Origin of the sequence: Pseudomonas syringae group sp. 247E2, assembly GCF_032587795.1 — a bacterium.
GTDB classification, from domain to species: domain Bacteria; phylum Pseudomonadota; class Gammaproteobacteria; order Pseudomonadales; family Pseudomonadaceae; genus Aquipseudomonas; species Aquipseudomonas amygdali.
Window position 1 is genome coordinate 857,029 of record NZ_JAWHPK010000001.1, and the last position, 57,396, is coordinate 914,424.

Annotated in this window: 50 protein-coding genes and 1 pseudogene (2 of these 51 cut by a window edge); 30 read left to right on the top strand and 21 right to left on the bottom strand. The window is 56.3% G+C overall.

Translation table 11 applies throughout. The annotated features are described in order from the left end of the window. A protein-coding gene (locus RYC18_RS03895) for an alpha/beta hydrolase domain-containing protein (RefSeq protein WP_316883381.1) crosses the window boundary here: on the bottom strand, positions 1 to 137 show its 5' end (the start). It extends 1,984 nt beyond the left edge of the window; the window shows 137 of its 2,121 coding nt (coding positions 1–137); it begins with the start codon at positions 135 to 137; the stop codon falls past the left edge of the window. A gap of 267 nt (positions 138 to 404) precedes the next feature. Here RYC18_RS03895 and RYC18_RS03900 point away from each other — a divergent pair. Further along, a pseudogene (locus RYC18_RS03900) lies at positions 405 to 614 on the top strand (transposase); the annotation flags it as partial. A gap of 81 nt (positions 615 to 695) precedes the next feature. On the opposite strand, the gene RYC18_RS03905 reads toward RYC18_RS03900, so the two are convergent. The 6 genes from RYC18_RS03905 to RYC18_RS03930 form a co-directional block, all read right to left on the bottom strand. After that, the gene (locus tag RYC18_RS03905; protein WP_316883383.1) at positions 696 to 1,841 is read right to left on the bottom strand and encodes a Shedu immune nuclease family protein; all 1,146 of its coding nucleotides are present in this window, start codon (positions 1,839 to 1,841) and stop codon (positions 696 to 698) included. Further along, complete coding sequence (locus RYC18_RS03910; protein WP_316883386.1) at positions 1,831 to 4,056, bottom strand: hypothetical protein; 2,226 nt, start codon at positions 4,054 to 4,056, stop codon at positions 1,831 to 1,833. Before RYC18_RS03910 ends, RYC18_RS03905 begins: the two co-directional genes overlap by 11 nt. A gap of 1 nt (position 4,057) precedes the next feature. Beyond that, positions 4,058 to 8,257: a DEAD/DEAH box helicase gene (locus RYC18_RS03915; protein WP_316883388.1), complete on the bottom strand. Its 4,200-nt coding sequence runs from the start codon at positions 8,255 to 8,257 to the stop codon at positions 4,058 to 4,060. Continuing rightward, positions 8,254 to 11,007, bottom strand: coding sequence for a hypothetical protein (locus RYC18_RS03920; RefSeq protein ID WP_316883390.1), 2,754 nt, complete (start codon positions 11,005 to 11,007; stop codon positions 8,254 to 8,256). The genes RYC18_RS03915 and RYC18_RS03920 overlap by 4 nt, the downstream gene beginning before the upstream one ends. 83 nt (positions 11,008 to 11,090) lie before the next feature. After that, positions 11,091 to 12,827 (bottom strand): class I SAM-dependent DNA methyltransferase, encoded by a 1,737-nt coding sequence (locus tag RYC18_RS03925; protein WP_316883392.1) that lies wholly within the window; start codon positions 12,825 to 12,827, stop codon positions 11,091 to 11,093. A gap of 595 nt (positions 12,828 to 13,422) precedes the next feature. After that, positions 13,423 to 14,715, bottom strand: a complete 1,293-nt coding sequence (locus RYC18_RS03930) for a mechanosensitive ion channel family protein (RefSeq protein WP_316883394.1) — start codon at positions 14,713 to 14,715, stop codon at positions 13,423 to 13,425. Between the two features lie 277 nt (positions 14,716 to 14,992). On the opposite strand from RYC18_RS03930, the gene RYC18_RS03935 reads away from it, so the two are divergent. Then, positions 14,993 to 15,910 carry a hypothetical protein gene (locus RYC18_RS03935; protein WP_144433533.1) on the top strand — a complete coding sequence of 306 codons (918 nt, stop codon included), beginning with the start codon at positions 14,993 to 14,995 and terminating at the stop codon, positions 15,908 to 15,910. 74 nt (positions 15,911 to 15,984) lie between these two features. Here RYC18_RS03935 and RYC18_RS03940 read toward each other — a convergent pair whose 3' ends face one another. Beyond that, entirely contained in the window at positions 15,985 to 16,878 is an 894-nt protein-coding gene (locus tag RYC18_RS03940; protein WP_005746285.1) for a LysR family transcriptional regulator, read from the bottom strand. Between the two features lie 106 nt (positions 16,879 to 16,984). On the opposite strand from RYC18_RS03940, the gene RYC18_RS03945 reads away from it, so the two are divergent. The 5 genes from RYC18_RS03945 to RYC18_RS03965 all read left to right on the top strand — a co-directional run bounded on the left by RYC18_RS03945 (position 16,985) and on the right by RYC18_RS03965 (position 21,732). Then, entirely contained in the window at positions 16,985 to 18,247 is a 1,263-nt protein-coding gene (locus tag RYC18_RS03945) for an MFS transporter (protein WP_316883404.1), read from the top strand. Further along, positions 18,244 to 19,272: an alpha/beta hydrolase gene (locus RYC18_RS03950; protein WP_316883406.1), complete on the top strand. Its 1,029-nt coding sequence runs from the start codon at positions 18,244 to 18,246 to the stop codon at positions 19,270 to 19,272. Before RYC18_RS03945 ends, RYC18_RS03950 begins: the two co-directional genes overlap by 4 nt. Positions 19,273 to 19,497: 225 nt before the next feature. Then, on the top strand, positions 19,498 to 19,866 hold the full coding sequence (locus tag RYC18_RS03955; protein ID WP_122258307.1) for an antibiotic biosynthesis monooxygenase family protein: 369 nt from the start codon (positions 19,498 to 19,500) through the stop codon (positions 19,864 to 19,866). A 50-nt stretch (positions 19,867 to 19,916) separates the two neighbouring features. Continuing rightward, positions 19,917 to 20,822: an NADP-dependent oxidoreductase gene (locus tag RYC18_RS03960; protein WP_316883410.1), complete on the top strand. Its 906-nt coding sequence runs from the start codon at positions 19,917 to 19,919 to the stop codon at positions 20,820 to 20,822. A 148-nt stretch (positions 20,823 to 20,970) separates the two neighbouring features. Next, positions 20,971 to 21,732 carry an SDR family NAD(P)-dependent oxidoreductase gene (locus tag RYC18_RS03965; protein WP_316883413.1) on the top strand — a complete coding sequence of 254 codons (762 nt, stop codon included), beginning with the start codon at positions 20,971 to 20,973 and terminating at the stop codon, positions 21,730 to 21,732. 99 nt (positions 21,733 to 21,831) lie between these two features. Here the strand turns inward: RYC18_RS03965 and RYC18_RS03970 are convergent, their stop codons facing one another. The 4 genes from RYC18_RS03970 to bamA all read right to left on the bottom strand — a co-directional run bounded on the left by RYC18_RS03970 (position 21,832) and on the right by bamA (position 26,466). Then, on the bottom strand, positions 21,832 to 22,536 hold the full coding sequence (locus RYC18_RS03970) for a YafY family protein (protein WP_316883414.1): 705 nt from the start codon (positions 22,534 to 22,536) through the stop codon (positions 21,832 to 21,834). A 2-nt stretch (positions 22,537 to 22,538) separates the two neighbouring features. Then, positions 22,539 to 23,471, bottom strand: coding sequence for an NAD(P)-dependent alcohol dehydrogenase (locus tag RYC18_RS03975; protein ID WP_316883416.1), 933 nt, complete (start codon positions 23,469 to 23,471; stop codon positions 22,539 to 22,541). A gap of 88 nt (positions 23,472 to 23,559) precedes the next feature. Next, complete coding sequence (locus RYC18_RS03980; protein WP_316883419.1) at positions 23,560 to 23,973, bottom strand: hypothetical protein; 414 nt, start codon at positions 23,971 to 23,973, stop codon at positions 23,560 to 23,562. Between the two features lie 120 nt (positions 23,974 to 24,093). Beyond that, positions 24,094 to 26,466 carry an outer membrane protein assembly factor BamA gene (gene bamA / locus RYC18_RS03985; protein WP_316883421.1) on the bottom strand — a complete coding sequence of 791 codons (2,373 nt, stop codon included), beginning with the start codon at positions 26,464 to 26,466 and terminating at the stop codon, positions 24,094 to 24,096. Between the two features lie 216 nt (positions 26,467 to 26,682). Between bamA and RYC18_RS03990 the strand changes: the two genes are divergently transcribed. The 4 genes from RYC18_RS03990 to RYC18_RS04005 all read left to right on the top strand — a co-directional run bounded on the left by RYC18_RS03990 (position 26,683) and on the right by RYC18_RS04005 (position 30,625). After that, positions 26,683 to 27,372 carry a response regulator transcription factor gene (locus tag RYC18_RS03990; RefSeq protein ID WP_002554410.1) on the top strand — a complete coding sequence of 230 codons (690 nt, stop codon included), beginning with the start codon at positions 26,683 to 26,685 and terminating at the stop codon, positions 27,370 to 27,372. 11 nt (positions 27,373 to 27,383) lie between these two features. Continuing rightward, complete coding sequence (locus tag RYC18_RS03995; protein ID WP_004657581.1) at positions 27,384 to 28,619, top strand: ATP-binding protein; 1,236 nt, start codon at positions 27,384 to 27,386, stop codon at positions 28,617 to 28,619. Between the two features lie 168 nt (positions 28,620 to 28,787). Then, entirely contained in the window at positions 28,788 to 30,125 is a 1,338-nt protein-coding gene (locus RYC18_RS04000; RefSeq protein ID WP_002554408.1) for a DEAD/DEAH box helicase, read from the top strand. Positions 30,126 to 30,322: 197 nt separating this feature from the next. Next, positions 30,323 to 30,625, top strand: coding sequence for a hypothetical protein (locus RYC18_RS04005; RefSeq protein ID WP_316883430.1), 303 nt, complete (start codon positions 30,323 to 30,325; stop codon positions 30,623 to 30,625). A gap of 232 nt (positions 30,626 to 30,857) precedes the next feature. Here RYC18_RS04005 and RYC18_RS04010 read toward each other — a convergent pair whose 3' ends face one another. The 4 genes from RYC18_RS04010 to RYC18_RS04025 form a co-directional block, all read right to left on the bottom strand. Further along, positions 30,858 to 31,721: a DUF6279 family lipoprotein gene (locus RYC18_RS04010; protein ID WP_002554406.1), complete on the bottom strand. Its 864-nt coding sequence runs from the start codon at positions 31,719 to 31,721 to the stop codon at positions 30,858 to 30,860. 69 nt (positions 31,722 to 31,790) lie between these two features. Continuing rightward, the gene (locus RYC18_RS04015; protein WP_005734007.1) at positions 31,791 to 32,519 is read right to left on the bottom strand and encodes a TorF family putative porin; all 729 of its coding nucleotides are present in this window, start codon (positions 32,517 to 32,519) and stop codon (positions 31,791 to 31,793) included. Positions 32,520 to 32,663: 144 nt separating this feature from the next. Then, on the bottom strand, positions 32,664 to 33,176 hold the full coding sequence (locus RYC18_RS04020) for a hypothetical protein (RefSeq protein WP_004657591.1): 513 nt from the start codon (positions 33,174 to 33,176) through the stop codon (positions 32,664 to 32,666). Positions 33,177 to 33,343: 167 nt separating this feature from the next. Continuing rightward, positions 33,344 to 33,532: a hypothetical protein gene (locus RYC18_RS04025; RefSeq protein ID WP_002554403.1), complete on the bottom strand. Its 189-nt coding sequence runs from the start codon at positions 33,530 to 33,532 to the stop codon at positions 33,344 to 33,346. Between the two features lie 306 nt (positions 33,533 to 33,838). Here RYC18_RS04025 and RYC18_RS04030 point away from each other — a divergent pair, with 306 nt between their 5' ends. Further along, positions 33,839 to 34,675, top strand: a complete 837-nt coding sequence (locus RYC18_RS04030; RefSeq protein ID WP_002554402.1) for a S1 RNA-binding domain-containing protein — start codon at positions 33,839 to 33,841, stop codon at positions 34,673 to 34,675. A 38-nt stretch (positions 34,676 to 34,713) separates the two neighbouring features. After that, positions 34,714 to 35,115 carry a DUF2177 family protein gene (locus RYC18_RS04035; protein WP_002554401.1) on the top strand — a complete coding sequence of 134 codons (402 nt, stop codon included), beginning with the start codon at positions 34,714 to 34,716 and terminating at the stop codon, positions 35,113 to 35,115. Between the two features lie 78 nt (positions 35,116 to 35,193). Here the strand turns inward: RYC18_RS04035 and RYC18_RS04040 are convergent, their stop codons facing one another. Next, entirely contained in the window at positions 35,194 to 35,574 is a 381-nt protein-coding gene (locus RYC18_RS04040; protein WP_002554400.1) for a hypothetical protein, read from the bottom strand. 245 nt (positions 35,575 to 35,819) lie between these two features. Between RYC18_RS04040 and RYC18_RS04045 the strand changes: the two genes are divergently transcribed. The 3 genes from RYC18_RS04045 (at position 35,820) to def (ending at position 37,792) form a co-directional block, all read left to right on the top strand. Then, positions 35,820 to 36,011, top strand: a complete 192-nt coding sequence (locus tag RYC18_RS04045; protein ID WP_002554399.1) for a CsbD family protein — start codon at positions 35,820 to 35,822, stop codon at positions 36,009 to 36,011. Between the two features lie 226 nt (positions 36,012 to 36,237). Next, complete coding sequence (locus RYC18_RS04050; protein WP_002554398.1) at positions 36,238 to 37,206, top strand: YihY/virulence factor BrkB family protein; 969 nt, start codon at positions 36,238 to 36,240, stop codon at positions 37,204 to 37,206. Between the two features lie 46 nt (positions 37,207 to 37,252). After that, entirely contained in the window at positions 37,253 to 37,792 is a 540-nt protein-coding gene (gene def, locus RYC18_RS04055) for a peptide deformylase (RefSeq protein WP_005746272.1), read from the top strand. A 24-nt stretch (positions 37,793 to 37,816) separates the two neighbouring features. Here def and RYC18_RS04060 read toward each other — a convergent pair whose 3' ends face one another. Beyond that, on the bottom strand, positions 37,817 to 38,227 hold the full coding sequence (locus RYC18_RS04060; protein ID WP_002554396.1) for a GNAT family N-acetyltransferase: 411 nt from the start codon (positions 38,225 to 38,227) through the stop codon (positions 37,817 to 37,819). Between the two features lie 121 nt (positions 38,228 to 38,348). On the opposite strand from RYC18_RS04060, the gene RYC18_RS04065 reads away from it, so the two are divergent. From RYC18_RS04065 to RYC18_RS04100, 8 genes are all read left to right on the top strand, one after another. Beyond that, complete coding sequence (locus tag RYC18_RS04065) at positions 38,349 to 39,362, top strand: ABC transporter substrate-binding protein (RefSeq protein ID WP_005746271.1); 1,014 nt, start codon at positions 38,349 to 38,351, stop codon at positions 39,360 to 39,362. Positions 39,363 to 39,496: 134 nt separating this feature from the next. Beyond that, a complete protein-coding gene (locus RYC18_RS04070; RefSeq protein WP_005746270.1) occupies positions 39,497 to 39,997 on the top strand; it encodes a hypothetical protein in 501 nt (166 codons plus the stop codon). Between the two features lie 28 nt (positions 39,998 to 40,025). Beyond that, a complete protein-coding gene (locus tag RYC18_RS04075) occupies positions 40,026 to 40,463 on the top strand; it encodes a nucleoside deaminase (RefSeq protein WP_002554393.1) in 438 nt (145 codons plus the stop codon). 338 nt (positions 40,464 to 40,801) lie between these two features. Next, positions 40,802 to 41,623 carry an alpha/beta fold hydrolase gene (locus RYC18_RS04080; protein WP_057424201.1) on the top strand — a complete coding sequence of 274 codons (822 nt, stop codon included), beginning with the start codon at positions 40,802 to 40,804 and terminating at the stop codon, positions 41,621 to 41,623. Further along, the gene (locus RYC18_RS04085; RefSeq protein WP_005779559.1) at positions 41,613 to 42,788 is read left to right on the top strand and encodes a PAS domain-containing sensor histidine kinase; all 1,176 of its coding nucleotides are present in this window, start codon (positions 41,613 to 41,615) and stop codon (positions 42,786 to 42,788) included. Before RYC18_RS04080 ends, RYC18_RS04085 begins: the two co-directional genes overlap by 11 nt. 116 nt (positions 42,789 to 42,904) lie before the next feature. Beyond that, complete coding sequence (locus RYC18_RS04090; protein ID WP_005746265.1) at positions 42,905 to 44,089, top strand: GAF domain-containing sensor histidine kinase; 1,185 nt, start codon at positions 42,905 to 42,907, stop codon at positions 44,087 to 44,089. 240 nt (positions 44,090 to 44,329) lie between these two features. Beyond that, complete coding sequence (locus RYC18_RS04095) at positions 44,330 to 44,650, top strand: hypothetical protein (protein ID WP_002552537.1); 321 nt, start codon at positions 44,330 to 44,332, stop codon at positions 44,648 to 44,650. A 62-nt stretch (positions 44,651 to 44,712) separates the two neighbouring features. Continuing rightward, complete coding sequence (locus tag RYC18_RS04100) at positions 44,713 to 45,876, top strand: PQQ-dependent sugar dehydrogenase (RefSeq protein WP_005746264.1); 1,164 nt, start codon at positions 44,713 to 44,715, stop codon at positions 45,874 to 45,876. Between the two features lie 92 nt (positions 45,877 to 45,968). Here the strand turns inward: RYC18_RS04100 and RYC18_RS04105 are convergent, their stop codons facing one another. Then, complete coding sequence (locus tag RYC18_RS04105; RefSeq protein ID WP_004657615.1) at positions 45,969 to 46,277, bottom strand: PepSY domain-containing protein; 309 nt, start codon at positions 46,275 to 46,277, stop codon at positions 45,969 to 45,971. 300 nt (positions 46,278 to 46,577) lie between these two features. On the opposite strand from RYC18_RS04105, the gene RYC18_RS04110 reads away from it, so the two are divergent. From RYC18_RS04110 to RYC18_RS04130, 5 genes are all read left to right on the top strand, one after another. Next, entirely contained in the window at positions 46,578 to 48,752 is a 2,175-nt protein-coding gene (locus tag RYC18_RS04110) for a TonB-dependent siderophore receptor (RefSeq protein WP_005746263.1), read from the top strand. An 841-nt stretch (positions 48,753 to 49,593) separates the two neighbouring features. After that, a complete protein-coding gene (locus tag RYC18_RS04115; protein WP_316883477.1) occupies positions 49,594 to 50,910 on the top strand; it encodes an MFS transporter in 1,317 nt (438 codons plus the stop codon). A 472-nt stretch (positions 50,911 to 51,382) separates the two neighbouring features. Next, positions 51,383 to 51,652: a helix-turn-helix domain-containing protein gene (locus tag RYC18_RS04120; RefSeq protein WP_004657623.1), complete on the top strand. Its 270-nt coding sequence runs from the start codon at positions 51,383 to 51,385 to the stop codon at positions 51,650 to 51,652. Positions 51,653 to 51,835: 183 nt separating this feature from the next. Further along, complete coding sequence (locus tag RYC18_RS04125; protein WP_316883483.1) at positions 51,836 to 52,555, top strand: hypothetical protein; 720 nt, start codon at positions 51,836 to 51,838, stop codon at positions 52,553 to 52,555. A 725-nt stretch (positions 52,556 to 53,280) separates the two neighbouring features. Continuing rightward, the gene (locus RYC18_RS04130) at positions 53,281 to 54,153 is read left to right on the top strand and encodes a hypothetical protein (RefSeq protein ID WP_316883485.1); all 873 of its coding nucleotides are present in this window, start codon (positions 53,281 to 53,283) and stop codon (positions 54,151 to 54,153) included. A 4-nt stretch (positions 54,154 to 54,157) separates the two neighbouring features. On the opposite strand, the gene RYC18_RS04135 is transcribed toward RYC18_RS04130, so the two are convergent. Together RYC18_RS04135 and RYC18_RS04140 are read right to left on the bottom strand one after the other, a co-directional pair. Then, positions 54,158 to 55,234, bottom strand: coding sequence for a diguanylate cyclase (locus RYC18_RS04135; protein WP_002552545.1), 1,077 nt, complete (start codon positions 55,232 to 55,234; stop codon positions 54,158 to 54,160). A gap of 301 nt (positions 55,235 to 55,535) precedes the next feature. Continuing rightward, complete coding sequence (locus tag RYC18_RS04140; protein WP_005746258.1) at positions 55,536 to 56,738, bottom strand: MFS transporter; 1,203 nt, start codon at positions 56,736 to 56,738, stop codon at positions 55,536 to 55,538. A 109-nt stretch (positions 56,739 to 56,847) separates the two neighbouring features. Here RYC18_RS04140 and RYC18_RS04145 point away from each other — a divergent pair, with 109 nt between their 5' ends. Beyond that, positions 56,848 to 57,396: the 5' portion of a LysR family transcriptional regulator gene (locus RYC18_RS04145; RefSeq protein WP_316883492.1), read on the top strand. The gene runs 360 nt beyond the window's last position; the window shows 549 of its 909 coding nt (coding positions 1–549); it begins with the start codon at positions 56,848 to 56,850; its stop codon lies off the right edge, out of view.

The following is a 57,396-nucleotide window of genomic DNA, read 5'->3' on the forward strand; positions in this document are numbered from 1 at the left end:
CCTGTATTCCCGAAGCTTTCGCCTCCGAAAGCGGGTTCGGTCCGCAGGATCTCCAATTGTGTAATACGGGCTTGGGCGGGGGCTGCAACGATCATCATGGCGCTTGCAAACGCTGCAGCATGAAATAGGCGATTCATCTTTACCCTCGATTTTTCATTTTTTTATAGATGGCTTTTGATGCTCTGATAGCAATGTTTGTACAGATCAAAAGGCTTCAGGCATAGCCCGCAGCTAGCGGTTATCATGAATCGTAAGCGTTCCGAGAGCACGCCCAGCCAATTCCAGCTGGCTGGGTGAGGTATGTACCTATGGCCTATTCCAGGATTGCGCGCTGAGCCTGGCGTAGTGATCTAATGATTCCGCACAATAATTTAGGCGAGAATATCGCCAGATAGAGGTGTCCGGTGACCAAACAACGCCGTACCTTCTCCATTACGTTAAAGCGAGAGGCCGCAGGCCTTGTGCTCGATCAAGGCTATAGCCATATCTAAGCCTCCCGCTCGCTTTGAGCAGTCGAGTCTAAGCTGCGTCGCTGGGTGAGTCAGCTCTAGCAGGAGCACAATGGCTTAACGTCTCAAAGCCTCAAAGCCTTAAGCGACGGTGTCGGGAAGGTGTGTTGCCCGGATGGTTACTGATGAACGCTTCCGACTTATGGTTTTCCCTAATTAAGATACTTCTTTACGTTCCTAAGAAGGCTATTCAGCCAGGTGCGTCAGAAAGAGCTCCAACTTTCGCAGGAGCTCATCGAAGGTGATTATTTCGACATCCTTATAGGAACATCTAAACGTCTCAAACGAACGTAGTAGCTTTGACTCGGCGGGGAGTGTTCCGGCGATTACCACACACCGGGTATTGTCCGGCCGAGAGCCTGCAAGCGCCTCATCATCACGATGAATCCCCCACGCCGTCTGTAGCGAGTGGCGTTGATACAACACCTGACTGACTGCCCCGCTTAACTCCGAGTCTGGGGCATGAACTCCGCCGCCGCTGCGGTACTCTCTTTTTTGTACTAGAGGCGTAGAGGGCTTTTTGATCTCGACAATTGACAAAACCTGGCCGGCCCCTCGAAAAAGATAGTCGCCTATTTGGGCTCCTGTACCTCTGATTCCACTGGGCTGGGCATGAAACTGCGCGCTTACCAAATGCACGGGTCCACAAAACAACATCGTCAGTATGAAGATATTCTGATCGAAAAATTGCTGCCATAAGTTCTCGCTCAGTTGTTGAGCAAGCATGTCGCGATATGAGTCGATCATTTGCTGCAGCGAGACCCGCTCGATATCGGCATGCAGCGCCATCAACGTAAGAGGGTGCTCAGCGGCAAGCGCCGGAAGATCCTCTCGGACTTTTACCACCGCACGCCGACGAACTTCAGCAGCGTTTACTGGACGTTGCGATGGACCAAAGCGGTTGAGCCCTAGCGCGAGATCCAACTGGTTCGTGTTTTCAGACTCCGTACCAATTTCTGAATTGCTGGGCGCGGGAATACCCGTCATAACCACGTGCTGCATGCGGGTTTGGAACTCCCCACCAGCATCGCTAACACGAACTCGATAAAGCCGGGCGCCGTGTAAAAAGGGAGCTAACTCTAACGCCAGAGCACGATCACCTACTTGCCATTTGTGTGGCGTTGACTGCGTAAACAAATTGCACGTTTGCCCCATCATCAACGTCCGCTCTACTGCCGCAGCTCGTGCCTGCGAAAGTCCGACACGAGTACAAATGGAGTGCACGTCCAGGGGCGTATCTAGGGCACCTTGACCTGCTGCTTCACATAAGGCAGCGCTGACATCGCAGTGTGGCATGAGTACATCGAAGGCTTTGAGTAATTCAGTTTTCATTGTGTTCGTTAGTCATCTCGAGAAAACCGCGGATGTGCTGTCCCTTGTGTGTCGCATCCTCGCGAGGTGGAGGACCGCCTTTCAGGACGGCACGCGACAGCAGCTGATTTTGCGCAACACACGATGTTTCTGGAATCATGATGCAGTCAGGACAGGCCCCACCGGCGGCATCGCAAAGTCGACCTGAGTTGCAGCGGTGGATCGACGTATCTAAGAAACGCTTTAGGAATAGATTGTGTTCGTTGCGCCACAACGATGACAGGTTACCCAGGTCCATGGTGGTGCCGTTTCGATACACCACAAATGCGAGGTCGAGAGGAAAGATGTACTCCCCCATAGAGCCCAGGTCCAAGCCTGACAGCTCGGCCACGTTTTTCATAAGTGCATGTGCATATGTGTGCAATAGGGTGTACACGTAGCGGTAGGTTGATGCATCCCCTTCTTTGAGAAGGGAGAAATAGCGTCCGAAGGGTTCTGCCACTTCTAGCAGTTTCCCACCCAGCTTGATGGAGCCACTGCTGTCCCACTGCGGCAAGTCTGAGACGCCCACTGCCTGTAACCACTTATAAACGGCATCAGGGTCGAGGCGCACATACAGCGCCTCGTTCGCCTGTGTCACAACATAAATAGGTCGTTTGCCATTACTTAAAGGTTCAAAGAGCTTCAAGCGAACAGGCATATCCTGGTTGCGCTTGTTCAGTGTTGGGGTGGCGGAAACACGCGTGTATCCATGCGTAAATCGGCACAAATCAAATTCTCGGATCAACCCCAGATCGGCCATGCCAAGCTTTTTCATCAATTGTTGCGTTTCGTCTTCCTGCTTCGCTTTAGCATTCGCCTCTTTCGGCGCGAGGTCATTATCAAGATGGTTGAAACGCACAAACTTAGCGCGCCCCCCATCAGGTGGCGTAGATAGCTTGCCCCTGTTCAATGCCTCATGCTCTACCGCCAGAACGAAGGGGTCGAAGCGGCTGGTGTAATCGCTACGTAACGCAAATTGCTGATTTATGCTTGGCGGAAGATCAACCCGTGGTGGTATTAGCGGCGGATTACTTGTGGTCCATCTATTCACAAGCTTTTTTAGCTCGCTATCCATCATCGTTTGAATGGATGTATCCCCTGACTTAGCCGCAATTTCGCGCATCCGAGAAAAATTCTCGTAAGACTCCCATTCTTCGGCTTTACCGGCTGACTGTAAAATTGACTTCATTTCCACAGGTGTGAGTTCAGAGCCACCAAATCTGAAAAGGGTGCCGATAAAGGTACCCAGTTCATCTTCCCGTTGCGGTTCCAGCAGAGTGATCAGCTGGTGCTCCGACTCCGGGAATAGGACAAATTGCTCGGATTGAGCATAGTACGCCGACGATGCTCGATACGAGATAGGTTCCATCCGTCGTTCGCTGACACGCCTGCTGGCCTGATCGCGGAAGACCTCCGTCGTGAACTTATCGTTTTGACGCCATTCATTAGAGCCTTTGTGCCCGCAGGAAGGCTTGGCACAGTAGAAGTGCCACTTACCGATGCGAGGTGAGTCGGTATTAAGTTTAAAGTCATATCCACCGCACAGATTGCACTCCTCACCATAGAGTCTACGTGTGTTGTTACGCTCATCCCACTCCCATCGACCAGGAGTGACAGGCATCCACTCACCCGACCAATGCACGAAAACCACATCAATCTGCCGCCATTGGCAAACACCCTTGGCATTTGCTGCTGTGCAGTGGTTCTTCCGCAGCTGTTCCATCCCTTTGGCTAGATCATGGACTGATTTAAAACGTCTGAAGAGGCTGCATTTATTACAAACAAACGTAAGTGGTGCGGGGGCGTATTTCATCCGCAGAGGATTCAAGAATACCAAACGATCACCGCCCAAAGGGGTCACAGAACCACCACTGAGAATCGCTTCATCGAGGCATTGATTTGGTGAGATTGGTCGCTCCTCAGTTCCCACCCCTGAAGCTCTGACGAACCAGCTCTGCCAGATTTCTTGCAGTCTCAAAATTATTTGCGATTTAGCAGGGCCGTGTATGGCAGCATCGTCTTCGGTAGCCGAGAGGTCAGGGATCGAGATGCACGAACCCAAGCCGCCTTCGAATGTGAAGAACGCACCAGGAGCATAGGCTGAGCCAAGTTGGCCCCTGGAGCGTGCCATCGTTGGCGCGCTGAGTATTTTTTCATCGTCTTCTGTTGCTAGAAAGCCCTTGCGAGTTCCCATCTCATTCCCCCGTCCGCGTATCGTCATCACTGTCGTTATTTGCTACACCGTGGCGAACGAGATCCATCACCAACAAAACTTCATTAGATAGCTGGGTCATGCCATCGCTGTCGCGAGGTGATGCCTGAATGATACCGGCCTGGTCTACGTCGCGAAGCGATGTCATGGGTTTGGCCATCACTTCCGTTTGACCTTTGAAGTACCCATCTAACTTTCCACTACCCCACAAAGGGCTGCTCCAGATATTGACTATTAGGTTGCGAGTCCTGTGGTCAATCCGAGCACGGTAGTACTCTTGCCCCTCAGGAGCGAAGGCACCACGCAACCCCACCGCGAGCTCAATAAAGTCATTGATTTCATTGATAAACGCATCGCCTCGGTCCTTGAATTCTTTACGAATATTCGGGATAAAGCTGAAATCTGCTGTTTTGACTTTTTGATCTTCTGGTAACTGAATCAGCTCGCGACTCGGCACTACACCAACCAGATAAGCCTGTAGCAAACTTGTGAATACGCGTTCTATCGCGCGTTCTGCCCACCGATCAATCGCTGCCGGTTGCACCATGCGCTCAAGGAAACGGTGGAAAATGTCGAACACGTGAACAATATGCCTATCTCGACGACGCTGTGGCGTCGGGATTAGCGCTACAAAGCCAATATGCGCACGCCCCACCCGCGAGGAGGCTTGAATATACTCAGCAATGTCCGACGGCATCCCTGCGAAAAACATTGAATTGAACTCGTCGACATCGACACCGTGAGAAATGGCAGATGTCGCAATCACTGAGCGCAACTGATCTTGTAAAGGCGGGAAAGGGAGTCCTGGACTCACTCGATGCTGCGCAGTATCCACGACACCTTGAATTTCTCCTTGCTCCACCGAGCCGGTGATGAGTCGGGTATCCAATCCTCTCATGTCCATGCCTTCATTGAGGTGTCGCTTACGCGTTTCTTCCGCCTCCGCGGCCATAATCTGGTCGCCACCTTTTTTATTGGTGACGTAGGTCAAAGCGATACGGTGCAGGTCAATAAGAGTGGCTAGTTCCGACGCGCCAGCCGCGGCTAATGTCTGTTTGTGTAGCACCTCAAGAGCACCTTGGGATACATGCTCCACCAGCAATTGACGTGCAGATTCAAAGACTTGTGCGCTATCGCTCGTCAAGTCTTTGAATAAGCGAGTGATGTTGAAGTGAAAGCTGGATAAAACCGCGACGCTAGTCGATGTATGCGGTTTTCCGTTTGTCATAAATGCTGTGTAAACCCGGGCTTGGCGGCTCGCTACTTCAACGTCTGGATGTGCTCGACGTCGTATATCTTCGGCTGGAGCAGGCTCCGAGTAAAATGACTCATAAAGGGTCGGGCCCGGCTCAGGAAACTGCGTGGCCGGAATCGAGCGCTGGTACAGATGCTCCAACTGTCTTTCAGGAGCAGAGACTGTAGCTGAAGCGGCGATTACCTTAGCCCTGCGCCTGCGCCCTCGTTTGTCCGTCGCGACCAAGCTGCTGAGTGGCTTGGCCAGGTATTCAAAGACTGCGTCGAGCGTGGATTCGAATAGGCCGGCAAAGGTGCCCAGCGATTCATCAAGCAGGTGTGCCTCGTCCTGGATGATGAGGCTTGGAAAAGGATCGTGGAAAATGCGCTTCCCAGACGAATAAGCCGGATACACCCCTTCCATGTCTTTTGCGAGGGGACCGGCCGCCAACTCACGGGGTTCCGGCACGTATAATCGCCCGTTGGCCGGGTTGATCCAAGGCGCAGCGCCGAACATCGCGTATATGCGCCGAATGGTTCGGCCTGAATGGCCAATTAGTGCCAGCTTGTCGACAGTTCCCAGAAGCACTGACGGTGCTAAATCGTAAATATCCTCATCAACAATGTAGAACGGAAGAGGCTGCCACCTACCGTCATTCGAATCGCACTGGATGTCGGTGCATACATGACCAAGGGTTTGGTCTCCATGGTCAACAAATAGCCGCAAAGCTGTTTCGCTATTGCAGAAAGGGCATTTGGGCAGCTTTCGCCAAGCACGCATGGCTGTGGAGTACTTGGAATCGTTGTCCCGAAGGGCCTGCTCAGCTGTCAGGAATGGCGGTGCTGAGGAAATGGTCGGGATGCTCTTCACCCCCTTAGCATTGTGGCGGTTCGGCGAACCACCGCTGCCGACCCAAAAGCCAATGGAAAATGAGTTACCACCGTAGCCATGGCGACGTCGGGCACGCTCGGCGTGTGCTAGTACGCGTGCACATCGCTGGGCTTGCTGGATTGTAAGCAATCGCAATGGGTAGCGAATGAGCCCGGTGACCCCCATGTGCTTTCCCCTAAGCCGGTCGAGCATGAGGTTAAAGGTCAGCAATCCGAAAAACGCTTCGGATTTACCACCGCCGGTCGCGAAGTAAAGAAGGGTAACAGCGTCGTCTCTGGTCTCGTCGTAGAGGTGCGAGTATTCCGGAATGCGTGAAGCTAGAGCAGGGATATTCGCGATGATGAAAGCTAGTTGAAACAAGCGCCACTCATTGTCGTCCCCTCCAAAACGGGCCTGCATGAAGTTAGCCATGGTCTCGTTAGTGGCTAACCAGGCTTCATAGACAATAGCCCTGGGGTCAGTCTGCGGGCCTCGCTCGCGCCAAGCCGCGCGCGATTCGCTCAAGCATTTCAGGCCGGCAGAGACCGTCGCCATCTCCGCGGTCCATTTTCCAATGTCCTGACGGAATGCCTCTTCTTCCCGCGCAATTCCGACTAGGTCGGAAACAGGGAGGCCCGCGGCAGGGCTCACGTTTTCCGGGAGCTTGTTCAGCCATGCCTGCATGGCTGGTACCAGTGCTGCCAAACCGTCTAACCCGTCAGCTTGTGCGAGGGCACGTATTTGCCGCACGACGCCATTAGCATTGGTAGGAATGATTCGCGGCTGGGTGTAACGGGGCGTCCAGGTTGTCTCTAGAGTCCGAACAGCAGGGTCGGATTGTACTTGTACAACTCCGCAGTTATGCCCCATGGCTGGCTGCGTCAGATACTTGTTATAGCGGTAGGAGGGTTCAATTCGCTCGAGTTTCAACGCGTGGTGAAGCGCAGTCGGAAGCTTTGCCTGCAGAGAGACGAGAAAGACAGCTTCATCCGTCTCGTCTACGTGCTGGGTCGGCATGCTGCTGACGTTTTCAAGTGCGAGAAAGAAGCTGCGCTTAGAGGGCTCAAGCCAGTCAGTGTGCAGTTCAAGATCCCAATCCAACCGAATCAGCGGCAATGCTATCGGCAGCTGAGAAGCGCGCGCACTCTTGAGAAATTCATCCCAATTTGTGTATTGGCTGGCTGGGATGCTTAACTGGTGTCGATATCCCCAAGCCTTTCCGCCAGAGTCTAGATCATCGCTTTTAGCCCAGTCCTGCAGGCGCTTGTCCACGGCCTCATTCATGCGTAAGGCCTGGGTATTGATGTCTTGCTGCAGCGCTTCAACGGATTTCGTGGTATCGAGTTCTAGTGCTGGTAACTCAACATCTAGTCTCAACCACTTATGTGGGACTGCTAATGGCTCGAAGTGCTCGTCTTTTATAGGAAGGGCTTCGCGTGGACTGACGAGTGCTCCTTCGGTCGTGCTCTCAGCGAGTGCTTCCATTTCAGCGGAAGAAATATCCTCAGCTTCGGCCGAATCGTGGGAAAAATCAGAAGTCAACAGATCTCTTGGTATGCCCTTTGCCGCGTAAATTTCCTCCACCACCGAAGACCGGATAGCCGCCCACCCGGGATGCTTATATTTTGAGCTGTAGGTGCCTTTGGCTTTATCCCAAGCTTCTTCCAGTCGACGGTTACGTTCCGCCCGAATCTCATCAACCACAGCTCGGCGCAACATAAAGACGGGACGGCAGTTTGGCCTTTTAAGATCCTCTTCACGTGGCAGCACTCGCACGTAGACGCATAGTCTTGGAAGCACCGTTATTACTGAAGACGCGACAGCATTGAGTTGCATCTGCAGCCCGTGCGACGAAATCCAGATAGGAGATGTGACTTCGTCGTCTCCGGATTGGCTGCGCTGGGGCAATAAGAAACCAGAGTTCAACAATGTTCTCGGGCGAGCACCAAAGAGATATCGGCCCGTGGAACCTTGGCCGCTGATTTGCGCATACGTCAGATTCAGAAGGCTATCGACGACCGCTTCTTTGAGGGTGGAGGAGACCTTTGCCGGATCGGCACGAAGCGTGGGCTGGCTCATTGCTGCGTTTCCTTAAGGGGGCCGACATAATCGACGCAGGCAATGCTTTCACGTGCCTTGTCGAAAAGCTGGTCCAAAGTTGTCCGTTTAATACTTGAGTTGGCCATAACGGATTCGGGCTGCAGGAGCATGTACGCATAGATGTCAGCGATATGGCGACCATCTAGGCGGCGCGAGTTACGCACGGCCATGATCACGCGCTGCCACTGGTAGGCAGCCTCCAACGGAGACAGACCAAGCACTGTTGCAAACGCTTTGAAAGTCTCTTCACGCTGCGGCGCCTGTGGGCGAAGTTGCTCAAACGGGGTGTCGAGTGAGCGTCCTAAATCAATCCACTGGCGCATCGCCTGTGGACCCGGAAGCTTTCCTTCCAGACGCGGGTCAAGCGCAAGCATCTGTTCACGTATGACCTGTACCTTGTCAGAGAGCGTGCCCAGCGCGAAGCGTTTTGCGAGGCTCTTCTGAATCTGCTCGTGATAGCTTCGCAACGCAGATTCGAACGTCTTGTCCGATTGAATAGGCACGCCTGCGTCACGGAGTACTCGCTCGACCATCTCGCGTAGTTCTGCCGACATGACAAACACTTTATCTCCCACCTCCAAGGAGCAGACACGGCAAATCCGAAAGCCTACATCTGCTGCCCGCGGGGACGCCGGATCGTATACGTACATTTCCGATTTTTCATTGCGAAACAGCGTCGCTTCACTGTCAAACCGGATAATCCAAGATCCTGCGTCATCATCATGATCGCTTGAGTAAGCGTCCGATGACAGCTCGACACGGAACGTAGGCAGCATATAGTCGCCTGTGGAAAGGACAGATGCGTCCTCGGGAAGATCCTTCAGTTTCCTTAAGATGGATTCCATCCTAGGTTTGTAAGATTTGAATGCGGGCATAAGCTCGATAATGGGCTTGAGTGTGGCCCGCAGGAACTGGCCAGCTCGCTGGGTGAGCAAAAGCACCGTGTGGGAGGAAACGCGGTCATCTGTCAGCAATAGACGCAGGCAGTCCTCATTAAGTCCAGCAAAAACCAGTTTCGATCCTAGCAGTCCATCAAGGCGCTCTTCGAGATGCGCGCCGCACAGCAGTTGTATACGCTCATGAAAAGATTCATAAGTCATCCCTTCGGGGTACTGGTCGTACTCAGTCAGGAAGCGTTCGGCGAGGCGTAGATACAGCGCACTGGTAAAGACGATTGCAACCTTACGTTTTGTGTTCCTTGCGGCATTGGAGACAAGTTCAGCCAACTTGTGTGCGAAAGGAGTTGCCTCATGATAATTGCAGAATAATTGTGAGCTACGCTCAAGGCACTCAAGTAGGATGGGTCGCTGGTCTCCAACGCCAACGTTACGCTCGAACTCGTTAACGCCACCCAAGTGGTTGGGCCAATCGAATGCGGCGCGAGTCCGCTCCGATACCTCAATACCTGCCAGATACTCCGACATATGCCTGACGCCGCAGGGGAGCGCTGCTAAACGAGAAAGGAACGACGCTGCCTCGACTAGCGGTTTCGCGGACTCTTTGCCTCCGGGTACTCCATTTGCAATGCGTACCAGCCTGGTAGCTGTTTTGGCCGTATCCGCATCAACAATCAGGACGTCAAATTCCCGCGGAGCAGGATGCAGCGTTTCCTGAGCCAGCGGTTCCAATAACCCCGCCCCCCCAACGGTACTCGGAACACCTAAAACTTTGTACTCGTGGGAGGTGTGCCATTGACTTGAGGCGTTACGCTTGAAATTCTGCTCCCAGAGTTCGTCCTTGATCCTGAAAGCGGCATGCGGCTCATCGGTGATAACGATAACGCCGGGGGGATGTCCCCGAAACACGTCCTCCAGCATTATGCAAAAACGCGCCATTCGCTTTTTCCAGCTTTTGGACTCCAAGCGTATTGCTCGCGTGGCCTGAATCATCACGACTTCTGGTGAGCCGAGCTTAGCCAGTTCTTTGCAGGCGCGTTGAAGTTCGATCTCCGACATCCTCCCATCAAGGGCAAAGAGTGCGTCTGGTGCTGTTCCTGGATGACCGATGACTGCGCAGTTCATTTTTAACGCAGTAGCGTGGCTTCTCCTTTTCAGTTTGGCTCGGATCAACGCCAGAAGGCGCTCATCGCAAGATTGCCAGCCATCAAAATCGGGCGTCGCAAAAAAGTGAGGTAGTAGCTCACCAACCGTCGGATGGAATGGGTCGCTCGCGCCTTGGGGAAAACTGCTATCGGCCAAGGAGAAGTAAAATGCGTCCTTATCCCCCATAGAGCGAGTCACATTTACGTTGGCTTTCACCTCAACCAAATTTTTTGCGATACGAAGAATACTGGTCCGATCAAAATGGACGTGATTTAGACCATAAAAAACATTGCTCTTGACGGGGAAAAGTAAACCCCGAACCCCTTGCTTGTCTCCCTGATGCCAGCGTGCCAACGTCGCTAACGCGTGTACCAGAGGCAAGGTTTTGGGCGCTGCGGGCCATGCCATCACGATGTGCCGTGAGCGGTGCTCGGCAGCATGTAGATAAAGGTCTGCCAGCGCTAAAAGCGTTGATGAGGGCGCGCTTGGCTGCGAAATGCCGTCACGATACATTGCGATGAGTGCTTCATGGATGCGAGGTATGACAATGGGAGGTGTCGCCTCTACGGCGGCGATGTGAGCCGTTTTGTGCGCATGGGGGTTTAGCGCTGGTTTTGCATAGGTGAGAGGTTTGCGGGCCGCAAACAGCTTGGCAAGTTCTTCGCGCCTTCGCTGTTGCGCTTCCATTAAATCGTTGAGCTTCTTCCTTGATACCATGTGCCCTGCTTAAGTCGATAGATTTCAGCGTTCGGGCAGCATAAGCGAAAGGTCTACTGCTTTTCCAATGCCTTTCGAGCAGCACTTGCCATGTCTAAGCCTTGTTCGAGGTAGATCCTCAGCCGGTCAGGATCAGGCAGTCGGAGTTGGTTGAGCTCAAACACCGATACGTTGGTCGCTCCAGAGATGCAGCGGAAGCACCGATCTACGGTCGGCGTCCCAAGCAACTGTACCAACTGAGCAGGTGTCAATGCAGGTTCAGTGGCTATCTGTTCAAGAATCACGGTATGGTTTTCACCAACGAATCCTCCATAGGTATCTATGAGCTGTATCGGAACAGTTGCTGCAACTAATCGTCGCGGTTGCTCATTGGATGTCACGCGTTGCAGTAAGACGCTGGGGCGGCGAATGATGGAGCGATGGTCTTTTGCCCCCATATTTACAAAACAGCCTTCTTTGTTCGCTTTAGCCGCACCGTTAAAACGCAAGGAACCATTAGGTGCAATGTCGCTGGACCAAAGCAGCGGAACAACCGTGTCGCCATGTGCGCCGACAGCCGTTTTCGTCGATGCGTAGGTCGTGCGTGTGTCGCGGTTCCACACAAAGGCGCCTATACGGGGCACATACCCGTAGTCCACCAAACCAGCCTTCGATTTTGCTGCGTTTTTAAGCAGTGCTATGTCACTCTCCATCCGAGGGATTGGCCACGCGGCCCCCATGTTGGGCAAGATGCATAGGCCTACGTCGATGTAGCTACCGTCCTTCGAAACCAACGACACCTTCGCTTCGGTGCTTGGCGCATGCCCTGTTTTTTCTCGCCGCGCTAAGGTCAATGCTGTCTCCTGTTGGACATCCATAAAGACGCCAATACGGTCACCAACCATGCCAATACCGAGCAATGTGGTTTGCGTCAACATGTGACTTCTCAGTCTAGAAAAGTTCTGACCAGACAGAAAGCTAGTCGGTGTGACCAGCGCGCAGATGCCGCCCGTAGCGAGGAGTTTGATGCACAAGGCAATGAAGAGGGCATAAAGATTCGGCTGGCCTTGAACAACTTCTTCAAAATCGTGGAAGTACTGACAGACTTCCTCTGCGCGCATCTTCCTAAACGGAGGATTGCACACCACCACATCCAGCCTTTCCCAAAGGTACTTGGTTTGCAGAAGCGAGTCGCCTTGGTAGACCTGAAACACGGGGTAGGTGTCAGTCGCGACGACCTCGTCATGGAGCGCCATCAACAAGAAGTGCTTTGACAATTCACATAAGGCGGCATCTTGGTCAAATCCCAAAATTCGGTCTTGGATGTGGCTCACTATCTGTTGGGCACTTGCACCATGGCTGCGAAGCAAATCACGCATGCGCATAGCGATAGGCGCCAAAAACGCAGCGCCGCCACACGCAGGGTCACAAAAACTGCGATTGGAAAAATCGACGCCCTGTGCTGACAGGTCGTCAAGTAAACGCCTCGTTAGAGACGGCGGAGTAAAGAACATCGCCTGCTGCTTTCTGCGCTCGCTTCCCAACAGTTGCGCGTACGCTGAGGAGAACCAGTAGGTCGATTCGATGAAGTCTAGCTTGCTCACAAACTCAACAAATGCGCACACAGATGGCTCGGCCAGCAGGGGCACTGCTACCGGTAAACCGGACGCTGGCAACCCCGGAAAACAATCACTGCACCATTTTGCTAATGCGCTGCCGAGGATCGAGTCCGGCTCAAGCTTCGCCTCTTGCATAGCCATACGCATGTCGCAGACGAGGCGATGAAAGTGAGTTTTATTGGGAAGAGTCATAGTCAGCAAAGTCTGGTCTGCGTTTGTAGCGCGGGAATGTACAACATTGCGGCCTATTAGGCTTGTTCTAGCTGTTCAATGAAACCGAACCTTCACTTGCCATCGGAAATTTTTGAAGGCTGATTTCTGACTTAAGAGACCGTCTCATCATTGCAGACCTCAGCTCCGACTAGATTTTAGCAACGCGCTTGAGGTAGTCGCGGAGGTGCATAGAGCCAAGATTTTCAAAATTAGCAAGCCAATGGCGCATCCTACTATGCGATAGCATTGTAGTGGTCTAATGATTCTGAACACTCATTCAGGCGAGAATATCACCAGATTCAGGTGTTTGATGGACACGCAAAGCCGTACCTCAAACTCAAGAGCGCGGTAGGCTTTTAAAGTGTACCCACTGACCGAATGCACAGTTGGTTACCCGAGCGAACCACAGGCCTCAATATTGCCACAGAATCGATCAAGCCTTCGGCCCGCCGCCTTGCAATTGAAATCACCAGAAGAAGTGCGACATCTATCAGTACCTAGCGATTTTCTCACCGGAGTTGATTTCCGGCTTCATTTACCATGACCCCATTCCAGACACCTTAAAATCCCAGCCTCAACGCTCCCGCACCCAGTCAGCTGTGACTTGACTCACAGTCTCCCCCCGCAACCCCACCCGCATATCCGCTCCACTAGGCTGCTGATACAAACTCAACCCAAACTCCGGCATCACCGTAATCAGATAATCGAAAATATCCCCCTGTATCCGCTCGTACTCGACCCACACCGTCGTACGCGTGAAGCAGTAGATTTCCAGCGGAATGCCCTGCGAAGTAGGCTCCAGCTGACGAACCATGCAGGTCATGCTTGGATTGATGTCGACGTGGCTTTTAAGGTACGCCAGGGCGTAGGCGCGGAAGGTGCCGATGTTGGTCATGCGCCGGCGGTTGGCGGACATTTGTGCGACGTTGCCTTGTGCCTGGTTCCAGGCCAGCAGTTCCGCCTGTTTGCGGCCGATGTAGTCGGTGAGCAGGTGGATTTGCATCAGTTGTTGTTCTTCATCGTCACGCACGAAGCGCACGCCGCTGGCGTCGATGAACAGGCTGCGTTTGATGCGCCGTCCGCCTGATTGCTGCATGCCGCGCCAGTTGCGGAACGACTCGGACATTAAGCGCCAGGTTGGGATGGAGACGATGGTTTTGTCGAAGTTCTGCACCTTGACGGTGTGCAGGGTGATGTCCACTACGTCGCCGTCTGCGCCCACTTGCGGCATTTCGATCCAGTCGCCGACGCGTAGCATGTCGTTGCTGGTCAGCTGCACACTGGCGACGAAGGAGAGCAGGGTGTCCTTGTAGACCAACAGGATAACCGCCGACATGGCGCCAAGGCCGGACAGCAGTAGCAGGGGCGAACGGTCGATCAGGGTGGCGACGATGATGATCCCGGCGAAGACGTAAAGGATCATCTTCGACAGTTGCACGTAACCCTTGATGGAGCGCGTGCGGGCGTGTTCGGTGCGGGCGTAGATATCCAGCAGGGCGTTGAGCAGGGCACCGATGGCCAGGGTCATGAACAGGATGGTGAAGGCCATGGCTATATTGCCAATGACGTTTCTGCCTGCTGCACTCAGGCCCGGGACCAGGGTCAGTCCGAACTGGATGACCAGCGACGGTACCATCTGCGCCAGTCGATGGAAGACCTTGTTGTGGCGGAAGTCGTTGACCCAGTGCAGGGACGGCTGACGGCCGAGCATCTTCACCGCGTACAGGACCACAAAGCGCGCGACACGACCAAGTACCAGCGCGGCGGTCAGCAACAGGACCAGTGCCAGCCCGGTGCGTACCCACGGGTGCTGGTCGAGCATGTCCCAGAGTTCCTGGGTCTTGAGCCAAAGCGAGTGAATATCCATAAAAGCATCGGGCTCGTTGAGCGAAGAGGGGAGCGCGATTAAAGCACTTACGGATCAGAAGGAGCGAGCCCCTTATGACATGACACACAATAATCGCTGTCATGATGGTCGGTCGAACTCTTTGATCCCCCGCCATTCTGTCTCGTGCTCCGCCGATACGTTAGAATTCAAATTTAAAAAGGAAACAGGCAGAGAGGCCTGTTCCAATATTGCTAAGGGTTGAATTCCATGCTGGCTATCATGGAAGATATAGTAAATTTCTATAGGGATTTCAAATATGCATGAACAAGCGTTGTTGACAGAAGATCATCCAAGTCTTGGAAATGCCGGTGCGTTAGTCGGAATAGACCAAATCGAAGAGTTATACAAGACATCGGTATCAGCCAATAATGCTGTCAAAGTGAAATGTGCTAATTCCTCATGTGGCGTCAAGGTAAGCATCGTCATACCAGACAAGGAAAAAGCAGGCAGAAAAACTTCACCCTCTGCTCACTTCCGGGGGCATCACCCTGAGGGGTGCGATAGGAAGCCCCAAACCTCATCTACAACAACTACCAGCGCATCCTCGCAGCTCAAAGCGAACCCGGTGAAAAAAGAGTTTCCACAGGTATGGATAGATCCACTCACTGCAGCAGTGAACTCATCTGGACGGCTGCTTGAGCCTGCGAACAACGGTGAATTGCGGTCAGGATCCGGGGTTGGCGGGCGCTCCAGAGAGGGTTTTGGTACCAGCGAAGGTCATTCTGGGGTGGTGGGAAAGTTTGCGAGGGCATGGCTGAAAATGACGGTGCAGTCCAGAAAAAGCAATCTCTTGAAAGCACCATGGAACCCTGAAGGCACCTATGATTCTGCTTTTTACTCGTTTGAGCTCAATAGCACCAAATTTCTTGGGAAAGTGGGTACCAAGATATTTACTGCTCCAGTTATTTCCGTAGATAAGGTCGGGGGAGATTTTTATCTAGGTCTACAAGAGAAAGCCCTTGGGCAAGCTCCGAAGGTTGTCGTGCTAAAGTCAGAAGTCTTTGAGGTGGGAGCAGCCGGGCGCGCATTGCTGAACCAGCTGAATACGTTTGATTTGGCCCAAAAAGTCTATCTGTTTTGTTATGGCTCTTTTAAATATAACGCTGGTGCCAGTCAGTCCGAATTGGTGGTGAAGCACCCGCATTTTATTTATATTGATTTACCCGCATTGTGAAGCAACCTCATCTTTTGATGCGCCGCTGACGTCGGTTGCAAACGCAATGGGTGGATCTGAATGTCGCCTCCTGATTATCCCCGATACCTCACCGCCTCAACAAACGCGCTGAATGCCGGCGACGCCTGTCGCCGGTTCGGGTAGTACAAGTGAAAGCCTTCGAAATACGGGCTCCAGTCGACCAGCACTTCTTTCAGGCGGCCGCTGGCGATGTGCGGCTCGGCCATGGAGTCCGGCACGTAGGCCAGGCCCACGCCGTCCAGTGCGGCGTTGAGCACATGGATCATGCTGTTCGACGTGAATTGCCCGTTGACTCGAAGGTTGAGCTTGCGGCTGTCCTTCTCGAACTCCCAGGCGTAGCAACTGCCGTTTGGCGAGTGGCGGATGTTGATGCAGGTGTGTTGAGTCAGGTCCTGAGGCTGCAGCGGAACGGGGTGTCGCTCAAAGTAGGCCGGCGACCCGACCACTGACAAGCGCCAGTCAGGCCCAAGCCGCACGGCGATCATGTCCTTGCTGATGGATTCACCCAGACGGATGCCTGCATCGAAACGTTCGCTGACAATATTGGTGAAGCCGTAGTCGATGCAGATCTCGATCTGAATATCCGGGTACTGCGCCAGAAACCCTGCAAGCATCGGGCGGATGATGCCTTCTGCGGCGTCATCGGAGCAGGTAATGCGAATGGTGCCGGCGGGTTTGTCACGCAGTTCGCCCAGCACTTCGACTTCTGCGGCAATCTGATCCAGCAGCGGCCCGATCGAGCGCATCAACCGTTCGCCTGCTTCGGTCGGGGCCACGTTGCGGGTGGTTCTGGCCAGCAGGCGCAGGCCCATGCGCTCTTCAAGCCCTCTCATGCTGTGGCTCAAGGCCGAGGGAGTAACGCCCAGTTTGGTCGCGGCCTTGGTAAAGCTCTGATCACGGGCCACCAGCAGGAAAGCTTGCAGGTCATTGAGTTTCGGTGTGCTCATTGCTGAGTATCTCTCACAAGCGCTTGGAAATTACGGCGTCTAATAATCCTAATACCTTTGCCCTAACCTGTGCCGACTAATTTTTAACGTCGCCAGGTCAGGAAGCATGCAAGCATTTGATTCAACCCTGAAGCAGCCCTCCAGGACCGCGCATCCCCCTGCATGGGGCGCTGTATTTTCGATGGCGCTGTGTGTGGTGGTGCTGATTGCTTCGGAGTTCATGCCAGTCAGCCTGCTGACGCCGATCGCGCAGGATCTCGGCATCAGCCAGGGCCAGGCAGGGCAGGCAATATCGATCTCGGGTTTCTTTGCAGTATTGACCAGCCTGCTGAATACACCGCTGACCGGGCATCTTGACCGCAAACCGGTCCTGCTGGGCTTCAGCCTGCTGTTGCTGGTGTCCGGGGTGATCGTCACGCTGGCGTCCAACGGCTGGTTATTCATGACGGGACGTGCATTGCTCGGGATTGCCATTGGCGGTTTCTGGTCGATGTCGACCGCCACCGTGATGAAGCTGGTGCCGAAGCAATCGGTCGCCAAGGGCCTGGCACTGATCAACGGCGGCAATGCGCTGGCGGCGACGGTCGCCGCGCCATTGGGCAGCTTCATGGGCCAGTACATCGGTTGGCGCGGGGCGTTTTTCCTGGTCATCCCGCTCGCGGCGCTGGCGTTTGCCTGGCAGTGGCTGAGCCTGCCGGCCATGCGCAGCCAGCCGAACAACCGGGCACGCAATCCTTTTCGCCTGCTGCGCAACCCGCAAGTGGCTGTGGGCATGAGCGCGATCCTGTTGCTGTTCATGGGCCAGTTCGCCGTCTTCACCTATTTGCGCCCGTTTCTGGAAGAGATCACCGGGGTCAGCGTCAACTCGCTGTCCCTGATGCTTTTGGCGCTGGGGGCCAGTGGGCTGGCCGGCACCTACCTGATCGGCAGGCTGCTGCACAAAGGCCTGTATGCCTGCCTGATCGGCATTCCGCTGCTGATGGCGGTGCTGGCCGGGTTGCTCACCGGTCTGGGCCATTCGCCTCAGGCCGTCGCCATCGTGCTTGCCGCCTGGGGGCTGATCGCCACGCCTGCGCCGGTCGCCTGGGGCCTCTGGTTGAGCCGCACGCTGCCCGACGATGCCGAGGCAGGCGGCGGCCTGATGGTGGCGACCATTCAATTGGCGATCACCGCCGGTGCCGGCATCGGTGGCGCGCTGTTCGACAGCCTCGGTTGGTGGAGCCCGTTCGCATTCGGTGGCGTGTTACTGGCGTGTTCGGCCGCACTGGCCTGGACGGCGCGAGACAACGCGTCTCTGCAGGAAAGCAACACCGGTCAGGGCCGGGCAGATAAACGCGGGTCAATTTCTCAACGAGGTAACACGCCATGAAAAAGATTCTTTTGATGCTTGGGCTTTTAATCAGCTCATATGCTGCGACAGGAGCAGACATGTCTCACGGTGCCGATAATTTCTACACAAGCGACAAGGTCGTTGCGCAAAAAGTGCTGTTCAATAACCAGTACAAGATGAAAGTCGCGGGCAACCTGTTTGTACCCAAAGGCTCGAACCCGAACGTTAGAGCTCCGGCAATCATCGTCGGCCATCCGATGGGGGCGGTGAAGGAGCAAAGCGCCAATCTCTACGCGCAGAAACTGGCCGAGCAGGGGTTTGTCACCTTGTCGCTGGACCTGTCGTTCTGGGGCGAGAGCGAAGGCCTGCCGCGTAATGCCGTTTCACCGGATATCTACGCCGAAGACTTCAGCGCCGCAGTGGACTTTCTCGGCACCCAGACCTTTGTGGACAAGAATCGCATCGGGGTGCTGGGCATCTGCGGCAGTGGCAGCTTTGTCATCAGTGCCGCGAAGATCGATCCGCGCATGAAAGCCATCGCCACGGTGAGCATGTATGACATGGGCGCCGCCAACCGCAACGGCCTGAAACATTCGCAAACCCTGGCTCAGCGCAAGAAGATCATCGAGCAGGCGGCACTGCAACGCGACGTGGAATACAGCGGTGGCGATACGGCCTACACCAGCGGCACTGTACACAAACTGACTGACAAATCCGGCCCGATCGAACGCGAGTTCTATGATTTCTATCGCACGCCACGGGGCGAGTTCACGCCTGAAGGCCAGTCCCCCGAACTGACCACTCACCCGACGCTGACCAGCAACGTCAAGTTCATGAACTTCTATCCGTTCAACGACATCGAGACGATATCGCCACGCCCGATGTTGTTCATTGCCGGTTCGGTTGCGCACTCTCTGGAGTTCAGCGAGGAGGCCTACAAACTGGCCGGTCAGCCCAAGCAACTGATTATCGTACCGGGCGCGGGGCATGTGGACCTTTATGATCGGGTCGATCTCATCCCGTTCGATAAGCTGGGTGAGTTCTTCAAGAAAAGCCTGAAGTAATCAGCCCGTCCTGAATACTTCAAAAGGCCCTGCAACAGCAGGGCCTTTTTTGTCGTCAGCCTTTTGCGACTTCAAATCTGACCGCTACTGCACCCTGGTGACAGAAACTGTCCCTCTCCCCACTTACCATGGCACAGACAAGGCAAAGCCCTTGATGAGCGCTTGACGCAGCGGAGACTGTCGTTGCCTTGGCAATTGAATCAGTAGCTGATTGAGGAGATCACCATGTCCAGTGTTGAGCCGCTTGATCCGTCGTTTCCATTAAGCCAACAGATGGGAATCGATGCTGCCCCCATTGTGTTAATCAACGTCTGCACGATGTCAGCTGAGGACGAAGCAGCCTTTCTCATCGCGTGGGCAACTGACGCTGCGTTCATGAAAAAACAGCCTGGCTTCATCTCGACGCAGCTACATCGCGCCTTGGGAGACAGCCCAACGTATCTCAACTACGCAGTGTTCGAGTCTGCGCAGTCCTGGCGCACTGCTTTCAAACACCCCGATTTCCGCGAGATCACCAAGGCCCATCCGCCATCGGCGGTATTTCGCCCGCATCTGTTTCAAAAAGTCGCTGTAGCGAATTTATGCACAGCCTAACGACGGAAATTCCACTCCCGACAGTTATTGACGCAGTAAGAGGACTACTTATGAAAGCCGTTCAGTTCAACGAATATGGTGGCACCGATGTATTGAAGATCGTCGACATAGATCCTCCGCACGCTGGGCCGGGTGAGGTGCGCATTAAAGTGCAGACGGTCGGTGTCAATCCCATCGATTGGAAAATACGCGCGGGGTATGTTCATGACTTCATGCCCGTTACCTTTCCCGCCGGGGTCGGCTCAGAGGCGGCAGGCATCATTGATGAGGTCGGTGAGGGTGTTTCAGGATTTGCGGTCGGTGACGTCGTTTTTGGCTACGGACGAAATACTTTTGCGGAACAGGCCGTCCTGAGAAGTTGGGCGTCTGTGCCGCGCAACATGCCAATCGAGGTGGCAGGTGGTTTGCCTGTCATTGTTGAAACTGCGACCCGCATCCTCGATCACGTCAATATCAAGGCTGGCGAAACACTCCTGATAACGGGCGCGGCAGGTGGTGTCGGGTCTGCCGCCATCCAGATGGCACTGCATCGCGGTGCCATCGTGATCGGTACGGCGAGTGCTCCCAAGCATGAGTACCTTCGCAGCCTGGGCGCTTTGCCGACCACCTACGAACCCGGCCTGGCCGCCAGAGTCCAGGCCTTGGCACCCAACGGCGTCAATGCCGCGCTGGACCTGGCCGGAGCTGGCAGCGTGCCTGAACTGGTTGCCATTGTCGGCGATGCCAGTCGGGTCGTGTCCATTTCTGATGTGTCGGCCCCGCAGCATGGCGTGGTTTTCTCCGCGAAATCGCTCGACCATCCCGAGCGGGCGTTTAAAGAAGCGGCGCACCTGTATGAGATGGGAGCGCTTGATCTGCGTATCGAGCAAACCTTTTCGCTCGGGGAAGTTGCCAATGCTCAAGCGATCAGCGCCGCCGGGCGCGTGACCGGCAAGCTCGTCATCACGCTGGCTTGATCAAAACACCGGGTCGCGGCCTGCGTCTGCAGGCCGTGACAGGTTCGAAGCTTCAAACGTGCGCTCCAGGCTGCGTTGCTCACAGTCGCAGTATTCAAAGTAGTCCTGATCTTTTTTATGAGAGCAAGTCAGTAGGGGAGTTGCTGTAATGAACGTGAGCTCAAAGACTGTACTGATCACCGGCGGTACCCGCGGTATAGGCCTTGAACTCGCCCGCCGCTTTCTGGCCATGGGAAATGTGGTCATCGTTACAGGGCGTGACGAGGCAGGATTACAGGCAGCCCAGCGCGAGTTGCCGGATGTAAAGGCAATACGCAGCGACGTCGGTCGACCAGGGGACATCGTGAGGTTACATGAGCAACTGATGCAGGAATTTCCGACGCTGGATATTCTGGTGAACAATGCAGGCATCATGCGCAACATCGAACTTTCTGAACCCCGCTCGCTGGATGATGTAGCGCTTGAAGTCGACGTTGACCTGAATGGCCCAATCAGAATGGTGCAGCAGTTTCTCCCGCACCTTCTCAGCCGGCCCCAGGCAATGATCGTCAACATCAGTTCAGGGTTAGCGTTCGTTCCCTTTCCTGCGTCTCCGGTCTACAGCGCCGCGAAAGCCGGGTTACATGCCTACACTCGCGTATTGCGCGTGCAATTAAAAAACACCTCGCTCAAAGTGATCGAAATTGCTCCGCCGAGTACCGACACAGCGCTGTTCAACAACCTGGTAAGCGAGCACGCTGCCAAAGGCCCGGCACCTATGCCACTCGCCAAGCTGGCAGATCAGGCAATGGCAGGTATCGCAGCAGGAAAGACCGAGATTCGCCCAGGCTTAAGCCAGATGCTTTATTTGCTGAGTCGCATCGCGCCGGAGTTCGGGTTGCGGCAATTGGCCAAGGCAGCGGGATACTGAGCGCGCGGATCCGGGCAGATCGAAAAGCTGACCGATGAAACAGTGCCGCTGTTTCTGCTCATGCGGGGCAGGCAGAGTGTTGCGAGTGCAGCGGGTGTATCAGCAGGTCTCGCCCCGGACGTTGCAAGGCAGAACCTCCAGTGCTCGCCACTCCTTGATAAGTTGGCGGCGGTTGCGCGTGTAGCGTTCAGTCAGCACTTGCGCCTGCGCGATGTCATCCATGTCGATTACCCGGTAGCGACTGTCGCCCTCACACCAGGCCGCCAAATGACGCCTGGACTCGATGAAGCCGAGCATGATCGGCCAGATGACCTGCGGGTCTTTGGGCGCATGCTCTATCGAAAGTGTGATGCTCAGCTTGCACTGGTCGCGTAGCGCACGACGGATTTCGCTCAGGTCGATGGTCGTTGAAGCGCTGAGCGGTTTGCTGATGTAGAACGTTTCGTCTTCCAGTGTCGGGCGCATCTCTACAGGCAAAACGGCGCTGATTTTGGCCAGGGCATTTTTTACGGCGAAGGCGAACTTGTCGTCCGTCTGGCGACTGACCCATTGCGCACCGATCATCAGCGCCTGCACTTCTTCTTCCGTGAACGACAATGGAGGCAATAGAAAACCGGGCTTGAGGATGTACCCCAGGCCCGGCTCGCCGTCGATATCAGCACCCATGCCTTGCAGGGTCGCAACATCGCGGCGGATGGTACGCAGTGAAACGCCCAGTTCCTGCGCAAGAGACGCGCCTGATACCGTTCTGCGATGCCGACGAAGCGCTTGCATCAATTCAAACAAACGATGACTTCTGGCCATGCCTACTCCATCGCGATAACACCTTTGCCACCGAGCTTGCGACCTTTCTCAAGTTCGTTGATCAGTGTGATTGCGCTGCTCAAGGTAACCACTTCACCAACCGGGATCTTGAAGGTGCCCCTGCTGGCAGCTTCGGCCAGCTTATCCAGAATCTCGACGCGTGGCGAACCTATGATTGGCTTGAGCCTGCGATCGAAGAGGGCGCGTATGAACTTGCCGGGGCCAGGATTCAGGTCCAGAAACACCCCGCCCGGTCGTAGCATCTCAACGCCTTCCGATACCGTCAGCGTGGCGGCGGTGTCGTACACCACGTCGAAACGTGCGGGAATAGCCGATACGTGGGTGGTTTTATAGTCGTAGACATTCTGTACGCCCAGCGCCTTCGCCCGGTCGAAATCCACAGCACTGCAACTGCCTGAAACCGTAGCGCCGAAGTAACGCGCGATCTGCACCGCTGCTTCGCCGACCGCTCCCGAGCAGCCATTGATGAATACATGCTGGCCTGCCTGCAGCTTCGCTTTGTCGATCAGCCCATTCCAGGCGGTGATGCCCGGCGTGCCGATGCAGGCTGCATCTTCGAAAGAGAGCGACTCGGGTTTTTTAGCCAGAAACGCTTCCCTGGTCACGACAGCCTGACCAAATGCGCCGCTTTCCTTGAAACGTGCAAGCCCCAGCACCGCATCGCCGACCTTGAGCCGGGTGACATCCGCGCCAACCGTGATGACGGTACCCGAGAAGTCCATGCCCATCGCCCGGGGAAACGCGTTGCCCGTGACGATCTTCATCATGCCGTTGCGCAGTTTCCAGTCGATTGGATTAATAGCCGCAAACCTGACCTGTACAGCCACCTCGCCTTTTCCGGGCGCGGACAACTCGAAATTATCGAGCCGCATCAACTCCGGCCCCCCGTATTTGCTGTATTGAATCCGCTGCATCAGTCATCTCCCCCCGGTGAGTGTGGAAGTGACAGTACACAGCGACAGGGACAGTTTTTGTCACCATGATTAGCCAGGGCAGCCCGTATCAACTCGCTATTCGCCGCCCCCGCAATGCGCTCAAACATTCACGCCCGGCGTCCTCGGCCGTTTGCAGCACTGTCTGGCTGCTGTCCTCGGTGATCCAGGTCAGCACCCGCACCTGACCCGTAGCCTGGCTACCGCCGTGCATGCGATTCAGGGTTTCACGTTGCTTGAGCATGGCTTTCATGCGCGTGGCCAGCAGAAAGATGTCGTCAATGAAACCGTCTTCGACGTTGTCGTGATGCTCGATGCCAAGCCCCGTGGCGTCGTGGTCGATACGCAGGTGGTAGTGCATGGCCCCGGTTGCATCCTCGCTGCCGAACAGCGCGATGACGAAGCCTTTGCCCAGCAGTGAGCGCAGGGCGTGCTGGATGATTTCCTGCACATCGGGGGTGATCTGTCTGATTTCGCGGCTCATGTAACGACTCCTGACCTGATGAGTAGTGCAGGCAGTATTCAACGACGGGATGTAAAGCGCGGTCCGGGCCAGGTAATGCTGGGTAAAGACCGCCTGATTCATGCTTAAAAGGCCAGCGTTTCAGAAGGTCTGGCCCAGCGAGAACTGGAACACTTGGGTCTCGGCGTCTTCGGGCTTTTTGATCGGCACGGCGAGGTCGAAGCTCAGGGGGCCGAGCGGCGAGTACCAGGTCACGCCGACGCCGACCGAACTGGCCATCTGGTCGATATTGATGTTGCCGCAGTTCTGCGTGGTGCTCAGGTAGCACTTGTCGGCGTAGACTGTGCCGAAGTCCCAGAACAGCGAGGTGCGCAGGGATTTCTGGTCTTTGACGAAAGGCATCGGGAACAGGTATTCCATGCCGCCGGTGATCAGGATGTTGCCGCCCAGGGCTTCGGTGTCGCGGTCGGAATAGTAGATCTGCCCCTGACTGGCGTAGGTGCCGGTCGACGGGGTATTGCGTGGTCCCAGCGTGCCGTCCTTGAAGCCGCGCACGGTGGCCTGGCCGCCCGCCGTATAGTTTTCGTAGAACGGCAGGCCGTCGGTTTCGCCGTAACCGTTGCCGTAGCCCAGTTTGGTATGCAGGCGCAGCGAGGTGGCGTCGCTGAGCGGCAGGAAGGTCTGGCCGTTGTAGTCGAGTTTGTAGAACTGCAGGTCACTGCCCGGCACGGTGCTGGTCAGGGTCAGGCTTTGTGAATGACCGCGAGTGGCCAGCACGCCTTTGTTGAGGGTCGATTCCGACCAGCCGACACTGGCCTTGAGGTTGGTGAATGACGAGCCCTCACGCTCGATGAAGTCGTAAATCTCGTCGGCGCTGTAGCTGCCGGGGTCGAGGGTGTCGTGCTGGATCGACAAACCGTAGGTCAGGCGCGAGGTTTCGCTGATCGGGTAGCCGAGGTTGACCCCCGCACCGACGCTGTTGAGCGAGTAGTAGGACACCTCGTCATCATCGTCGTAATACTTGCTGTAATCAGTGGCGTTGTAGAAAACGTTGTAGCCCAGGCTTACACCGTCAGGCGTGAAGTATGGGTTGGTGAATGCAAAGTTGTACTTGGTCTGGTACTCGGAGCGCGTCATGCCGAGGCTGGCGAAGTTACCGGTGCCGAGGATGTTGTTCTGCGAGATCGAGCCCCCGAGTATCAGCCCGGCGCTTTGGGCAAAGCCTACGCTGGCGGTGATGTTGCCCGAGGCCTGTTCTTCGACGGCGTAGTTGATGTCCACTTGGTCGTCGGTGCCCGGCACAGCAGGCGTTTCGACGTTGACTTCCTTGAAGAAACCCAGACGCTCCAGACGCACCTTCGACTGGTCGATCAGGTAGGTCGACGCCCAGCCGCCTTCCATCTGGCGCATCTCGCGGCGCAGCACTTCATCGGCAGTCTTGGTGTTGCCGCGAAAGTTGATGCGGTTGGCGTAGGCGCGCTTGCCGGGGTCGACCACGAAACTGATATCGACGGTGTGATTGGCCTCGTTGGCTTTCGGCACGCCATTGACGTTGGCGAATGTGTAGCCATCGTTGCCCAGACGACGGGTGATCAGGTTGGTGGTGTCAGTCATGACCTTGCGTGAAAACACCTGGCCCGGTTTGACCAGAATCAGTTGTTCGAGCTGGTCCTTCGGCACTTTCAGGTCGCCGCCCAGCTTGACGCTGCCCACCGTATACCGGTCGCCTTCGGTGATGTTGACGGTAATGAACACGCCTTTCTTGTCAGGCGTCAGCGACACCTGCGTCGAGTTGATATCCATGTTGATGTAGCCGCGGTCCAGGTACCAGGAGCGCAGTCGTTCCAGGTCGCCGGAAAGTTTTTCGCGGGCGTACTTGTCATCGTTCTTGAAAAACGACAGCCAGTTGCTGGTCTTGAGCTGAAACTGATCAGCCAGTTGTTCATCGGAGAACACGGTGTTGCCGACCACGTTAATGTGTTGGATCGACGCCACCGTCCCTTCGTCGATGGTGATTTTCAGGGCAATGCGGTTGCGTGGTGCAGGCAGCGCCTGGGTATCGACCGAGGCACTGTAGCGGCCCTGGGAGACATACTGCCGTTGCAGTTCATTGCGCACGCCTTCAAGCGTGGCGCGCTGGAATATCTCGCCCTCACTGAGCCCCGACTGCTTGAGCCCCTTCATCAGGTCGTCGGTACTGATGACCTTGTTGCCGACAATCTCGATACTGGCGATAGAAGGGCGTTCGACTACATTGATCACCAGCACATTGCCATCGCGTGCAACGTTGATGTCTTGAAAGAAACCGGTCTTGAACAGTGAGCGCGACGCGTCGGCCAGACGCTGTTCATCGGCCTGATCGCCGACATTGAGCGGCAGTGCAGCGAATACGCTGCCGGCAGACACGCGTTGCAGGCCGTTGACGCGGATGTCCGAGATGGAAAAAGTGTCGGCGTGTGCCAGCGGGACGCTGAATAACAGGCAGAACGATAGAAGCAGACGAGAAGAAATCATCAAACCCTTTCCAGAAAGCGGCGACAAAGGCATTTGAGCGCTGCCGATGACACGCCAGAAAGGGCCGGTCCGGCGGGCGCTGTTGGCTGCGCAGCATAGGGGGAGGGCATGTTGGGGACGGTTAACGCGGTGTAAGGTTAGGTAAAGATCATCAGGCCTGGCTGACACGCTGCAGCGGCGCCGGGATAATCGGCAACCACCAATCAAGGGCCTGCCATGACTCGCGTATTGCTTGTCGACGATGATCGGGAACTGACCGAAATGCTCAGCCAGTACTTGACCCGTGAAAGCTTCACTGTGACCTGCACCAACAGTGCGGAGGAAGGGGAGATCGAGGCGCTGTCCGGTCGTCACGACATTGTTGTGCTCGACATCATGATGCCGCGCATGTCCGGGATCGAAGTGCTTCGGCGCATCCGCGCGCAAAGCCAGGTGCCGGTGATTCTGCTGACGGCCCGTGGCGACAATATCGACCGTATTTCCGGGCTGGAGCTGGGTGCTGATGACTACGTGCCCAAGCCCAGTTCACCGGGCGAACTGGTGGCGCGTCTGCGGGCGATCATGCGCCGGGTGAGGGCGGTGCCGGTGGTCGAGACGGTCAGGGAGGTGATTCAGGCCGGTGACCTGACGCTCTGGCCGGGCAAACGTGAAGCACGCTGGCAGGGCGTGACGCTTGAACTGACCGGCAACGAGTTCTGCCTGCTGGAGGAGCTGGCGCGTCATGCCGGGCAACTGGTCAGTAAGCAGAACCTGTCAATGAACGCACTGGGGCGGCCGCTGGCCCGCTATGACCGCAGCATCGATGTGCACATCAGCAGCATTCGCCACAAACTCGGGCCGCGCAACGATAACCAGAGCTGGATACAGAGCGTACGCAATCTGGGCTACCTGTTGATTACGCCATGAGACCGAGCCGGTTGTTCTGGAAGCTTTTTCTGGCGTTCTGGCTGGCGACCAGCCTGACCTTCATGGTCGGTGCGGGCTTGTTCATGCTGTCCCGGTCAGGACCGGGCGACCCCTCGTTCAGCACCGTGTTCGACAACGAAGTGCGCATGCTTCAACAGTCGGGCATTCCCGCAGGGCAGGCGTTGCTCGATGCCTGGCAGCCTGACGGGCAGGACCGGGTCGGGCTGTACGATGAAAAGGGCCGGTTGCTGGCGGGCAAGCCGGTAGATAATCCGCGTTTCGAAATGGCCGTGCACACAAGGGAAGGCACAGTCGTAAACATCAGGGCCACCCAACGGCCCAACCACGAAGATCGGCCTTCCCACCTTAACCCACTGATCACCGGAACCTTCATGAGTGCGCTGTTCAGCTGGTTCCTCAGCGCCTATCTGGTGGCACCGCTGATTAAGTTGCGTGAGGCGATGGGCAAGGTCGCCAGAGGTCGTTTCGACACCAGGGTGAAACCCGACATGGGCGGCCGGCGCGATGAAATCGTCGATCTGGCCGAGGACTGCGACCGTATGGCCAATCAGCTCAAAGTCATGGCCGACTCTCAGCAGCAACTATTGCATGACATTTCCCATGAGCTGCGTTCACCGCTGACCCGCATGAGCGCCGCCATTGGCCTGTTGCGTCAGGCGCCGACGCAACTGGACATGCTCGAGCGGATCGAACGCGAGTCGGAACGGATGGACGCACTCATCGAGGAGCTGCTGACCCTGGCGCGCATGCAGAGCGATGCCGAAAGCCTGGAGCGAGAGACGGTCGATGTCATCAGCCTGCTGGCCGCCATCGTCGAGGATGCCGCGTTCGAGGCTGGCCTGAAACAGTGTCGGGTCAGGCTGCAGGCCCCCGAACCTTTTGTGGCACAGGTCGACAGCGAATTGCTTTACCGGGCATTCGAAAACGTGATCCGCAACGCGGTTCGCCACACGGCGGTGGGCACTGATGTAGTGGTGGTTGCCAATGTTCAGGCGCAGCCGCCGTGCTTGACGGTCAATGTCATTGATCAGGGGCCGGGCGTGGATGACGATTGCCTGCAACGTATTTTTCAGCCCTTTGAGCGTGGCCCCGACAATACCGCGCAAGGCTTCGGTCTGGGCCTGGCCATCGCGCTGCGTGCCGTTGAAATGCACGGTGGCCAGATTGCTGCGCGCAATCGGCCGGGCGGTGGGTTGGTGGTGGATATTGTGCTGCCGGTGTGCTGAGGCGTGCTGGTTGATCACCTTCAGCGGTTCGATTGTGCTGCTTGCGGCGGTGCTTCACCGGGCAATTCATAAACAAAATCGACCTTTGGTGGTAAAGAAACTCGGCCCCGGCGCTCGAAACCGTTACGCTATGCAGCTGTATTTTTGTTTTTCGTCGAGGTAGCACCCGTGTTTTCCGAATTCGCCCTGCACGAACGCCTGCTTAAAGCTGTGGCCGAGCTTAAATTTGTCGAGCCTACGCCTGTGCAGGCGGCCGCCATTCCGCTCGCACTGCAAGGGCGTGACCTGCGGGTGACAGCGCAAACCGGTAGCGGCAAGACCGCGGCATTTGTGCTGCCGATCCTCAACCGCCTGATCGGCCCGGCCAAGGTCCGTGTCGATATCCGTGCGGTAATCCTGCTTCCTACCCGCGAGCTGGCTCAGCAAACCCTCAAGGAAGTCGAGCGCTTCTCGCAGTTCACCTTCGTCAAGGCCGGCCTGATCACCGGTGGCGAGGACTTCAAGGTTCAGGCCGCCATGCTGCGCAAGGTTCCGGACATTCTGATCGGCACGCCGGGGCGTCTGCTGGAGCAGTTGAACGCAGGCAATCTGGACCTCAAGCACGTTGAAGTGCTGGTGCTGGACGAAGCCGACCGCATGCTGGACATGGGCTTCTCTGAAGACGTCGAGCGTCTGGCAGGCGAATGTGCCGGTCGCGAGCAGACCATGCTGTTCTCCGCAACCACCGGTGGTGCCGGCCTGCGTGAAATGATCGGCAAGGTGCTCAAGGATCCGCAGCATCTGCAAGTGAACAGCGTCAGTGAGCTGGCTTCCGGCACACGCCACCAGATCATCACCGCCGACCACAACGTGCACAAAGAGCAGGTGCTGAACTGGCTGCTGGCCAACGAGACCTACCAGAAAGCCATTATCTTCACCAATACCAAGGCTATGGCCGACCGTCTGTATGGCCGTCTGGTGGCGCTGGAATACAAGGCGTTCGTGCTGCACGGCGACAAGGACCAGAAGGACCGCAAGGCGGCCATCGACCGTCTGAAGCAGGGCGGTGCCAAGATCATGGTCGCGACCGATGTGGCGGCTCGCGGTCTTGATGTTGAAGGTCTGGACATGGTGATCAACTTCGACATGCCGCGCAGCGGTGACGATTACGTCCACCGCGTCGGTCGTACCGGCCGTGCGGGTAGCGACGGTCTGGCGATTTCGCTGATCTGTCATGGCGACTGGAACCTGATGTCGAGCGTCGAGCGCTACCTCAAGCAGAGCTTTGAGCGTCGTGTCATCAAGGAAGTCAAAGGCACCTACGGCGGGCCGAAGAAGGTCAAGGCATCGGGCAAGGCTGTAGGCGTGAAGAAGAAAAAGACTGACGCCAAGGGCGACAAGAAAAAGACAGCGGCCAAGGGGCCGACCAAGCGCAAGACGGTCAACCGTCCCAAGTCCGATCTGGTCAGCCAGGACGGCATGGCGCCGCTGAAAAAACGCAGCACCCCGGCCCCGGCTGCCGAGTGATTGCCATGATCGCTCCCGCGCAGGCGGGAGCGGTCAGCTTCTCCTCTGTCTGCCACCTGCGCAGAACAACCCCCCCGTTATACCTTCCAGCAGCTTCTCTGAACCGCGACAAACCCCGCAGGTCACATTTTCTGAGTCGTATGCCTGTGGCTGGATGTCATGGGCGATCAATCCATGCTGGACGGAGGTTTAGAAAAATGACTTACAACTGGGACCTTATCGAGCGTTTATTGCACGAAGTGCAGAACGACGGCGCCAAATCGACAGCCACTGAATTTGAGACGCTGCTTAATCGCGGTTACATCGAACCTCGTCCTGGCGAGGAGGGCGGTGATGGCTCGAGCTACATGCTGACAAAGCGCGGCGCAAGCCTGCTTTCTTTGATCGACAGCAGCATTCCGGGAAATGATCACCCACGGCAGGTACTGAATGAGCAGGCAGGCGACCCGCTTGACCCCGCGCTCTTCGACGCCATCGCTAAAAAGCCACAGATTGCCTGATACCCGAGATGCTCTGCGTGCCGGTTCAAGACCGGACGCAAAGCGTCCAGAGCGGCATGCGACGCGGAGCGGCGCACGATAGTTGTGGTGAGATGGTTATCGTTCCCCACGCTCCCGCGTGGGAATGCCTTGGGTGACGCTCCGCGTCACGATTTTGCTCCGCACCGCACGCGCATGTCTGGGCGCAGGGGGCACGATAGCGGGAGGGCGCGATGGTGGGAGTGCTATCGGATCACTGCTGTGACTTGAGGCAATCCAGGTCAGTGAAGTCCTTGCGCATGTCGGCGATGCGGCTCAGCAGTTTTGCACGCTGTTCCGGTGTGCTCATGGCGGTAACGTCGACAATCAGCGATATCGCTGCCTTCTCGGTCTGGTCATACGCCTTGCGGTACTCGGGCGTCCAGAAGGTCTCACGGTCTTGCAATAGCGCAGCAATACGTTGCGGGAAATCGCTGGCCTGACGTTGTTGCACGGTCGCCAGAAACAGGTTCTGCCAGCGAGTACGGTTTTCAATCCACGCCTTGTTTTGCTCGCCAAGCGAGGCGGACCAGGCCTGAATCCGGTCTTTCTGCGCCTGATTCAGCTTGCCTATCCATGGCGTCAGGCGTTTTTGCATGCGGTCGGCGCGCTCGGCAACCTGGCGTTCCAGTGGTTGCTCAAGGTATTTGTTTTCACGTTTACGCTGATCCTTGGCAAACGACTCCTGCATCTCTTGCACTTGCTTGTCATCAAAGCGTGAGAGCAATTCCACAGCAGACGGGGTAATTTCCTTCGATATTTTCGCTATCGCCTCTTTGGCTTCGCGAGTGCGGGCCTCCAGCCCCTCGTATGTCACCTGGTCGGTTTTGACCATATCCTCAAGCTTGTCCAGCCAGGTCAGATACTCCGGCAACTGGGTACTGCAATGCCAGCTCAAGTGTTGCTTGAGGCGCACATCCAGCCAGCTTTTCTGTTCCGAATTCATGTCCAGGTAGTCGCTGAGCGTCCACGGGATGATGACGTCGAGATTGCGATACGCCAGTCCAACCTGATTGCATCCTGCAAGCAGCGCAACGGTCATCAACAGGGTGATGAGGGCTTTGAATAAAGACTGCATGACAACTCCTTGGCGTACTGACGTGCAGTAGAGGAGTGTAGCGTCTGGCAGTTCAACCGGTTTGAGCCTTTAAAAGAACGAGCGCACCGCTTTGAGCGTAAACGTCCCTTCACAGCGCGCGTTGTGGCCGCTGTAGACACTGCAATCGCCGCCGCTCAGGCTTGAGCCGCTGTAGATGAGGTTCATGTCAATGCCCAGCCAGGGGCGTGACAGGTTAAGCGACCAGTCGTTGAAACCGTTGATCAACCCGCCGTCGGCGGAAGACTGCGGGGTGTCGAACTGATGATTGGCGTATTGCATGCGCACGCCCACACCCAGTTGCTCGATAGCCCCAAGGTCGACAAATACCGTGCTGTCGCGTGTGCCAACATCGTTACTGAATGCTGCGCCGATGCGGCTGTTTCGCATGCGCAGTCCGGCGTAGAACTCGTGACTGTCGATCTGGCTGGTATCGGGGTAGCTGTAACGAATCATCCCCAGTTCATAGCCCAAGGTATTATCGAAGGGTTTCTTGAAGCCCATGTAGGAGTCAAGTTCCATCCCTGAATCGGAAGCAAAACCCATGTTCGGTGCCCATTGGCCGAAGTAGAAGCCGCTCTCGTGGGTCAGGTCCAGTCCGCCATGAAAAGAGCCCGAGCCGCCGCTGGGCGTCACAAGGCCTTGCGCCATGCTGCGCGTGGGCGTAGTTGCCAGTTTCAGGTCGAAGTCGCCCAAATCCCGCTCCAGAACCTGGGCAGAGACAGACTGACAGACAAGCATGGCGCTGAAAGACAGCACATGTAAGCGATGGCTGAGCATGGCTCACTCCTTGATCTGCGAGGAGTGTGGTCAGGGATGGCGTATCAAAAATGGCTCAGGAGCCGACACAAGCCGCGAGCTAGAGCCTCGCAAGGATACCGTTGAAATGGACCGCGGGCGCACCGTTCGTCGATCCGTTGTGTGTCAGTTAGCCGCAGTGGTGCGCGCCGAGGGGATGACCAGGCCGCGAATCACTACCAGCGCCTGTTGAAATGACGGGTAGCCGCTCTTGGCAACGTCCAGTTGGGAGTACTCGGCCTGGTAACGTTCAGCAAGCTTCGGGTCGCTGACGCTCAGCTGTTGCGAGAGCAGGGCGATGGCCAGTGGATGCTTGTGCTTTGCCGCAGTCTGCAGCAGTTCGATAATCTGTTTTTGATCGGCCTGCTGGCGGATCAACAGTACGGCCTGGTAGAACTCGGCTTCGCCCGATGCGTCGTCGAGTGCGGCACGGCGCAGCATGGCTTCGGCCAGCTCGTAGTTTTCGCGGTCGTCTTCGCTGATCAGCAACTTGGCCTGGAGCATGTCGTTCTGATAAAGCAGATGCCCCGCCCGGCATGGGCTGTCGGTGAGCTGACTGTCATTGGGACCGTTTTCGCAGTGGTGCGATGCGCAGCCGCCAAGGTAGACAAGTGCGCCGAAAAGCATCCAGTTCTTCATTCGAGCATTCCACAAAGGAGATAACGTCCAGAGCGTGATCCAGCTCGTGGTCATAGTGATATCAGAGGAGAGAGTAGCAGCGTGACCGGAAGAATATCCAGCGAAGGATCGTCAATCTAGCGCCTTGAGCGTCAAGGCGCATAGAGATCGACAGGCAGGGCGCGGTTTTACTTTTTACCGAGATTGATCTGCTTGGAAGGTGCGAAGGTCTGGCCACTCACGCCTTTGGCAATTTGCTGGATTTCACCGCCGGACTTCAGGAAAGCTGCAATCTGCGCGTTGATCGAATCGCTCGTTTCAACGGCTGGGGCGGGTTTGGCTTTCGAGTGGGATGCTTTGATACGCATGGCTGCCATTTACCTTCATAAACGTAATACGGCCAGCCAGAGTACAGGAAACGCTTGATTATTGCTTGGCAAATATGGCATTCGCCCGAGGTCGGCCGTTTGGCGGAGCTGCCTGGGTTCTGCGCGATTTAAATCTAACATTCTGTTTTAAAAGACAAGTTTATGACTGGTAGCCTTTGTGCTGCCCGAGCGCGTCAAGCCGTTTCGATCGGGGAAACTGACGAGTGGAGGCTATGTCGGCACCTTCTGCCACGCGGCGCGAACCCGGCGGTAAAGTCGGGTAGAATGCCGCCCACGCAATGAGGGTATCTGGAAATGGCTTTAATCGGGCGCTACAACAGCTTGCAAATCGTCAAGCACACGAACTTCGGTCTGTATCTGGACGGTGCGCAGGATGGTGAAATCCTTCTGCCCAATCGGTACATCCCCAAGGATATTCCTACTGAAGATGAAGACTGGCTCAATGTGTTCATCTATCTGGACAGCGAAGACAAGCTGATCGCCACCACTGAAAAACCCAAAGTGCAGGTCGGTGAGTTTGCCAGCCTCAAGGTGGTTGAAGTCAACAGCATCGGCGTGTTCCTCGACTGGGGCCTGCCCAAGGACCTGTTGCTGCCGTACTCCGAAGAGAAGCGTACCTTGCAGGCCGGTGAATACTGCGTGGTTCATGTTTACCTCGATAAGCACACGCGGCGCATTACCGCCACCGCGCGCCTGGATCGCTATCTGGACAAAACCCCGGCCAGTTACAGCGTCGGCCAGGAGGTTGACCTGCTGGTCGCCGAAGCGACCGATATGGGTTTCAAGGCGATTATCAACAACAAGCATTGGGGCTTGATTCACAAGAACGAAGTGTTCAAGTTCATGCGCGCCGGCAAGCAGGAAAAGGGCTACATCAAGGAAATCCGTGCCGACGGCAATATCAGCCTGAGCCTGCAGCCGGTGGGCGCAGAAGCAGCGAGCAGCCTGAATTCGAAAATTCTCTCAAAGCTGCGTGAGAACAACGGTACATTGCCAGTCAGCGACAAAAGCGATCCGCAGGTCATCAGCGGCCTGTTCGGGGTCAGCAAAGGTAACTTCAAGAAAGCTATCGGTGCGTTGTACAAACAGGGGCAGATCGTGATTCACGCTGACCGTATCGACCTGGTCTGATAGATCGCCCGGGCCCGGAATTTCATCAAGGACGTCCCATGAAAAGAATACTCACGGCTTACCTCGGCACGTTACTGGCGTTTCTGATCCTCGACGGGTTGTGGCTGGGCGTCCTCATGGGGCCGACCTACCGTGAATGGCTCGGACCGCTGATGCTTGCCACGCCCGTGGCTGGGCCTGCAATAGCGTTCTATCTGCTCTACGGGGCAGGCGTCGTGGTTTTCGGCGTAATGCCCGCGGTCAGAGAGCAGCGACTGAGCCGTGCGACCTTGTTCAGCGGGCTGCTGGGGCTGGTTGCCTACGGTACTTATGACCTGACCAACTGGGCCACCTTGCAGGGCTGGCCTGCGCAACTGGCGCTGATAGACCTTGCGTGGGGCACGGTGGTGTCGGCATTGGCCGGGACGGCGGGGTATCTGGCGGTGCGTCGGTTTACGTGAAGCGGCAGGCCGGGATGAGGTTGCCGATTGGCAACTTTCATCCCGAGCCGTGCGGGAACGTGACGACTGCTGGTGGAGCTATTTTTGCAAGAAGGCGGCAAAACCCAGGTTGCTGCCCTTGGGGCGCATGTCCTTGAGGAATGAATCCTTGTCGGCGCTCAGCTCCAGGCTGACGGTCGGCTTGCGTTTGTCCGCATTGCGCACTTCAAGGCCTTCCATGTGATCGCGCATGAACACCGTGGTCACTTTCAGGTGCAGCAACTGGTCGGTTTCAGGTGTGTGCAGCAGCAAGTGCAGCCATTCGTACTGACCCACTTGCAGGCGCGGCACAGGCAGGTCGAACCACCAGATGTTTCTTTTTGGGTCCAGCACGGCGAAGTGCGTGTTATTGACGCCGAGCACCGCGCCGCCCAAGTCCTGGTTTCTGCGTGCAATGGCCAGCTTTTTATCGAGTTTCATAACGTTCCTGTGCATCGGTTTGTTCAGCGTGTCGGCCATGCCGGACAACAGTGGCGCGCATTCTCGCACAAACTTCGATGCAAACTCGCCGTCGGCGGCGCTAAAAACGCGCCATTGCACATGGCAGACGAGTGGCATCAGCCGGCCAGAAAATAGTTGAAACTCTTCGCGACAGCCGCAGGTCAACCATTTTGTCGAGTACGACATCCGATTCCAGCGCGGTCTTCAGACCCAGGAGATTCACGATGAGCAGCACCAGCGATAAAGCCAAAGGTATGGCCAACGAAGCCGTTGGTAACGTCAAGCAGGCTGTTGGCAAGGCTACCGACAACACCAAACTGCGGGCTGAAGGCAAGGCGCAAGAGCTGAAAGGCGAAGGCCAGCAAGCCAAAGGTAAAGCCAAGGACGCGATCAAGAAGGGCGTGGACAAGGCTTGAGTCGAGTGGTCCCGGGGCTTTCATTCCGGGATCAGGCAAGACCGATAACGGCCATCCGCAGATGGCCGTTATGCTTTCTGCTCTGCGGGACTGAAACCTTTCACGACCTGTCCAGTCAATGTGCCATCGGTATTCGCATCTCTGCGCCACATACGGGACACTGCATGCATGAAGTACCGGTTTTCAGGATGTGAGGTTTTCCAGTAAGGGAGCGAGAGGAAGCGCCATGATTTTCCCCCATTTGCGTAAATTGAAAGTCAGCAAGGTGCTGGTGAGAACCGTCAACGAGTTTCTCGACGACGAGATGTCCACCTACGCCTCGGCACTGGCTTACCAGATGCTGTTCTCTCTGTTTCCGTTTCTGCTGTTTCTGATCGCATTGATCGGCTTTCTGCACCTGCCGGACTTTTTTTCCTGGTTGCGGCTGCAATCGGAATTCCTCTTGCCGCCCCAGGCGCTCGAGCAGGTCAACCCGGTCATCGACCAGTTGCAACAGTCCAAGGGTGGCCTGCTGTCCATCGGTATCGTGATCGCGCTGTGGACTGCTTCAGCAGGTGTGCGCCTGATGATGAGTGCCATGAACGCTGCCTACGACGTGGTCGAAGGGCGGCCTATCTGGAAGCGCCTCCCGCTGTCGATCCTGTATACCGTAGGCATTGCCGGCATGTTGCTCGCGGCCGCAGCTTTCATGGTGCTGGGGCCGCAAGTGATGAACTGGATTGCAGCCCAGATCGGCATGGAAGACTTCATCGTGACGCTGTGGACCATCCTGCGCTGGCCGGCGATCATCATTCTGCTGATGGTTGCGGTGGCGCTGATCTATTACGTGATGCCTGACGTCAAACAGGAGTTTCGCTTTATTACCCCAGGCTCGGTGCTGGCGGTGGTGGTATGGATCGTTGCTTCACTGGCGTTTGGTTTTTACGTCAAGACCTTTGCCGATTACAACGCGATGTACGGCAGTATCGGCGCGATCATTGTCCTGTTGCTGTACTTCTATATTTCGGCTGCCGTGCTGTTGCTGGGGGCTGAAATGAATGCGGTGATCGAGCATATGTCCGCCGAAGGCAAGGACGCAGGCGAGAAGGAAGCCGGTGACGGGCTGGGCGAGGAAAGCAGCGAAACAGGCAAACAGCACGTTTCCGGCCTGGGCCGCGATCACTCGGTGCCACTGCAGAAGGCTGACGAAACCTGATCGCGTTCTGTGGCAAGATTGCTTTTTAGGCAAGGAACACGCAGCCATGATCCGTAGCATCCTGAAAATGGGCGATGAGCGCCTGTTGCGCATCGCCCCTCCGGTGCCCGCAGACATGTTCGGCAGCAGCAAACTCAACACGCTGATTGCCGATATGTTCGAGACCATGCACAGCGTGGGCGGTGTGGGCCTTGCCGCACCGCAGATCGGCATTGATCTGCAACTGGTCATTTTCGGTTTCGAGCGCAGCGAGCGCTATCCCCAGGCCGAGGCGGTCCCGCAGACGATCCTGCTTAACCCACTGATTACCCCATTGAGCCCGAGCCTGGAAGAGGGTTGGGAAGGGTGCCTGTCGGTGCCCGGGTTACGGGGTATGGTGAATCGTTACCAGAGCATTCGCTATGAAGGTTTTGACCCTGAAGGCCAGCCTGTCGAGCGTGTTGCCCATGGGTTTCATGCGCGGGTCGTGCAGCATGAATGCGACCACCTGATTGGTCGTCTCTACCCGTCGCGCATTACCGATTTCAGCAAGTTCGGCTTCATGGACGTAATGTTCCCGGACATGGACCCCAATGCCGATGAGTGATCACCCGACGGCTCTGCAAAACCGTCAGGCTTCCCGACAGAGCGCAATCAGCGGTTTGCTGCGGCTGTAGCGCATGAATTTCTCGCCGAGGGTGTGTGGTAGACGTTGTGCTGTCTCAAACCCGGCGAGCTGGTAAAACCCCAGCAAATCAGGATGGCAGAACAGCCACACCGGCCCGGCCAGCGGTTGCAGCGCGGCATCGATCAAGCTTCGCGCCACTGTCTTCCCGCGCATGGGGGGCGCTACGAACAGCCCGGTCAGCCAATGTCCCTCAGCGACGGGCGTCAGGCACAAGGCACCGATGATTTCTGCCTGCTTCGCCACCCACGCCTGCCCCTTGCTGGCCGCACGCATCGATGACTGGTGCTCGCGGTAAAACTTGCCCAACAGCGGGCGGCACGCATCGGGTAACGGGTAAAAGCGGATTTCAGACATCGCGGACAGGCTCGGTACGTGGGCTGCGCATCATACAGAGGCTAAAGCCGTCACAACTAATCGCCAACGGCTGCTGTCGATAGTTTCAGACCCGTTTTTTTTCGCGCCATTTGAGGTGAGCATGAAATCGATAACACGACTGTTGGGCTGTTCACTTCTGGCGCTGGGGCTGCTTGGGCAGACAGCAGGGGCGGCTGAAAAAAACGCGCCTATCCAGTTCGGTGCGCTTACCTGGGAAAGTGGCAGCCTGATCACCGAGGTGCTGCGTACCCTTGTCGAGAAAGGCTATGGCTACCGTACTGATACCTTGCCCGGCAGCACCGTCAGCCTGGAAACCGCGCTGGCGAAAAACGACATTCAGGTGATCGCTGAAGAGTGGACCGGACGCAGCCCGGTGTGGGTCAAGGCTGAAGCTGACGGCAAGGTGCTCGGCCTGGGCAACATCGTCAAAGGCGCGACCGAAGGCTGGTGGGTGCCTGAGTACGTGATCAAGGGCGATGCCGCCAAAGGTATCAAACCTGTAGCGCCCGATTTGAAGTCTGTTGCTGACCTGGCGCGTTACAAGGACGTTTTCAAAGACCCTGAATCGCCCGACAAGGGCCGTTTTCTGAACAGCCCGAGCGGTTGGACTTCGGAGATCGTCAACACCCAGAAGCTCAAGGCTTATGGCTTGACAGACAGCTTCGTCAACTTTCGCACCGGCTCGGGCGCGGCGCTGGACGCCGAAGTCGCATCGGCCATCCGCCGTGGCAAACCAGTGCTGTTCTATTACTGGTCACCCACACCCCTGCTGGGCAAGTACAAGCTGATCAAGCTGGAAGAGCCCGCTTTCGATGCAGAAGCCTGGAAAACCCTGACCGACGCCAGTAATCCCAACCCGCGTGGCACCTCTTCGCTGGCGGCGACGCTGTCTATTGGTGTGTCGGCAGAATTCAGCAAGCAATACCCTGAGCTGGTGAGTGTTTTCAAAAACGTCGATTTCCCGATTGATCTGCTCAACCGGACATTGGGTGAAATGAGTGACAAACATGAGGACCCCGGCGTGGCCTCCGCCAGGTTCCTCAAGCAGCACCCCGAGGTCTGGAAAGCCTGGTTACCAGCCGATGTTGCCGCCAAAGTCAGTCACAGTCTGTGACTGTTGCGCTGCAAGGATCATGGAAGGGGCATAGCTGATAACGTCATCAATGGCCGGTATACGACGTGTCGGGTGGTAAAGCCCTGCCGAGCTGTTAAGTTCAAGACTCAGTCAATTCATGCTCAGGAGGAGCCATGGCTGATTACATCCAGGGCTCGCGAGGTGCGTGGCAGACCTGTCTGGCACTCATGGCCTGCCTGTGCCTGGACGCGATGCACCCGGTCAATGCTGAAGAAGCGGATGACATGGCGCTGGCGTTGGTGGAACAGCGAAATCTGGGCGAAGGTCTGGCGTGGCTGGGTTATCAGGTCGCCTCGCGCACAGCGACGTTTGCCGGTATCGTGCAAGCAATTGGCAAGACCGAAGCTCAGGAACTGGTGCAAAAAGAGTTGCAGCGCCTGAAACCTGAGTATCAATCGCAATGGGACCGCAATCTGGCAGCGGCCTATGCCCATTCATTTACGGCCGAGGAATTGCGTTCGCTCAATCAGGGCGAGGACTCGCCTTCCCTGGTGAGCAGATTCAGAGCCAGAAACACCCAGGTCAGTGCCGACATGAAAGCCCGGTCCTCGGAGCTGCTGGGACAATTCGTAAGTCGTGCGCTGGGCAACGCTCAGGCAGCACTGCAACGCTGACATCCATTCGATGATATGAGGCAAAACCATGGACGCATTCATGCAGGCTGCAATCGATGAGGCACAACTAGGGCTGAAGGAAGGTGGAATCCCCATCGGCTCGGTCATTGTTCACGAGGGCAAGATCATTGGTCGGGGGCATAACCGCCGTGTGCAAGAGGGCAGTGCAACCAGGCACGGCGAAATGGATGCCCTCGAAAACGCCGGTCGCCAACCGGCCCGCGTGTACCGTGACGCGGTGCTCTATACCACGCTGTCTCCTTGTGCGATGTGCAGCGGGGCGATCCTGCTCTACGGCATTCGCAAGGTGATCGTCGGCGAGAACCAGTCGTTCATGGGCGAGGAAGAATTGCTACGCTCGCGTGGCGTGCAGATCGAGGTGCTTGATAACCAGGAGTGCAAGCACATGATGCAGGGCTTCATCGCCAGCAAGCCTGAGTTGTGGAACGAAGATATCGGCGAGTAAGGGGGGTGAAACCTCCAGGTCATGAGTCCGAGAACGGGCTCGGACCAGCGCAATTGCCACAATAGTCATCGCGATACTTGCCTGCCGTGCCAATGCTCTGCGTTGGCATGCCTTTGGTGAGATTCTGCGTCACACATCCTCAGCCTGGCGAGGCAGCGTGCATAACCGACGCTCAGGCCTCAATGGCCCGACCCTGATCATCGATCAATAATCTTCTTCCGCTCCGGACTTAAAGTGCTGTTTGTGCCACTAGTGTGCCTTTAACGGTGATAATCTCCTCTCATCATCATTACGGTATACACAACAGGCCGGTTGCCTGGTTATTTTCGGAGCCCGATATGTCGGTCCAACAGCGCAATAACGTCAATATCGTGGGCGACGGACCGGCCACTCTGATTTTTGCTCATGGATTCGGCTGTGATCAGCACATGTGGCGCTTCATGGCTCCGCACTTCGCCGAACGCTTCAAGGTTATTCTGTTCGACCTGGTAGGCAGCGGAGATTCCGACGTGTCGGCCTGGTACCCGCACAAATATGCGTCACTCAAGGGCTATGCAAGCGACTTACTGGAACTGGTCGACGAGTTCGCCGGAGACGGGCCGATTGTGCATGTCGGTCACTCGGTCAGTTGCATGATTGCGGTGCTTGCTGAACTGCAGTCGCCCGGCCGGTTCGACGGCCATATCATGGTGGGTCCATCGCCCCATTACCTCAACGACGGTGATTACGTCGGCGGCTTCACTCGCGCTGATATCGACTCGTTGCTTGAGACGCTGGAAAGCAATTACCTGGGCTGGTCCAGCACCATGGCGCCGACACTCATGGGCGCCTCTGACCGGCCTGAACTGGGTGAAGAGCTTGCCAGCAGCTTCTGTCGTACCAATGCCGAGATTGCCAGGCAGTTTGCCCGCGTAACCTTTCTTTCCGACCATCGTGCCGATGTCGCGAAACTCAAAAGCAAGACGCTGATCATACAAAGCAGTGACGATCTGGTGGTGCCGGTGCAGGTTGGCGAGTACCTGCACCGTGTCATTGCCGACAGCACCCTGCACATGATCGACAATGTTGGGCATTACCCGCACATGAGCGCGCCGCAGGAATGCATAACCGCCATGAATCAGTTTCTGGCGTCTTACGAGAGCGCTGCACATGACGGTTGAACAGGTGAGTCTGCCAGTCCCAGAAGACCTGTACGAACATGCGGCCTGCGGTCTGTTGGTTACCTTGCCCAATGGCACCATTGAGCGTGCCAATCTGACGTTCTGCCGCTGGCTGGGCCTTGAGCGTGAAACTGTTCTGGGTCGCCGCTTTCAAGACCTGCTGAGTCTGGCAGGCAAAGTCTTCCTGCAAACCCACTGGGCGCCGCTGTTACAGACCCAAGGGTCGATTGCCGAGGTCAAGGTTGAATTGATCCATGCCGATGGCCGCGCCATTCCCATGATGCTCAATGCCGTACGCCGCGAGCATCCGACCGGGGTTTTGCATGAAGTGGCGGTGTTCATGGCCGAGGAGCGCAACAAGTACGAACGTGAACTGCTTGCTGCGCGCAAGATCGCCGAAGAGCTGTTGCAGCAACAGATGACTGTTCAGACAGAACTTACCTCGGCACGCAATCGCCTGCGTCTGGCTCACGCCGAGGCTGAAATACGGGCCATTTTTGCCGAGCAGATGATTGGCATCGTCAGCCACGACCTGCGTAACCCGCTGGCGGCAATCAAGATGGCGGCCGGGCTGCTGGAGCGCACGCAACTCGAGTCGCGACAAGAACGAATCCTCGGGCACATCCACCACTCCACTGATCGGGCCGACCGCATGATTGTGGATCTGCTGGATTTTACTCATGCCCGCGTCGGCAGCGGTATTGCCGTGGTCCCTCAGGCTATCGATCTGCACGCGGTTGTTGCTCGAGGCGTCGAAGAGCTGCGCCAGGTTTTCCCGCACAGGGTGCTGACGCATCGCAGCGAAGGACAGGGTGCGTGCTTGGCGGATCCGGATCGTCTCCTGCAAATGCTCGGCAATCTGGTGAGCAACGCCATCAACTATGGCACGGACGGCAGCGAGGTTTTGATCACGTCGTCCTTCGATACCTGGCTGATCAAGCTGTCGGTGCACAACGTCGGCGAACCGATACCGATGGAGAAGGTGGACGACCTGTACGAACCCGTCGTACGGGTGGTCAGTGACAGTGACGAAACCCGCACAGTCGGGCTTGGCCTGTTCATTGTTCGTGAGATCGTTCGAGCCCATCTGGGTGAGGTGACGGTTCGCTCGTCGGTTGAGGAGGGTACAACGTTCACCGTGGCCTTCCCGCGTCCTCCTGCATGAGTGAACGTGCGGCCAGGTTTTTTTCGGTCAACGTGGCGTATTCACGGGTGCACAATGATCGTTACAGACCTAAACTAAACGCTGCGCTATTACCTCAAGGCTGATACAGGTTCTCCATGCGGCAATCCATTTCAAATGATGTAGCCAAGATAAGCCGGATCAGCGCGGTTCCGGCCATCCTGCAAGTCATCACCGAATCAACCGGCCTGGGCTTTGCCGCCGTGGCGCGTGTCACCGAAAGTACCTGGATGGCCTGCGCGGTTCTGGACAAGCTGGATTTTGGTTTGAAACCCGGCGGCGAGCTGGAACTCAGCAGCACAATCTGCCACGAGATTCGCAGCTCCCAGAAGGCTGTGGTGATTGATCATGTCGCTGAGGATCCGCTGTTTTGTGAGCACCATACGCCGCGGTTATACAACTTCCAGAGTTACATATCGGTGCCGATCTTCCTCTCCAATGGCACCTTTTTCGGCACTATCTGTGCGCTGGACCCCAAACCCGCCAAGCTGACGGGTACCCCCATCGAGTCGATGATGGCGTCTTTTGCGCGTCTTCTGGCACTGCAGATCGAGGCCGAGGAAAACCTGCAGCAAGTGCGTGAAGACCTTCTGGCCGAGCGTGAGGTGGCAGAGCTGCGCGAGCAGTTCATCGCCGTTCTGGGGCACGACCTGCGCAACCCTTTGTTTGCGATCAATGCCAGTGCCGAATTGCTGCTGCGTCGGCCACTGGATGAAAAGGCCCTGCAAGTCGTGCAACACATCCTGACGTCTGGCAAACGCGCCTCGCAACTGGTCGACGACGTGCTCGACTTTGCCCGTGGCCGCATGGGACATGGTATTCCGCTGAGCATGCACGATGCACACGGGCTGGATGAAACGCTTGAGCATGTTGTGTCAGAGATACGCCGCGTTCACCCGTCCCGGCTGATCAAGTCGGATATAAAGATGCTGGAGCGTATTCGCTGCGACCACGAGCGGATCGCACAATTGCTGTCCAATCTGGTGTCCAACGCGATCAGTCACGGCGATCCCCAAAGCCCGGTCGAGGTGACAGCGGGCGTGCGCGGTGATCTGTTTCTACTCAGCGTTACCAATCAGGGCGAGCCGATACCCGAGTCCGTTCGTTCGCAGTTGTTCCTCCCTTACTCACGGCCAATCACCGACGCGCCGCAAGCCGGGCTAGGCCTGGGGCTCTATATCGCCAGCGAGATAGCCGTGGCGCATGGCGGTACGCTTGAAGTGTGCTCGACACAAGAGCAGGGCACTGTCTTCACGTTCAGGATGCCTTTGAAGTCGGCGTAGATACGCCCGCAAACCACGATGTGTGATCTGTGCGTGGCGCTTCCTTGCCCTGCGCCAGGGCCAAGCCTGCGTGGCGTCGCGCATGGCTGAAGGTATGCGCTTTGACCATCCTTGTTACAAACTCTCACACCGCTATGCTTGCTCATCGACACTGTCGGGTCGAACCTGAGGCCTGGGCTGCCGTCAAAGGCCTGAGTCTTCACGGTTACCCCGCAGTTTCACCTTTGTCAAGAGGTAGTGATGAACAGTTTTTTGCGCAATCTTGTAGGGGGCGTGCTGGTTGCGTCATGTGGCATCGGTGCTGTTCAGGCGCAGACACTGCCAAACAGCACACTCAACAACGGCGCCAGCAGCAACCCCTATAACAGCCCGATCAAGCGCTCCAACCCCAACAGCCGTCAGGGCACCGAGTCAATCACGCCCCGCGCGCCCGGCTCCAATATTGCGCCGCCTGTGCGCAGGCCTACGCTGGAGAACGGCGGTATCGGCAACGGCTACCCCACGCGCCAGAATGCTCCGCGTCCCTCTACGCCGACAACCGACCCCAGCCGCGCCAACTGAATCTTCAACCAAGCGAGCCCGTTTCACCGCGGGACGTCGACTCAATGCATAAGGAAACGCTCATGCTTAGAAAAACCCTGATCGCCACTTGGTGTGCTGCTGCCATTCTGAGCCTGCCGCTGACGGCAAGCGCCGCCCCGGAAACCTACAAAAGCGAACAAGGCACCGTCACGGTCACCCCGGTTGCCGAAGGTCTGGATCACCCATGGGCACTGGCATTTCTGCCTGACAAGCAGGGCATTCTGGTGACGGAGCGCTCCGGCAACCTGCGTATCGTGTCGGCGGACGGCAAATTATCCGAGCCGCTTTCCGGTGTGCCGCAAGTCTGGGCAAGAAAGCAGGGTGGTCTGCTCGACGTTGTGCTTTCCCCGGACTTCGCCAAGGACCGCATGGTCTATCTGACCTACTCCGAAGGCAGTGGCAAAACCGCTGCCGAGGGAGATACTGCGGGTACTGCGGCAGGGCGTGGTCGTCTGTCCAAAGACATGACCCGTTTGGAAGACTTCGAGGTTATCTTCCGCCAGGAACCGAAACTCTCGGTGGGCAACCACTTCGGCGCGCGGATGGTATTCGATCGCGACGGTTATCTGTTTATCGCGCTGGGCGAAAACAATGATCGTCCTACTGCGCAAGACCTGGACAAGCTGCAAGGCAAGATCGTACGTATCTACCCGGATGGTAGTGTGCCGAAAGACAACCCTTTTGTCGGGCAGAAAAACGTCCGGCCCGAGATCTGGTCCTACGGCCATCGCAACCAGCAGGGCGCAGCGCTCAACCCGTGGACCGGTACGTTGTGGACCAACGAGCATGGGCCCAAGGGCGGCGATGAATTGAACATCATCGAGCGTGGCCAGAATTACGGCTGGCCGATTGCGACCCACGGTATCAATTATTCGGGCGAGCCGATTCCGGAAGCCAAAGGCAAGTTTGTCGAAGGCACAAAAGTACCGTTTCAGGTCTGGGAAGTGTCACCGGGCATCAGCGGTATGGCGTTCTATGACCACAGCCTGTTCAAGGCGTGGGATCACAATCTGTTCATCGGCGCGCTGGCCACTGAGGAATTGATCAGGCTGCAATTTGATGGCGACAAGATCGTTCATGAAGAACGGCTGTTGAAAGGCATGAAACAGCGGATACGCGATGTGCGTCAGGGGCCTGACGGTTACTTGTATTTGTTGACGGATGAAGACAAGGGGAAGTTACTGAAAGTCGGGTTGGCTCAGTAATAGCCTGTTAAACCTTTGAAAAAGAAAACTCCCACAATGTAGTGGGAGTTTTCTTATTGTTTCTCGGTGCGATAACTGTTGGGGCAGTCGGATCAGTTATCCTTTGCGTCACGTACTACTTCGCCCGTCTTGGCATCGACGTCGTAGTTCCATTCCACACCCTTGGCGTCTTTCAGTTCGATCTTATAGACCAGGCGGCCGTCGCGTTCTTTTTCCAGCTCGGTATCGTGGACCGTGAAGCCTGTGTGCTTGGCAACGGCCTGCTTGTTGAACTGTTCAAAGTCACCCAATGCCTGAGACTTGTAAAGGCGGATCACTTCATCGGGACCAACGTCGGCCTGGGCGGCACCTGCAACAGCAGTGAGGGCAACAGCGGCGAAGACGGCAGGCATAAGTTTCATAGGGTATTCCTTTCTGATTGATCTGTTTCAATGGATTCGTGACACGCTGATTGGTTCAGCGGTTTTGTTGAATTCAGATTAGCCACACTTACTTAATTCACGCTTAATTATTCCGGTGCGCAACGTTTTTTACGGTGGTCTCTTTCCTTGGCACGTAAGTAAAGTTTTCCCGCGTCATTCGTTTACCGGCAGACCGTCACGTAAAGGTTGAAAAAAACCGGCAGTGAACGTAAAAGGTTGGCCCCCTGCCGGAAGGTGCATCGCGTCTGTCCAGGCACCTGTCCTTGCGGAGTCTGATCGATGAGTACGCCCTACCGACCTGCCATGCGTCATGCCTGGCGATTGTTACCGTTGGGCATGGCTGTTGCCTCGCCGCTAATGGCTGCGGATCCGCTCACTCTGGACGCGGTCAACGTGACCGGGTTCAGCGAACAGGAAGGTGCCAGCGACTATAAAGCTGGTCGGGCGTCGATTTACGGGTTTGATCAGGCTTCGCTGCTGGACACGCCTGCCTCGGTTTCAGTGTTCAGCGAAGCGCTGATCAAGGACCGTCAGGCAAAACTGCTGAGTGACGTGCTGCGCAACGATGCCTCGGTCGGCGACGGCTATGCGCCGGTAGGCTATTACGAAAACTTTGTGGTGCGCGGCTTCTCGTTGAACGCGGCCAACAGTTATCGCATCAACGGCCGCAGCATTGCCGGCGAGCAGAACGTGGCGCTGGAGAACAAGCAGCAGGTCGAGTTGCTCAAGGGGCTGTCCGGCTTGCAGAGCGGCGTTTCAGAGCCCGGTGGTGTCATCAACTACCAGACCAAGCGCGCGCAGGATGTCCGCTCGGTAACGGTCTCTACCAACGAACACGGCGAGCGCTACCTCGCGACCGATGTCGGCGGCTGGTTCGGCAGCGAACAGCAGTTCGGGCTGCGCGCCAACCTGGCCCATGAAGACATTCGCTCGTACGTCGAGCACGCCGATGGCCAGCGTGATTTCGCCTCGCTGGCCTTCGACTGGAACATCAGCGAGCGCGCCTTGCTGCAACTCGACATCGAGTATCAGAGCAAAGAGCAGCGCTCGGTGCCCGGTTATCAATTGCTCGGCGGCACGGTGCTGCCTCACGACGCCTCGCCACGCAAGCTGCTGGGCTATCAACACTGGTCCAACCCGGTGGGCATCGACTCGCTGAACATGAACGGGCGTTTCGAATACCGGTTCAACGACAGCTGGAAGGGCAGCCTGAGTGCGTCGCGCAGTCGCGTGGTCATTGATGACTACAGCGCCTTCGCGTGGGGCTGTTACGGCTCGGCCAGCTGCGCAGCCGAAGCGGTACCCAACCACTTCAGCGCCGAGGGTGGCTACGACATCTACGACTTCCGCAGCCCGGACGACACGCGCCGTAACGACGAGGTCGAAGCGGCAATGTCCGGTACGTTCAATACCGGATCACTGGGGCACGAGCTGACCTTCGGCACCAGCGCCTACCGCCGCACCGTGGACACGCGCGGGACCTTCAATGAATTCGTCGGCTCAGGCACGATCAACGAGTCGCCTGAATCGGTGGCACCGTCGCCTTTGACACTGCCACATACCGAGCGCCGTCTGGACAGCCGCCAGTACGGGCTGTTTATCACCGACCGGATCAGTTTCAACGAGCACTGGCAGACCGTGCTGGGCGGGCGACAAGTGCGGCTCGACGAGCAGGCGTTTACCGAAGACGGCAGCGACGCAAGACACACCGAGCGTTACGTGTTCCTGCCGCAGGCGGCATTGATCTACAAACCGGTGGACAACGTTTCGCTCTACACCAGCTACAGCAAAGGCCTCTCGCTGGGCGGGACAGCTGCCTGGTTTACTACCAACGCCAGTGAAATTCTTGCGCCCACCGTGTCTCGACAACTGGAAGCGGGTATCAAGTATGACTGGCAGCGTATGAGCCTGACGGCCGCAGTGTTTCAAGCCCGTCAGGCTTACCAGTATTCCAGGCCCAACGATGACGGCACGTTTACCTATGTGCAGCAAGGCGAGCAGAAAAACACCGGGCTTGAACTGGGCGCGAGTGGCTGGGTGACCGACCGCCTGCAGATATCCGCCAGTGCGGCGGCCATCCGGGCGCGAGTCGAGGGCAGCGGCACCGACGCCTACGACGATCACCAGGCCCTCAATGTGCCCAAATACCGTGGCACCCTGCAAGCTGACTATAGCCTGCCGGTGACCGGGCTCGCCTTACTCGGCGGGATGCAGTATAGCGCCAGCAAGTACGCTGACCGTGAAGGCTCCGTGCAGGTCAATGGCTACACACTGTTCAATATCGGCAGCCGTTACAGCACCCGAATCAGCGGCTACGACACTGTCCTGCGCCTGACCGTCGACAACCTTTTCGACAAACGCTACTGGCGTGATGCCGGGGAGTATCTGGGTGACGACTACCTATTCATGGGCGCACCCAGAACGGCGAGATTGTCGGCCACTGTCAACTTTTAGTGACGGGCTCTACTGCACGGAGCGTTGGCACGATCGTCGGGATTCTCGTTCCACACGCTCCAGCGTGGGAGTGCAGTTCTCGACGCTCTGCGTCGTCAAGAGGACGCGGAGCGTCCGGAACGGCATGCGACGCGGAGCGCCGCACGATAGTTGAAGTGATCGTTCCTCACGCTCCAGCGTGGGAGTGCAGTTGACGACGCTCTGCGTCGTCAAGAGGACGCGGAGCGTCCAGAAACGGCATGCGACGCGGAGCGTCGCACGATAGTTGAAGTGATCGTTCCACACGCTCCCGCGTGGGAGTGCAGTTCACGACGCTCTGCGTCGTCAAGAGGACGCGGAGCGTCCAGAAACGGCATGCGACGCGGAGCGTCGCACGATAATTGAAGTGATCGTTCCTCACGCTCCAGCGTGGGAGTGCAGTTCACGACGCTCTGCGTCGTCAAGAGGACGCGGAGCGTCCAGAAACGGCATGCGACGCGGAGCGCCGTACGATAGTTGAAGTGATCGTTACTCACGCTCCAGCGTGGGAATGCAGTTCACGACGCTCTGCGTCGTCAAGAGGACGCGGAGCGTCCGGAACGGCATGCGACGCGGAGCGCCGCACGATAGTTGAAGTGATCGTTCCTCACGCTCCAGCGTGGGAATGCAGTTCACGACGCTCTGCGTCGTCAAGAGGACGCGGAGCGTCCAGAAACTACATGCGACGCGGAGCGCCGCACGATAGTTGCGATCATCGTTCCCGCTACAGGCCTCAGCTCCGTATCAGTGCGCCCGCAAGCTTTGCTATCCTTCGCGCCCTGTGAGCGCCAGGCGCTTTTTTCAGCCATGTTTCGGGGGCTTCATGACGGCCATCGTTCAATCCACTCCCCAGCCCTTCAGCAGAGCCGACTACAAGACCCTGAGTCTTGCGGCGCTGGGTGGCGCGCTGGAAATCTACGACTTCATTATCTTCGTATTCTTTGCACTGACCCTCAGCCAGCTGTTTTTCCCGCCCGACATGCCCGAGTGGCTGCGTCTGCTGCAAAGCTTCGGGATCTTCGTGACCGGCTATCTGGCGCGCCCGCTGGGCGGGATTCTCATGGCGCACTTCGCCGACCGGCTGGGACGCAAGCGGGTGTTCAGCCTGAGCATTCTGATGATGGCCCTGCCTTGTCTGCTGATCGGCATCATGCCCACCTACGCACAGATCGGTTACTGGGCGCCGTTGGTGCTGCTGGCGTTACGCATTCTGCAAGGCGCAGCGGTCGGCGGCGAGGTACCCAGTGCCTGGGTCTTCGTGGCAGAGCACGCACCCCAAGGGCATCGCGGCTACGCACTCGGGGTTTTGCAAGCCGGTCTGACGTTTGGATACCTGCTCGGTGCGCTGACCGCAACATGGCTGGCAAGGGTCTTCAGCCCGGGTGAGATCCTTGACTGGGCGTGGCGCATTCCGTTTCTGCTGGGCGGTGTTTTCGGTGTAGTGGGCGTCTGGCTGCGTCGCTGGCTGAACGAAACGCCAGTGTTCATCGCCATGCACGCCCAGCGTGAAAACCTGCCTGCACTGCCGCTTGGCCAGGTCCTGCGCGATCATCGCCAATCCTTGCTGCCTGCCGCGCTGTTGACGTTTGTGCTGACGTCCGCGGTGGTCGTGCTGGTGGTGATTACCCCGACGGTCATGCAGCAGCGCTTCGGGATCAGCGCCAGCAATACCTTCGCCCTGAGCGCAGTGGGCATCGTCTTCCTCAATGTCGGCTGCGTGCTGGCAGGCATGCTGGTTGACCGCATCGGTGCGTGGCGCGGGGTCATCATCTACAGCCTGCTGCTGCCGCTGGGTATAGGCGTGCTTTACGCCAGCCTCATCCAGCAATGGATGCCGCTGGGTATCGCCTACGCCATTGCAGGGCTGGCCTGCGGGGTTGTCGGCGTGGTGCCTTCGGTGATGGTCGGACTGTTCCCTGCGAACATTCGTGTGTCAGGCATCTCGTTCACTTACAACATTGCCTACGCTTTTTGGGCGAGTACCACGCCATTGCTGCTCATCGCGCTGATGCCCTGGAATATCTGGGTTTGCGTGCTTTACAGCCTGGTCATGGGGATTGTGGGTCTGACGACCGCAGCGGTATTCGGCCTGCGCCGGGGTGTAGTGGTAGATGACCTTGCAACCGGCAGAAGCGGATAGCGCCAAGCCTGTTCCTGCTGGTGCGCCTCTTTCTCGCACGCAGCCGCTCATCTCTGTGGGCGGTTTCGCAAATGAAACATATCAAGAAAGTTCCTCAAGTCAGGCGCTGTCAATTGTAACAAGTGATTGTAATTCTGTTTGCTCAAGTCTATCTTGCGCCCCTCTATATTATTTTTATCTATTGAGCTGGTGTGCTCTTGCCTGCCACGATTCCAACGTGGCCCGGCTGGCGGGTTATTTATGATTTCATTAAATTGATAGTCGTAATTTTCCTGTATTTTCTGTAGGAAATTTCTTCAGTCGTTTATTAATTAACGATTATTCTTACAGGTATTTGTTTTTGGCAAGGTTTTGGTTTTTATTCGGGTTTAATGAAAAACAATACTAAATAAAATGATTTCTGTGCCGATTTACTTTTTAGGTCATGGAAGACAAGTGTAAGAAACATCCTACAAATTTGCTCTAGGGCAAAATGATGGCAAGGGGAAGTAGTATGGAGGTGACAATGAGAGAGCAAGAGGTTCTTGGCCTGCTGTTGCAGGGCTGTACGAACAAGGAAATCGCCAGGCAGCTCCGTATCAGTGACTATACGGTTCGCGATCACGTGTCTTCGCTACTAAGAAAGAGCCGTGTAAAGACCCGTGTCGAGCTCATGGCGCGTTGTGTTTCTATCTTGCTTCCGGGAAAAAGTAACCGACCCCCTACATCTGTCGGATTGCGTAACGAGTCAGCACATACATAATGTGTCTTGTCACAGAATATATCTTGTCAGGGCGATCAGCGTTATCGGGATAGTGCCCCAAGGTCAATAATCTCAATGTTGCACTACGGTTGCTTTTCGGTGTTCGGCTATCTGGCTGCCCGGAACAGGGGATTTCTGAAGTTCGTCCTTACGGCAAACCGTAAAGAATAAAAAGGAGCAATCATGACTGTTTGTTTTGTTCGGGGCCGGTCTGAGTCCGATCAGTCATTGCGGCTGGATCCGCATCGGCCCGGTTTGAATCTCACAACAGACTTCCATCGCCTGGCAACCCGTCAGTCGGCACTTTCGGTGACGCAACTTGCCGAGCAACAGAAAAAACTGTCCGGCCCCGTTGGCCTGTTTGCCAAACTCTGCCGACAGGTTCGCTCGCATGGACGCCAGGCCCCGTTGATCGAAGAGGTCGAGCGGCTTGAGGGGCGCAAGCGCAAGTGGCTGGCCGAGCAGGCTGTACAGTTCATCCTGGGCTTGCACGGCCGCCGGCCAGCGGTCGATAACCCGTTCAAAGGCCTGTTGCGCGAAGACCTGTGCTGCATCGTGTTCGATGACGCATCGCTGCACACGCTGGTCGAGCGCTACACTGCCGGTGAAGCACTGCGGCACCAGGACAGCGAGTACTTCGTCAAACTGATTGCCACCACACGGAACACGGTCGAGCGACGAATCGTCTTCCACGGCTTGCTCGAACACTTCGACCGATTGCTACCGATCGAAAAGAGCATCTACCCGCTCAATTATCGCACCACCCAGCTTGCCCATCTGGAGCAGGAAGAAACCCTCTACGGCAAGTTGATCATGGAGCAGCCCATTAGCACACTGCTTGAAGTACATACCCCTGCATGGCTGTTGGAAAATCTTTCCTCTTTTGAGTTTTCGATTGATTGAGAACCCGCTCTGGATGTCTACGGGCTAAGGCTTTTTCTGAAAAGTATTTGATATGGATATATAAAGCTGTTCGGGGTTTACGATTTTTTCAGTAACGGTTTTAAATTTTTCGAGCTTTTTGAAGGCGTAGCATTAAATACCGCATGTTTTTATCAGTGGCTTATACAATAAAAGAGTAGTAAGAAGAATCGCAAATGCCGCGTGTTTTTAATGATAAATCATTGGGAAAAGTGTTATGAAAAAAATTAGTACCTCTGTTGCTGTTGTTTTTGTCTTCGGCCAGTCAAGCTGCAGATTACTCGGTGACAACTACAAGAACACCTACGACTATAAACGGACCTGGGCATAATGCATTCTCCAGGCACCAGTTGAGATTGTCCGATTACCCTCGCGGGACGGCCAATAACTCCCGATTGCGGAAAATCTCATGGACGGCGACATCATTTCCGGACAGTAAAGGTGAGCGCGCCAATCTTTGCTTTCGAACCACGGGTGTACACGATATCGATTGTGTAACTATTATTCCTGGCGCTCCAGGTAGTACTGAGCTCTTCAATAATCTCGGTTTTAGCTACGCGTCGGATGTGATCATTCGGCACAACGCTGAAAGTGGACCTTGGCAAAGTAAGCCGTTGGGGGCGGAAACAGTCACCTTTCATTTAACGTATTGATTGTCGACCCCTGACGATAAACGTCAGGGGTTCCATAGGCCAGGAGTCCACATTATGCGGGTAATCAGCTCTGGAATAGAAGCGCTGGTAACAGCAAGGCAACTTGATGAAAAAATAGCCTCTAAAAAAATACCCATTCTTGCTAGCTCATCCAGTCGTCCAGACTTTCTGGACCCCTCCGTGACAATCAGCGGCGGGGCGATTCTCAAACAGAGAATTTTCGGACTGACAGACCCTAAATTTCCAGCACCCATGCTAGGTAAGGCAGAGTGCGGCACGTCCATGCCTGAAACCTCTTTTTTAACACGGGATGACCGAAGGCTTCTTGGCGAGGTTTATGAGTGGGCCAGAGATCAGGGGGCTGATCTTTTCTACGTCGATGACTTGGCGTTTGGGCTGGCATCCTACAGGGAGAAAGACGATGGAAGGATCTGGTCTCGTCATAACGAAGGCAAGACCTATGACATGGAAGGGCACAAGGTCTTTTACAGTTTTACAGATACAAATGCGGCGACGGCCAAGCGTATTATTGAGGGAAGCGCTTTAACAACAACACGGCTGGATCAGGGTTTTATTCGTTTTATCACGGACAAAGACTACGGTGCCCTTGGTCACAACCACTTTGAGTTCATGGAAAAAGTCATCAATCGTTTTTCGACGTCGGGGGAAAGGGACCAGCAACTTGGACCTGACTATGCTACCTATAAAAGCCAGAAAAACGACTACATTAGAACTCTGTCAAAGGAAAAGTACGCCCTTGGCGAGGGTGACATTCGGGAAACCGGCATCCCCGCTCAAAAAACCACAAAACCCAAGGAAATCACCCTGGAAAGCCTGCGAGAAGACATGCGCAACTCGTTCATGAAGGCAATGGGCATCAAGAACTTCTCATCCCTGTTTGACGTTCTGTTCAAGAACCGGCGTTGACCGGTCAGGCATCGGCACTCAGTGGCTGGAGCTCTGACGGCATATCCTGAGCGCTGGCCACGCAGTTGCGACCAGTGCTTTTGGCGAGGTACAGCGCCTTGTCTGCTTCGTGCAACCAGGATGAGGCATCCGGCAGTTCAGGAGAGTAGGCGGCTATGCCGATACTGAGGCTGACCTTGAGATCGCGCTGCAGAGAGTAGGTCATTTCATCTATCGCCAGACGCGTGCGCTCCAGGATTTCCCGCGCTTGAAACAAGTGGGTGTCCGGCAGAATGACGCAGAACTCATCCCCGCCACAACGTCCGATCAGATCCGAGTCACGCAGGTTTTCCATCAGTGCTTCACTGATGTTCTGCAGCACTGTATCGCCCATGAGGTGGCCATAGGTATCGTTGATGACTTTGAAATGGTCAATGTCGATCAGTGCGATGACGCACTGCTGATGCTGGTTCTGGCTTTTTACGTACTCCAGATCAAGCAGGTCTTTCCATGCGCCATGATTGAGCAGTCCAGTGAGGCTGTCGGTGCGGCTTATTTTGCGCAGGATGTTGCGATGCTCCCAGAGCTTCAGGGTGACCTGATGGCTCATCCAGCCGATGAAAATAGGGTAAATCACCAGTACGGGAAGGCAGGCATAGATCTGTGCCATGTTGCCATGCAGATTGACAGCAGGGTTGAGCAAGGCCAGCGAGATCAGTACACCCAGTGCCTGTGCGCACAAGCCTTGCAGCATCAGGCGTGGCCCGGCAGCAGCCATGTTATGCATGGCCATCATCGCGATGACCGTAACGCCGGGAACGGCACTGAAGCCCATCGCGCCAATCCAGAACCCGCCCATCAGCGAATCGAAGAGCAGATTGCGCCATTCAGCCTGATAGGGTTCGCGCGACTTTTTCGCAATCTGGTAAGCAACATGTGGCCAGACCAAGGCATTGAGCAGTGCCAGCGTCCAAAGCCAGTGTGCGGCATTCACGTAATACAAAGACACAGCGACAGTAATAAAGCCAACGCTGACACCGAGAGATCTCGGCGCGTAGATCCGCTTGGCGAATGCCAGTCCCTTGCGGTGATATGAGCTCATAGTTCCTTACCGGACATAACGTCTTGAATCGGTCAGAAACCATGACTCCTTGACCGAAAGGCTGGAGTTTGAGCGTTCGACAGTGTCATGGGAAGAGCATTTTGCAGTGCTGTGTCAATTAGCTGCACATTGGGAAGGCTTGCCTGTTCCGGAGTCAATTAACTGACAAAAACAGCCAGGAAACAGGTTCAAAAATATGACGAAACATACAAGCAGCGGCACACTGGAATAACCGGGCAGTGTAGTTGCGTCTTTGCAAAAGTACTGCCCGGTGACATCCGGCTAATCGAGCCGGGCCAGGTTATGCGGCTGTCTTGTTTTTCTGAATCCCGGTCATCCAGGCGACACCAATGGCCAGCAATGCAACGACGGCTGCGACATATCCAACTGCATTCAGGCCCAGATGCTCAATGGTCAGACCGCCAATGATCGATCCCAGACCTATACCTGCGTTGGCGGCCGAGACGTTCAAGGTTCCTGCCAGTGCCTGGGCCTGCGGTGCCGCTTTCATCACCCTGATCTGACAGATAGGGAACAACGCTGTGTGGGCAATACCCCAAATCACCAGCACCACGGCCAGTAACGGCATCGAGCCTGCGGCAGGTACGCTTGCGGTCATGCCCAGCGCCAGCAGCAGCGCAAACACCATGGTTGAGCCCAGCGGGCTGCGGTCCACATACCGGCCACCCAACGCATTGCCGATCAGGCCGACTGCACCAAAGCCCATTAACCACCAACCTACTTGAGCCGACTCGATACCTGCGATGCGTTCCAGCGTATCTGCCAGGTAGGTGTAGGCGCCAAACATGGCAGTGAACAGCAAAATGGACAGTAGCAGGTTGGCGAGGAACAGCGGATCTCGCAGGATTTTTGCCTGCTCGGCGAGGCCTACCTTTGCGGTAGGTTCAATACGTGGCATCGACAACGCCAGCAGCACTGCCATTAATGCAGACAGCAGCGTCAGCGCCCAGAACGCGCCGCGCCAGCCCACTGCATCGGCAAATACGGTGCCCAGCGGGATGCCGAACAGCATCGCGGCGGAGATACCGAGGTAGACCTGCGCCACAGCCTTGCCAGCGCGCTTCGGTCCGGCCAGCAGGCTTGCGGTTTCACTGGCGGTGCCCCAGAACACCGGCAACGCCAATGCTGGAATGAATCGCGCCAGTGCCAGCACCCAGATGTTGCTCGACACCGCAGCCAGAGCGTTGGAGGCCGCGAAAATCAGCAGGATGACGATGAACGTACGCTTGCGGTCCAGGTGCGAAAGCATGGCTGTCAGCGGCGGGCCAAACAGCATCACCGTGAAGGCGAATAGCGTGACCAGCAAACCGGCAGTAGAAATGGAAATTCCCAGATCGCGGGCCAGTGAAGGCAGCAGGCCTATGATGAGAAATTCAGTGGTAACGATTACGAAGCCAGCCAGCGCCAGGATCGCGATGGACAAGCCAGCACCGGTCGAGCTTTCGCTCTTGGTGCCGGAGGCGGCAGTTTCCAGAGACGGCATGATACGAACCCATAAAAAATAAGTTCGCCAGCTTATTGCAGAAAATGATTCCTATCTTTGGCAAATATTCCGTACATTGTGGACTTAAATTCACTAATTGGTCTTCCATGTGCTGTCCACTGACCGCCTCAAGGGCATCGAAACGTTTGTCGCCGTTGCCAATGCTGGGAGCTTTACGGCAGCCGCTGACCGCTTGAGTCTGACCAATTCCGCAGTCAGCAAAAGCGTTGCACGCCTGGAGAGCCGCCTGGGCATGCGTCTGTTCGAGCGCACTACCCGAAGTCTCGCGCTGACGGAGGAGGGGGCGGCCTATCACGCTGTGTGCACGCGCATGCTTGCCGACCTGGAGGCTGCCGAAACCGCGCTGGCGGCGCAGCGTACAGAACCCGCCGGACAACTGCGTATCGATCTGCCTGCGACCTTTGGTCGTTTGCACGCGCTGCCGCTGATCCTCGCCTTCACCGGGCAGCATCACAAGCTGCGCCCGCGGATAACCTTCACTGATCGTTTCGTCGACATTCTTGAGGAAGGTATCGACCTGGCCGTGCGCATCGGCGGTCCTGCTGTCTGGCCAGCGGGCGTGGCGCACCGTTACCTGGGCACCGAGCGGGTGATCTTTTGTGCTGCACCGGCTTATCTGGAGCTCCACGGCGTACCG

Excerpts from the sequence above, each read along its gene's own strand:
- RYC18_RS03910 (WP_316883386.1), bottom strand. The coding sequence starts at position 4,056 with ATGGGAACTCGCAAGGGCTTTCTAGCAACAGAAGACGATGAAAAAATA.
- RYC18_RS03915 (WP_316883388.1), bottom strand. The coding sequence starts at position 8,257 with ATGAGCCAGCCCACGCTTCGTGCCGATCCGGCAAAGGTCTCCTCCACC.
- RYC18_RS04095 (WP_002552537.1), top strand. The coding sequence starts at position 44,330 with ATGAACAGTTTTTTGCGCAATCTTGTAGGGGGCGTGCTGGTTGCGTCA.
- RYC18_RS03935 (WP_144433533.1), top strand. The coding sequence starts at position 14,993 with ATGCATGAACAAGCGTTGTTGACAGAAGATCATCCAAGTCTTGGAAAT.
- RYC18_RS04085 (WP_005779559.1), top strand. The coding sequence starts at position 41,613 with ATGACGGTTGAACAGGTGAGTCTGCCAGTCCCAGAAGACCTGTACGAA.
- RYC18_RS04025 (WP_002554403.1), bottom strand. The coding sequence starts at position 33,532 with ATGGCAGCCATGCGTATCAAAGCATCCCACTCGAAAGCCAAACCCGCC.
- RYC18_RS04100 (WP_005746264.1), top strand. The coding sequence starts at position 44,713 with ATGCTTAGAAAAACCCTGATCGCCACTTGGTGTGCTGCTGCCATTCTG.
- RYC18_RS04015 (WP_005734007.1), bottom strand. The coding sequence starts at position 32,519 with ATGCTCAGCCATCGCTTACATGTGCTGTCTTTCAGCGCCATGCTTGTC.
- RYC18_RS04120 (WP_004657623.1), top strand. The coding sequence starts at position 51,383 with ATGATGGCAAGGGGAAGTAGTATGGAGGTGACAATGAGAGAGCAAGAG.
- RYC18_RS04080 (WP_057424201.1), top strand. The coding sequence starts at position 40,802 with ATGTCGGTCCAACAGCGCAATAACGTCAATATCGTGGGCGACGGACCG.
- RYC18_RS03955 (WP_122258307.1), top strand. The coding sequence starts at position 19,498 with ATGTCCAGTGTTGAGCCGCTTGATCCGTCGTTTCCATTAAGCCAACAG.
- RYC18_RS03945 (WP_316883404.1), top strand. The coding sequence starts at position 16,985 with ATGCAAGCATTTGATTCAACCCTGAAGCAGCCCTCCAGGACCGCGCAT.
- RYC18_RS03965 (WP_316883413.1), top strand. The coding sequence starts at position 20,971 with ATGAACGTGAGCTCAAAGACTGTACTGATCACCGGCGGTACCCGCGGT.
- RYC18_RS04030 (WP_002554402.1), top strand. The coding sequence starts at position 33,839 with ATGGCTTTAATCGGGCGCTACAACAGCTTGCAAATCGTCAAGCACACG.
- RYC18_RS03920 (WP_316883390.1), bottom strand. The coding sequence starts at position 11,007 with ATGGAAGCGCAACAGCGAAGGCGCGAAGAACTTGCCAAGCTGTTTGCG.
- RYC18_RS04005 (WP_316883430.1), top strand. The coding sequence starts at position 30,323 with ATGACTTACAACTGGGACCTTATCGAGCGTTTATTGCACGAAGTGCAG.
- RYC18_RS04075 (WP_002554393.1), top strand. The coding sequence starts at position 40,026 with ATGGACGCATTCATGCAGGCTGCAATCGATGAGGCACAACTAGGGCTG.
- RYC18_RS03980 (WP_316883419.1), bottom strand. The coding sequence starts at position 23,973 with ATGAGCCGCGAAATCAGACAGATCACCCCCGATGTGCAGGAAATCATC.
- RYC18_RS04115 (WP_316883477.1), top strand. The coding sequence starts at position 49,594 with ATGACGGCCATCGTTCAATCCACTCCCCAGCCCTTCAGCAGAGCCGAC.
- RYC18_RS03930 (WP_316883394.1), bottom strand. The coding sequence starts at position 14,715 with ATGGATATTCACTCGCTTTGGCTCAAGACCCAGGAACTCTGGGACATG.
- RYC18_RS03905 (WP_316883383.1), bottom strand. The coding sequence starts at position 1,841 with ATGAAAACTGAATTACTCAAAGCCTTCGATGTACTCATGCCACACTGC.
- RYC18_RS03970 (WP_316883414.1), bottom strand. The coding sequence starts at position 22,536 with ATGGCCAGAAGTCATCGTTTGTTTGAATTGATGCAAGCGCTTCGTCGG.
- RYC18_RS03990 (WP_002554410.1), top strand. The coding sequence starts at position 26,683 with ATGACTCGCGTATTGCTTGTCGACGATGATCGGGAACTGACCGAAATG.
- RYC18_RS04045 (WP_002554399.1), top strand. The coding sequence starts at position 35,820 with ATGAGCAGCACCAGCGATAAAGCCAAAGGTATGGCCAACGAAGCCGTT.
- RYC18_RS03960 (WP_316883410.1), top strand. The coding sequence starts at position 19,917 with ATGAAAGCCGTTCAGTTCAACGAATATGGTGGCACCGATGTATTGAAG.
- def (WP_005746272.1), top strand. The coding sequence starts at position 37,253 with ATGATCCGTAGCATCCTGAAAATGGGCGATGAGCGCCTGTTGCGCATC.
- RYC18_RS04140 (WP_005746258.1), bottom strand. The coding sequence starts at position 56,738 with ATGCCGTCTCTGGAAACTGCCGCCTCCGGCACCAAGAGCGAAAGCTCG.
- RYC18_RS03950 (WP_316883406.1), top strand. The coding sequence starts at position 18,244 with ATGAAAAAGATTCTTTTGATGCTTGGGCTTTTAATCAGCTCATATGCT.
- RYC18_RS04090 (WP_005746265.1), top strand. The coding sequence starts at position 42,905 with ATGCGGCAATCCATTTCAAATGATGTAGCCAAGATAAGCCGGATCAGC.
- RYC18_RS04035 (WP_002554401.1), top strand. The coding sequence starts at position 34,714 with ATGAAAAGAATACTCACGGCTTACCTCGGCACGTTACTGGCGTTTCTG.
- RYC18_RS04020 (WP_004657591.1), bottom strand. The coding sequence starts at position 33,176 with ATGAAGAACTGGATGCTTTTCGGCGCACTTGTCTACCTTGGCGGCTGC.
- RYC18_RS04125 (WP_316883483.1), top strand. The coding sequence starts at position 51,836 with ATGACTGTTTGTTTTGTTCGGGGCCGGTCTGAGTCCGATCAGTCATTG.
- RYC18_RS04065 (WP_005746271.1), top strand. The coding sequence starts at position 38,349 with ATGAAATCGATAACACGACTGTTGGGCTGTTCACTTCTGGCGCTGGGG.
- RYC18_RS04135 (WP_002552545.1), bottom strand. The coding sequence starts at position 55,234 with ATGAGCTCATATCACCGCAAGGGACTGGCATTCGCCAAGCGGATCTAC.
- RYC18_RS03940 (WP_005746285.1), bottom strand. The coding sequence starts at position 16,878 with ATGAGCACACCGAAACTCAATGACCTGCAAGCTTTCCTGCTGGTGGCC.
- RYC18_RS04010 (WP_002554406.1), bottom strand. The coding sequence starts at position 31,721 with ATGCAGTCTTTATTCAAAGCCCTCATCACCCTGTTGATGACCGTTGCG.
- RYC18_RS04070 (WP_005746270.1), top strand. The coding sequence starts at position 39,497 with ATGGCTGATTACATCCAGGGCTCGCGAGGTGCGTGGCAGACCTGTCTG.
- RYC18_RS04040 (WP_002554400.1), bottom strand. The coding sequence starts at position 35,574 with ATGAAACTCGATAAAAAGCTGGCCATTGCACGCAGAAACCAGGACTTG.
- RYC18_RS03975 (WP_316883416.1), bottom strand. The coding sequence starts at position 23,471 with ATGCAGCGGATTCAATACAGCAAATACGGGGGGCCGGAGTTGATGCGG.
- RYC18_RS04110 (WP_005746263.1), top strand. The coding sequence starts at position 46,578 with ATGAGTACGCCCTACCGACCTGCCATGCGTCATGCCTGGCGATTGTTA.
- bamA (WP_316883421.1), bottom strand. The coding sequence starts at position 26,466 with ATGATTTCTTCTCGTCTGCTTCTATCGTTCTGCCTGTTATTCAGCGTC.
- RYC18_RS04130 (WP_316883485.1), top strand. The coding sequence starts at position 53,281 with ATGCGGGTAATCAGCTCTGGAATAGAAGCGCTGGTAACAGCAAGGCAA.
- RYC18_RS04060 (WP_002554396.1), bottom strand. The coding sequence starts at position 38,227 with ATGTCTGAAATCCGCTTTTACCCGTTACCCGATGCGTGCCGCCCGCTG.
- RYC18_RS03925 (WP_316883392.1), bottom strand. The coding sequence starts at position 12,827 with ATGACTCTTCCCAATAAAACTCACTTTCATCGCCTCGTCTGCGACATG.
- RYC18_RS04050 (WP_002554398.1), top strand. The coding sequence starts at position 36,238 with ATGATTTTCCCCCATTTGCGTAAATTGAAAGTCAGCAAGGTGCTGGTG.
- RYC18_RS04105 (WP_004657615.1), bottom strand. The coding sequence starts at position 46,277 with ATGAAACTTATGCCTGCCGTCTTCGCCGCTGTTGCCCTCACTGCTGTT.